The organism is Micromonospora sp. NPDC057141, from assembly GCF_042670805.1.
GTDB lineage: Bacteria > Actinomycetota > Actinomycetes > Mycobacteriales > Micromonosporaceae > Micromonospora.
The window spans coordinates 1-56490 of sequence record NZ_JBHUVA010000001.1; the positions used below are offsets into that span (position 1 = coordinate 1).

Genomic DNA, 56490 nt, shown 5'->3' on the forward strand with positions numbered 1-56490 from the left:
GTCGTTGCTCGTCAGCGGGCGTACACCGACATCTCCCAGAGGGAGAAGCCGTAGGACGTGGCCCGGGTGAGGCCGCGCATCCGCACGTACCGCGTGGTTTCGGCCGGGAACGCGACCACGTCGGTGCCGCCGTCGCCGGCCGTGGTGGACCACACCGTGTGCCAGGTCGTGCCGTCGGCGGAGACCTCGATCCGGTACGAGCGCGCGTACGCCGACTCCCACGCGAGCGCCACCCGGCCCACCGGCCGGGCCGAGCCCAGGTCGACCGTCAGCGTCTGGTCGTCGGCCCAGGAGCTGGCCCACCGGGTGCCCAGGTCCCCGTCGACGGCCTTGGCGGCGGCGTAGCCGAGCTGGGCGCTCGACGCGGTCACCGGCTTCCCGGCGGCGAGGTTGGACACGTCGTCGCCGCGCCTGGCCGGGAACGACACCACCTGCTGGTAGGTGGGCCGGTTCTGCCAGGCGATCGGGGCGTGCTTGATCCCGCCCAGGGGCGACTGGACGATCGCGTCGGCGCACCACTGGTCGCCGGCGGAGCAGGTGGCGTCGCCCGGGTAGGTGGTGGTGGCCGGGGTCGCGGCGGCTGCCGTCAGCGTGTCGAGCAGGATCTGCCGGCAGCCGGCGACGGCGCCGCCGCCGCAGTAGGTGCGGCCGAGGCCGCCGGCGACCGGGTCGCCGAGGACCGCGCGCAGGTCCTTGTCGACGTACCCCCACCAGCCGTACTGGAACGACGAGCCCTTGTGGGCCAGGGCCTCGTTGGCGGAGGTGGGCAGGCTGGACTTGTCGCCCTGCTGGTGCCCGGAGGGGGACTCGTTGATCTGAAGGGCGTTGATCAGCGACTGGTACAGGTCGGGGCCGAGCTGGTCGCGGAACATGCCCCGCACCAGCAGCGGCCACCAGGCGTCGAAGGTGCGGATGGCGTCGGCGTGCTGGTAGACCTTCGAGCCCTTGGCCGTCTCCACCCGCAGCGCGCCGGCCTGCCGCCAGGCTTTCAGCCTCGCGATCTCGGCGGCCAGGGCGGCGTCGCCGACGGGCTGGCTCTCCAACACCCGGATCAGCTCGTCGAGCACCTCGACCCCACGCAGGTCGGTGACGCCGGCGCGCTCCACCAGCTCGGTCAGCGTGGCCCGGTCGTACTTCTTCCCGGCGGCGATGCCGGCCTTCAGCGGCTTGTCGAGCAGGTCGCCCCGGTGCACCGCGCCGAAGCTGAAGTTGCCGTCGGCCCCGCCGAAGTCCTTGGCCTGCTTGTTGTTCCAGCTGATGTAGTAGTCCTGGTCCACCGAGTTGGGGTGGGCCGAGCGCGGCGCGTAGCTGGCGGTGTTCGTGTCGGGCTGGAAGCCCTGCCACTCGTACGCGGGCTCCGCCTTCATCGGCAGGTTCGGGTTGGACCCGGCCGCGCGCAGCGGGTTGAGCCCCGAGTTGAAGTACGCCGACTGGGTGGAGTTGACGTAGAACCAGTTGAACGCGTACTCGACGTTGCCCGCCGAGGCGACGAAGGCGTCGGCGGTGCCCATCTGCGTCGGGTCGTTGAACATCTGGAAGCCGATCGCGGAGTCCGCCTCGTGCCGGTAGGTGGAGCGCAGCTGGGTGAACGCGTGCGGCTTGCCGCCGACGGTCCCGCGCCAGGCGACCAGGCCGAGCTTCGTGCGCCACGCCACCAGCTTGTACGACCCGGCGGGCGTCGTGTCGGCGGCCGTCGGCTTCCACTTGTTGGTGTGCGCGAGCTGCTCCATCGCCACGCACTGCCCCCGGAAGAGGTAGTGGTCGCTGGCCAGCGTCGGCGCGCTGCCGTCGGTGGTGCACAGCGGCACCGCGTAGGTGTCGGTGATGTCGTGGATCGACGAGGTGGCGCTCCAGGCGTAGTCCTGGCCCCGGCCGAGCAGCACGTAGAGGTTGAGGCCGGCGAACGCCGCGCCCCGGGCGCTGATCCCCGGGCCCTGCAACTCCTGGATCATCAGCAGCTGGGGGGAGAAGTAGCCGGTCTGCGGCCCGAACACGGCCACCGGGTGCCCGGTCGCGGAGTTGGCGGCGGAGACGACGGCCGCGTTGGACATGCCCCGGTGGGCCGGGTCGATGGTCAGCCCGGACAGCGCGGCGGCCAGCTCCGAGCCGCTGCCGGCGGTGGCCCTGCTGGTGGCGGAGCCGGTGGGGTCGGTGAAGATCGGCTCCACCGTGGCCGTGCCGGCGTCGGGCAGCGCCACGCTCGCCGCGTCGGGGGAGGCGGAACCGTACGGGAAGCTCTGCCCGTCGTGCAGGGTCAGCACCGTCTCCGGGTCGTTCTGGTTGCGGAAGCCCGCCCACACCTTGTCGCCCTCGGTCGGGCCGTACTTGGCGCGGGCGGCGATGCGGACCAGCGCGGACTGCATCTCGGTGCCGCCCCCGCCGCCGAACAGGCCGCCGACCACGCCGGCGATCGCGATGAGGTCGGTCATCGTGAACGGCTCCGGGCCGCCCTCGTTGGTGATCGCGTCGAGGTGCCCGGTGAGGACGTACTCGCCGGGGCAGTTGCGCTTGGACATGCAGACGTCGATGTACGCGTTGACGCCGGCCACGTACTCCTGGACGTCGGCGTAGAGCTGCTCGCCGCGCGGGCCCTTGGCGCGCAGCGCCTCGACCTGCGCCGCCAGGTCCGCCTCGTGGTACGGCGAGTTGCGCCAGACGCTCTGCTCCAGCTCCCGGTTGCTGGGGGCCCCGCCGGCGAACGGGGTGAGGGTGCCCCGGCCGACGTGGCGCATCAGGTCCATGGTGAACAGCCGGTCCTCGGCGCCGACGTAGCCGGCCCCGTACATGGTGCCGCCCCGGGTGGTGCCGGTGACGTGCGGGACGCCGGTGGCCCGGTCCCGCACGACCCGCACGTCGGCGCGGGGCGAGTAGTCCCGCTCGACCTGCCCGGACGGCACCCCGAAGGAGGCGTCGTTGAAGAAGGTGCCGATCTGCTCGGGGCGCAGGCCGGCGTAGCCGTAGACGAGGTCGGCGTACTTGCCGAGCTGGTCGGCGGAGTGCCGGGGCAGCGTGCCGAGGGTCTGGTTGGCGAGGATCTCGACGAGGGTGGCGTTGCCGTTCTGGCCGGGCGGCACGATGTCGCCGCACTCGCCGAGGCAGTAGTCGTCGGCGGCGAAGGCGCTGGTGACGGCTGCCTTCGCGGCGGCGGCGCTCGCGGGCGTCGTGGTCGGGGTGGGGGCGGCGACGAGCAGGGCGGCGACGCCGACGGCGGCGGTCGCGCCGGCCAGCAGGCGACGCGGGGCGGTGGGACGGGGCATGGTGATCCTCCGAGCGGTGGGGATCATGACGGGGGTGGGGGGGTGACGATCATTACATGAAGAACATTCAGTTACCGGATGGTAGGCGTCCCGCCGCGAGATTGGAAGACGTCAATCAGCATGTCGCGCGCCGGTTACCCGCGAGTATTGAACCGGCGGGGTTCCTTGGATAACCTTCGATCCCCCGGGCTGGTGCCGGCCAAACCGGACCCCACTGTCTGGAAGGGACGTCGGATGAGAACCACCCGCCTGCTCGCGTCCGTGGCGCTGCTGGCCGCGCTGCTGCCCCCGTCCGCGCCGGCCGCCGCCGCGCCCGCGCCCGGGGCCGCGACCGCCCCCACCCCCGTGCCCGCGCTCGCCGCCTCGGGCGGCTTCTCGGTGCTCACCTACAACGTCGCCGGCCTGCCCGAGCCGCTGTCCAGCGGCAACCCGGCGGCCAACACCCGGCCCATCGGCGAGCGGGTCAACGCCTACGACATCGTGCACGTCCAGGAGGACTTCAACTACCACGCCGACCTGTACGCCACCGACCGGCACCCGTACCGCACCGCCACCAGCGGGGGAGTGCCCTTCGGCGACGGCCTCAACACGATGTCGACCCACCCGGTGTCGGACTTCGTCCGGGTGCGCTGGGACGACTGCAACGGCACCGACTGCCTCACCCCGAAGGGCTTCACCCGGTCCCGGATCCGGCTCGCCGAGGGCGTCTTCGTGGACTTCTACGACGTGCACACCAACGCCGGCAGCGACGAGCCGGACCTCGCCGCCCGACGGTCCAACGTCGACCAGCTCTCCGCGTACGTCCAGGCGAACTCCGCCGGCAACGCGGTGATCGTGGCCGGCGACCTCAACGTCCGCTACACCCGCACCGGCGACAACATCCGCGACATGGTGGCCGCCAACGGCCTCACCGACGTGTGGGTGCAGCAGGAACGCGCCGGGGTGCCCCCGGCCGCCGGCAGCCCGGCGCTGACCTGCGACCCGGCCAACGTCACCAACGCCTGCGAGGTGGTCGACAAGATCCTCTACCGGGGCAACCGGCTGATCGACCTCGACCTCGTGCGCTACCACAACGAGCACGCCGCGTTCCTGGACCCGGCCGGCGCGCCGCTGTCCGACCACTACCCGCACGCCGCCTGGTTCTCCTGGGCCCTCGCCGACGGGCTGCGCGCCAGCGACACCTGGGGCGGCCCGCACGGCGCCCCGTTCACCGACCTCGACGCCGTCGGCCCCCGGGTCACCACCGTCTCGCTGCGCGGCGGCTCCCGGCTCGACCAGATCGGCGTACGCCTCGCCGACGGCGCGACCCTCACCCACGGCGGCACGGGCGGCACCCCGGCGAGCCTGACCCTGGCCGAGGGCGAGTACGTCGACCAGGTCACCCTCACCCAGGGCAAGAAGGACGGCCGGACCCGGATCTTCTCCGCCCGGCTGACCACCAACCTCGGCCGTACCCTGGCCGGGGGCAGCCCGACCGCCGACGCGGTGACCTTCACCGCGCCCCCCGGCGGGCGGCTCGCCGGGTTCTTCGGCCGCAGCGGCAGCGAGGTGGACCAGCTCGGCGTGCTCTGGAGTGTCGGGGCCGGCGGCTAGTCTTCGGGCGTGGCTGACCCGTCGACCTACCGCCCCGCACCCGGCACCATCCCCGAGGCCCCGGGGGTCTACCGGTTCCGCGACGGCACCGGCCGGGTGATCTACGTCGGCAAGGCGAAGAACCTGCGCAGCAGGCTCAACTCCTACTTCGGCGACCTGTGGGGGCTGCACCAGCGCACCCAGCAGATGGTCACCACGGCCGAGTCGGTCGACTGGGTCACCGTGGGCACCGAGGTCGAGGCCCTCCAGCTCGAATACACCTGGATCAAGCAGTACGACCCCCGGTTCAACGTCCGCTACCGCGACGACAAGTCCTACCCCTACCTCGCCGTCACCCTCGACGAGGAGTTCCCCAGGCTCCAGGTGTTGCGCGGGGCCAAGCGCAAGGGCGTGCGCTATTTCGGGCCCTATTCGCACGCCTGGGCCATCCGCGAGACGCTCGACCTGCTGCTGCGGGTCTTCCCGGCGCGGACCTGCTCGGCCGGCGTGTTCAAGCGGGCCGGGCAGGTCGGCCGCCCCTGCCTGCTGGGCTACATCGGCAAGTGCTCCGCCCCGTGCGTCGGCAGCGTCACCGCGCAGGAGCACCGGGGCATCGTCGACGGCTTCTGCGAGTTCATGGCCGGGCGCACCGACACCATGGTCCGCCGGCTCGAACGCGAGATGACCGAGGCCAGCGAGGCGCTGGAGTTCGAGAAGGCCGCCCGGCTGCGCGACGACGTCGCGGCGCTGCGCCGGGCCATGGAGAAGCAGACCGTGGTGCTCGGCGACGGCACCGACGCCGACGTGGTCGCGTTCGCCGACGACCCCCTGGAGGCCGCCGTCCAGGTCTTCCACGTCCGCGACGGCCGGGTGCGCGGCCAGCGCGGCTGGGTGGTGGAGAAGACGGAGGACCTGAGCGCCGGCGACCTGGTGCACCACTTCTGCACCCAGGTCTACGGCGGCGAGCGGGGCGAGGCCGACGTGCCCCGCGAGCTGCTGGTGCCCGCCCTGCCCGCCGACGCCGACGCGCTCGCCGACTGGCTGACCGGCCGCCGGGGCAGCCGGGTGTCGCTGCGGGTGCCGCAGCGCGGCGACAAGCGTTCCCTGCTGGAGACGGTGCAGCGCAACGCGTCCGACGCGTTGGCCCGGCACAAGCTCAAGCGCGGCAGCGACCTGACCACCCGGGGCCGGGCCCTCGACGAGATCAGCGACGCGCTGGGCATGCGCACCTCGCCGCTGCGCATCGAGTGCTTCGACGTCTCCCAGATCCAGGGCACCGACGTGGTGGCCAGCATGGTCGTCTTCGAGGACGGCCTGCCCCGCAAGAGCGAATACCGCCGGTTCGTCGTGCGGGGGGCCACCGACGACCTGTCCGCCATGTCGGAGGTGCTGCGCCGCCGCTTCGCCCGCTACCTGGAAGCCCGCGCCGAGACCGGTGAGCTGGGGGAGGAGACCGCCGCCGACCCCGACCGGCCGGGCATCGACCCGACGACGGGCCGGCCGCGCCGGTTCGCGTACCCGCCGCAGTTGGTCGTGGTCGACGGCGGCGCGCCGCAGGTCGCGGCGGCGGCCCAGGCCCTCGCGGAGCTGGGCGTCGACGACGTGGCGCTGTGCGGCCTGGCCAAGCGGCTGGAGGAGGTGTGGCTGCCCGACGACGAGTTCCCGGTCATCCTGCCGCGCACCTCCGAGGGGCTCTACCTGCTGCAACGGGTGCGCGACGAGGCGCACCGGTTCGCCATCACCTTCCACCGGCAGCGCCGCTCCAAGCGGATGACGGAGTCGGCGCTGGACGCGGTGCCCGGCCTCGGCGAGGTGCGGCGCACGGCGCTGCTGCGCCACTTCGGCTCGCTCAAGCGGCTCGCGGCGGCGTCGGTGGAGGAGATGGCGGAGGTCCCGGGTGTCGGCCGGCGCACCGCCGAGGCGATCGCCGCAGCCCTCAACCCCGAGGCGGGCCCACGGCCCGCCGGGGCCGACGCGGTGGGTGACAGCTAAATTATTGACGACAATCTATGGCGTCGAGGGCGCTCGTGTGTCCATGATGTCGGCGGTACGGCTGTCCGTAGGTCCGCCCACCCTGTCGCCTGACGTGCGCGCCGGGCCGGGCCCGGGCGCGTCGCGCACGTCAGGGGAGACAACCATGACACCGGCAGGACACCGCAGAGCCTCCTCGCTCCGGTCCGGCATCGTGGCCGCAGTGGCCCTGCTGGCCCTCGCCGTGCCCGCCGCGCCCGCGCTCGCCGCCCCGGCCGAGGGCGAGATCCTCGCCGCCGGCGGCCCCGACGCCGTGGCCGGCTCCTACGTCGTCGTGCTGCGGAACGCCGCCGTCGCGGCCGACGCCGTGCCCGCCACCGCCCGTCGCCTCACCTCCCGGCAGGGCGGCGACGTCGGCCTGGTCTACCGGCACGCCCTGCGCGGCTTCGAGGCCCGGCTGTCCGAGCGGGGCGCGCGCCGGCTCGCCGCCGACCCGGCGGTGGCCTCGGTGACGCAGAACCGCACGGTGTCCGCGTCCGACGTGCAGACCCCGACCGCGTCCTGGGGCCTCGACCGGATCGACCAGCGCGCGCTGCCGCTCGACAACTCGTTCACCTACCCCCGCGCCTCGGCGGCCGTGCGGGCCTACGTGATCGACTCGGGCATCAACCTCGCCCACGGCGAGTTCGCCGGCCGGGCGGTGTCCGGCTGGGACTTCATGGACAACGACGCCGACGCCACCGACTGCCAGGGCCACGGCACCCACGTGGCCGGCACGCTCGGCGGCTCCACCTTCGGGGTGGCCAAGAACGTGCAGCTGGTCGCCGTGCGCGTGCTGAGCTGCACCGGTGGCGCCTGGGCCTCGCAGGTCATCGCCGGGGTCGACTGGGTGACCGGCGACCACGACCCCGGGGAACTGGCCGTGGCCAACATGAGCCTCGGCGGCGCGGCGTACGCGCCCATGGTCGAGGCCGTGCGACGGTCGATCGCCGACGGGGTCACCTACGCGGTGGCCGCGGGCAACGAGAACGGCGCCGACGCGTGCACGACCACCCCGGCCGCCGTGCCGGAGGCGATCACGGTGGCCGCCACCGGGGCCACCGACGCGCGCGCCCCGTTCTCCAACATCGGCACCTGCGTCGACCTGTTCGCGCCGGGCGTCGACATCACCTCGGCGTACATCGGCGGCACCGCCTCCACCCGCACGGCCTCCGGGACGTCGATGGCCAGCCCGCACGTCGCCGGGGCCGCCGCGCTGATCCTGGCCGACCACCCGACCCACACCCCGGCGCAGGTGACCCAGGCGCTCCTGGCCGACGCCACCGTCGGGGTGGTGACCGACGCGGGCGCCGGCACGCCGAACCGGCTGCTGCACGTCGACCCCACCACCCCGGCCGACGACTTCACCCTGACCGCCACCCCGGCCAGCGTCACCGTGACCGCCGGTGGCACCGTCTCCACCACGATCGCCGGCACCGTCACCAGGGGCGCGTCCCAGCCGGTCGCGCTGGCGGTCCGGGGCCTGCCCGACGGCGTCACGGCCACGTTCCAGCCCGCGAGCATCTCCTCGAACGGCAGCAGCACGCTCACGATCAGCACCGCGCCGACGGCGCTGGCCGGCACGTACACCGTCACGGTGATCGGCACCGGGACCGCCGCGATCCGCGCGGTGGCCGTCCAGCTGCGCATCGACGACCCGGCCGCCTGCGTCCGCTCGGACGGCACCGACCGGGCGATCACCGACTCCCAGAACCTCTACGCCCCGATCACCGTCACCGGCTGCCCCGGCAACGCCGCCCGCAACAGCACGGTGGAGGTGCACATCGACCACGCCGTCGTCGGGGAACTCGACGTGCGGCTGATCTCGCCCAGGGGCACCTGGTACTTCCTCATGGACCACACCGGCGGGAGCAGCGACCGCATCGACTACACGTTCACCTACGACCTGTCGGCCGAGCCGGCCAACGGCACCTGGAACCTGTACGTCAGCGACAACCTGGCCCAGGGCACCGGGTTCCTCGACTCGTGGAAGATCAACGTGGCGGGCGCGGACCTGCCGGCGCCCGCGTGCGGTGGGGTCGCCACCGCCGACGTGCGGATCCCGGCCTTCGGCACGGTCGAGTCACCCATCAGCGCGCCCGACTGCGGCCGGGCGCCGTCGACCACCAGCTACGTCGAGACCAGCATCGCCCACCGGTACGGCCGGGACATCCGGATCTCCCTCGTCGCGCCGGGCGGGCAGGTGGTCCTGCTCAAGGAGAGCGGCGTGGGGTCCTACAAGGCGGACGCCCGCGAGGCCTTCATCGCCGACCTGTCGGGGAAGCCGACGGGCGGCACCTGGAAGCTGCGGGTCCAGAACGCCGCCGACTACGAGGGGCTGATCGAGGGCTGGAAGCTGACCCTCTGACCGAGCCTGGTCGCCGTCACCCGACCCTCGGCGAGTCGCCGTCGCCCCAGCACAGCCCACCGATGCCGGCCGCGCTGTGGAAGCCGGGATGCCCGGTGACGTCCATGCAGACCTCGCCGTCGGGGCCGGTCCGGCCGCAGAACACCGGCTCGACGTGGTTCCAGGCGTCGGCTCGGGACAGCAGCGCGGCGCTCGCGGGCAACTCGGGGCGCAGGATCGTCAGGCCCTCCGTGTAGACGACGGCCTGGTCGCGGGCCTCCCGCAGGTCGGGTGCCGGGTAGGACAGGTGCAGCGTCCAGCGGCGGTGCATCTCGTGCGCCCCGGCGGGCGGCCGGTTGCGGCCCGAGCCCCGCTCGCGGTCCGTCGTGTAGCGGGTGACCAGGGAATTGGCGTACGACGAGAGAGCGTCCGGCTTCGTCAGCGCGTGCGCGACGGCGGCCCGGACCCGCTCGGACACGTCGGCCCCGTCGAGCATGGCCGCCAGGTCGCGATGAAAGTCGGACTCGGACCACTGCGACGCTTGATTGTCAGTCATCACTACCTCCGGATTCCGGCGAGCGTTCCCGAACACAGAGCGTGCACCATGGCATGCGATCTTGCAACGTAGCAGTGAGGGGTGTTAGATAGCATTCGTCTGACCCGTGTCCCCAGCCGTACTCCTGCGGAGGTTTGCTATGGCATCGACTGCAAGCCCGACGATTCGTGCGCGTCGACTGCGTCGTGAGCTGCGACGCCTGCGCGCCCAGCGAGGGTTGACGGTCGATGAGGTTGCTCGTTCGCTGGGCTGGCATCGAGCGAAGGTGATCCGCATCGAGCAGGGGCATAGCGGGGTCGCCTCGGACGGGTTGCGGAAGCTTCTGGATCTCTACGAGGCGTCTCCCGAGGAACGGGATGCGTTGGCCAGCCTCGCGCGCCAGGCGCGGCAGAAGGGCTGGTGGAGCGCGTACGGCGATGTCCTGCCCGACGACTATGTGGGGTTCGAGGCGGAGGCGACAGCGATCAGCACGTTCCAGAGCCTCTACATTCCCGGGCTGTTGCAGACGGAGGAGTACGCGCGCGCGATCATCCACGCAGGGCGGACCACCGCCAACAAGGAGGAAGTTGATCGAGTCATCGCTGCGCGTCAGGCTCGGAAGGTACTGCTTGCGCGGGATGTGCCGCCGAAGCTCTGGATCATTCTGGACGAGGCTGCGATTCGGCGGATCGTCGGCGGCGCCAAGGTCATGCGTGCTCAACTGGCGCGCATTGTCGAGGCATGGCAACTGCCGACGGTTGAGGTGCAGGTGCTGCCCTTCGCTGCGGGCGCGCACGCTTCGATGGGTGGTGCCTTCACCATCCTTGACTACGCAGAGGCGACGCTCGACCCGACCATCGTCTACGTGGACAACGACACCAACACACTCCTGCTGGAAGAGGACCAGCAGGTATCGCGATATAGACTCGTCTTCGACCACCTACGTGCGAAGGCGCTTGACCCTGACCAGTCTGCTGACTTCCTCGTCAGGATCTCCGCCGAGCTTCAAGACTGAGTCTTGGCCTGAGGAGCACTGCGATGACCTCGCCTGACCTTGCAAACGTGACGTGGCGAAAGAGTGCGCGTAGCAGTGCGAATGGGTCTGATTGTGTCGAGGTGGCAGAAACCTCTTCCGCGTTGGCGGTGCGGGACTCCAAGGACCCGGGTGGTCCTGCGCTCCTCTTCGACCGGGACGCCTGGTCGTCGTTCGTCGTCGGCCTGCGGCGCAGCCTGCGCGGCTGATCCCTCGCCGAGTTGGTCTCGCCGCCCTGATGCCGGCGGCATCAGGCACACCCGGTTAGATGGCCGGATGGCGGTAAGCATCGACATCGAAGCCCTGCGAGACGCGGCCGGTTCCGCGGCCTGGGCCGCGGCGGACACGTTGCGGGCAGCCGGCCAGCCGGCAGAGTTCGTGCCGGTCGGCGGGGGAGCGTCCGGCGTGATCCGGGAGGCTGGGCAGCCGCCGTACGAGGTCTGGGTGGGCATCACGGCGGACGGCTTCACCGCCGAGTGCGACTGCCCGGACGGCGCTGGGCTGTGCGCGCACGCGGTGGCCCTCACCCTCGTCGCCCTGGAGGACGACCTGCCGTGGTCCTCGGCGGCCACCCCACCGTCAGTCCTGAGCATCGACACCAAGGTCGCCGAGCTGGCGGAGGTCGCGCGCGGCATCCCCGCGCGTCGGCTCACGATGCTGGTCGCCGAGTGGGCGGCCACGGATCGCGTGCTGGAGAGCGCGCTGTTGGCGCGCGCCGGCCGGCTCGCGCCCCCGAGCGCCGCCGAACTCGACGACCTCCGCCGCACGATCGACGGCCTGGTCCACGAGGCGGCCGACGACCGGTACTGGGATCTGCACGACGTGGAGAAGGCCGGCCGGGCGATGGTCGAGGAGATCGAGGTGCTCGCCCAACGGCCGCCGACCCCGGAGGCGCTGCTGGTGGTCGAGGAGGCCGCCCGCGCCTGGGACCGCATCGTCCCGCCGCTGCTGGACGCCCCGGAGACGTACGAGGAGGAAGTGGCCGAGATCGGCGACGCGCTACGGGCGGCCCATGTCCGGCTCTGCGAGCAGGCGCAGCCGGATCCCGACGAACTGGCCGCCCGGCTGACCGAGATCATCGAGGCGGCCGAGGTCGGCTCCTGCCTCGACGAGCCGTGGGAATACCTCGCCGTGCTGGGCCGCCAGCGGGTCAAGGCGCTGCGGCAGCTCCACTGACGACCGCCGCGCCCGACGCCGACGCTGCTGCCGCCGCCGTGCGTGCTTGTTAGGAAGGGCCCTCTGTACAACAGAAAGCGTTAACAGGGGGCCCTTCCTTGCACTAAGCCCAGGGGGCCAGCGGATACCAGGGGATGATCTCGCGGCGGGCCAGTAGCCGGACGTCCCAGTAGAGGAACGTGAACGCGCCGGCGACGATGAACGCGACCGCCGTCAGCACCGCCAGCCGGCTCGGCCGCTCGGCGAACCACCGTTGCAGGCGGGAGCCGGCGAGCCAGGCCAGCAGCAGGAAGAGCACCGCCATGATGACGATGTTGCCGAGTGACTGGAGCGTGAACGCCGCCGCCCCGTACAACGGGTTGCCGCTCTCGGCGGCGTCGCGGAACATCTGCCGGAACAGCGCGAAGGGCCGCCCGATCAGGAAGCCGGCGATCAACGCGCCCATGAAGACCATGGGCGCGTCGGGGAACCGGCGGGCGATCCGGGCGAACGGGTCCGCGACGATGCCGAGCGACGCCAGGCCGAGGTAGACCATCACCAGGCCGATCAGGCCGAAGACGACCATCGACTGGATGCTGCGCGGCGACAGGCCGCCGGGCGTGGTCGGGGCCGTGGAGAACTGCGGCATGGCGGTGCCGACGAGGCCGACGATCGCACCGTACGTCGCCGACACCGCGATCATTCCGACGGACATCCAGCCCAGGGGCTTCAGCGGCTGGACGAAGCGGCTGAGGCGGCTCCCGGCGGTGGTGCCGGTGAGCGGGGCGATGGCGCCGAAGGCGGCGATGTTGCAGGCGGTGAACGTGCCCGCGATGCCGGAGACGAAGGCGAACACGATGCCCGCCGCGATGCCCTGGATCGGCGTCTCCTTGGCGTCGTGGCCCAGCAGCGTGTCGGCGACGTTGTCGCCGATGGTCTGGTCCACGAACTCGGCCGACCAGACCACGGTCAGCAGGAAGCCGCCGAGCACGCTGAACAGGACGATCAGTGCCCGCCGCCGGGGGAAGTGCCCGTTGACGAAGGTGGACGTTCCCGCCCATGCGGTGTCGGGCCGGATGCCCACGGTGGGTCCGGAAGAACGGTGGGTCCGCGTCACGCTGCGCTCCTCACGCCGAGGGGACGAGACCCGGGCGCGGGCGCGTCGGCGACGCTGGCGACGACGCCCGGACCGGGAGGCCGGCACCGCCGGCTGCGTGGACGTCGCCCGTCAACCCGGTGAAGGCAATTAGATCGATCTGAGTTGATGTCCAACCGCAGTGTGACGTCGTGTCGGCCACCTGACTTCTTCGATCGTGCCCAACCGCGCTCACGCCTCGTGCGGGCGTCGTTCCAAGGCGGGCGGTTGCCTGCGGGGGCACCCCGCCATCACGTGCGAGCCTTGTGGATCGCGTCGGCGGTCGGCCGGGACTCCTCGATCGCTCGGGGCGTACCGATCTTGGACAGTTCCTGTTCAGGCTGAACAGGAACTGTCCAAGATCGGCGGGAGCCGCCCGCATCGGCGCCGGGGAGTCGGGTCACCCGCTGGTCGGCCGGGCCTGCCGCCGCCGCTCGGTCCGGCGATCTTGCGCCTGGGGTCCACGCAAAAGAGGCACAAGGGGTGTATCGGGGGCCGCAAGTGCAAGATCGGCGAGGTGGGTGGGGTGGGGCGGCGGGGTGGGGAAGTGGGTGGGGCGGCGGGGTGGTTGCCGGGGGTTGGGGGCCGGGCGGGATAGAGTTCCAGGTCGGCCATCGCGGTCAGGTCGGCCGTGTGTCATCCGTGGGGAGTGGGCAGTGAACGAGGCGCGGACGCCCGAGGTTCCGGCCGGCGACAGCCCGACAGCGGCGACGGGGTCGGCCACGGAAACGCTGCCGGTCGTCGCGGAAGCGGCGACCCCGGCGGCGGCCGAGGCCGAGACCACCCTGGTGGTGGTGACCGGTGTGTCCGGCGGCGGGCGCAGCACCGTGGCCCGGGCGCTGGAGAACGTCGGCTACTACGTCGTCGACAACCTGCCCCAGGCGCTCATGCTCGACATGGCCGAGCTGGCCGTCAAGGCCGGCGGGGCGGCCCGGCGTACGGCGATGGTGCTGGACGTGCGCTCGCGCGCCTTCTCCACCGACCTGGCCGGGGCGATCCGGGAGCTGAAGGACCGGGGCTTCTCTCCCCGGGTGGTCTTCGTCGACGCCGACGACGAGGTGCTGATCCGCCGGTTCGAGAGTGTCCGGCGCTCCCACCCGTTGCAGGGCGAGGGGCGGCTCGCCGACGGCATCGCCGTGGAGCGGGGCCTGCTGGAGGAGGCCCGCGACCAGGCCGACGTGATCATCGACACCAGCCACCTGAACGTCAACCAGCTGCGCCGCCGGATCGAGGAGCTGTTCGGCGGCGAGGACGCCCGCCGGCTGCGGCTCACCGTGCTCTCCTTCGGCTTCAAGTACGGCCTCCCGCCGGACGCCGACTTCGTCCTCGACGCCCGGTTCCTGCCGAACCCGTACTGGGTGCCCGAGCTGCGGGAACACACCGGGCGGGAGGCGGCGGTCAGCGCGTACGTGCTGGGCCAGGAGGGCGCGGACGCCTTCGTCGGCACGTACGCGGACCTGGTCAACGCCACCACCGTCGGCTTCGAGCGGGAGGGCAAGCGGTACCTGACCGTGGCGGTCGGCTGCACCGGCGGCAAGCACCGCAGCGTCGCCATCGCCGAGGAGTTGGCCGCCCGGCTGCGCCACGCCGGGCTGGCGGCCAACGCCCAGCACCGCGACCTGGGACGGGAATGACGCCGCCGGCAGAGCCGCCGGGCGTGGGCGGCGACCGGGCCGCCGGCCGGCGTACCCGGGTGGTCGCCTTCGGCGGCGGGCACGGCCTGTCGGTGTCCCTGCGGGCGCTGCGCCGGTGCGTGCCCGAGCTCGACCTGGACATCACCGCCGTGGTCACCGTCGGCGACGACGGCGGCTCCAGCGGCCGGCTGCGCGCCCGGCGGGGCGGCCTGCCCCCGGGCGACCTGCGCCAGGCGCTGGTGGCCCTCGCCGGGGACCACCCGGCCACCCGGCGCACCGCCGGGCTGTTCCAGCACCGCTTCGCCGACACGCCCGGGGACCCGGCCGACACCGACGACGGGCTGGCCGGGCACGCCGTCGGCAACCTGGTGCTCTGCGGGCTGATCGAGCTGCTCGGCGACCCGGTGGCCGCCCTGGAACACGCCGGGGCGATGCTCGGCGCGGTGGGCCGGGTGCTGCCGATGTCCCGCCAGCCGGTCGGCATCGAGGCCCGGGTGCGTGGCGCTGACCCGGCGTACCCGGACGAGGTGCGCACGGTGCGTGGCCAGCACCAGGTGGCCGTCACCGGGGGACGGGTGGAGTCGCTGCGGCTGAGCCCGACGACCCCGGCGGCCTGCGCGGAGGCGGTGGCGGCGACGACCGAGGCGGACTGGTTGATCTTCGGGCCCGGCAGCTGGTACACCAGCGTGCTGCCGCACCTGCTCGTGCCGGGGCTGGCCGCCGCGATCGTGGCGAGCCCGGCCCGGCGGCTGGTAACGCTCAACCTCGCGGCGGAGAAGGAGACCCTCGGGCTCTCCCTCGCCGACCACCTGGCCACCCTGCGGCACTACCTGCCCGGGTTGACGGTGGACCTGGTGCTGGCGGACTCCAAGGCGGTGGGCGATCCCGCGCCGGTCGAGCGTGCGGCAGAATCGCTGGGTGCCCGGCTGGTCCTCGCCCCGGTCGCCGTCACCGACGGCGAACCCCGTCACGATCCGACCGCCCTGGGTGCCGCCCTGGTGCCTGTCCTGGGCGCCGATCGTTAAGCACGTACGTAATCTCCGGCGACACGCCGGAACCGGTCCGTGAGGGGGCGCACTATGGCGATGACGGCTGCGGTCAAGGACGAGCTGAGCCGGGTCGACGTGCCCAAGCCCTGCTGCCGGCGGGCGGAGATGGCGGCGCTGCTGCGCTTCGCCGGCGGGCTGCACATCGTCTCCGGACGGGTGGTGGTCGAGGCCGAGCTGGACACCGGCGCGGTGGCCCGGCGGCTGCGGCGGGAGATCGCCGAGGTGTACGGCTACTCCAGCGAGATCCACGTGCTCGCCTCCGGCGGGCTGCGCAAGGGCAGCCACTTCATCGTCCGGGTGGTCAAGGACGGCGAGGCCCTGGCCCGGCAGACCGGGCTGCTGGACGTGCGGGGCCGGCCGGTGCGCGGCCTGCCGCCGCACGTGGTGGCCGCGAACGTCTGCTGCGCGGTCTCCGCGTGGCGGGGGGCGTTCATGGCGCACGGCTCGCTGACCGAGCCCGGCCGCTCCAGCGCGTTGGAGATCACCTGCCCGGGCCCGGAGTCGGCGCTGGCGCTGGTCGGCGCGGCCCGGCGGATCGGCATCACGGCGAAGAACCGTGAGGTGCGCGGCGTCGACCGGGTGGTCGTCAAGGACGGTGACGCCATCGCCGCGCTGCTCACCCGCGTAGGAGCACACTCCAGCGTGCTGGCCTGGGAGGAGCGCCGGGTGCGCCGCGAGGTGCGGGCCACCGCCAACCGGCTGGCCAACTTCGACGACGCCAACCTGCGCCGCTCGGCGCGGGCGGCCGTGGCCGCCGCCGCCCGGGTGACCCGGGCTTTGGAGATCCTCGCCGAGGACGCTCCCAACCATCTCACCTCCGCCGGCCGGCTGCGCCTGGAGCACCGCCAGGCGTCCCTGGAGGAGCTGGGCGCGCTCGCCGACCCGCCGCTGACCAAGGACGCGATCGCGGGGCGGATCCGCCGGCTGCTGGCCCTGGCCGACAAGCGGGCCCGGGACCTGGGCATCCCGGATACGGAAGCGGCCGTCACGCCCGACATGCTCGTGGTCTGATAGGACGGTGGCGGTGGGCGGGCGGGCGGCCCGTCCCGCCGCGCGTCGCCTCCGGCGGGCGCCGGCCCGGTGGCGCGAAGCGGATCACCACCCGGCGCAGCGCGCCGCCACGCGCTCGGATAGGGTCGTTGCGTACGGCAAGGGGGCCGGCACCGGCACTCTCGCCGTGCACACCGCCTCCGGCGGTCGGGTTCTCTCGGGCCGCGGCGGGGTGGCCGACACGAACTGTCAAACGGCCGGCTCCAACGGTCGGCGCACATCACTCCGCCGGTCCGGATTCCACGCCGGCGAATCAGAACGCGAGGAGATGGGACCTGTGACCATCCGGGTTGGCATCAACGGCTTCGGCCGCATCGGCCGTAACTTCTTCCGGGCCGTGCTGGCGTCCGGCGCGGACATCGAGGTCGTGGCCGTCAACGACCTGACCGACAACGCGACGCTCGCCCACCTGCTCAAGTACGACAGCATCCTGGGCCGCCTCCCGCACGAGGTCAAGGCGACGGCCGACGAGATCACCGTGGGCGGCAAGACCATCAAGGCGTTCGCCGAGCGCGACCCGGCGAAGCTGGCGTGGGGCGAGGTCGGCGCCGACGTCGTCATCGAGTCCACCGGCTTCTTCACCGACGGCACCAAGGCGAAGGCGCACGTCGACGGCGGGGCCAAGAAGGTCATCATCTCCGCCCCGGCGAAGAACGAGGACGTCACGGTCGTGATGGGCGTCAACCACGACCAGTACGACCCGGCCAAGCACACCATCATCTCGAACGCCTCCTGCACCACCAACTGCCTGGCCCCGATGGCGAAGGTGCTGCACGACACGTTCGGCATCACCAAGGGTCTGATGACCACCATCCACGCGTACACCCAGGACCAGAACCTGCAGGACGCGCCGCACAAGGACCTGCGCCGCGCCCGCGCCGCCGCCCTGAACATCGTCCCGACCTCCACCGGCGCCGCGAAGGCCATCGGCCTGGTGCTGCCGGAGCTGAAGGGCAAGCTCGACGGGTACGCGCTGCGGGTGCCGATCCCCACCGGCTCGGCCACCGACCTCACCGTCGAGGTGGGCCGGGAGACCTCGGTGGACGAGGTCAACGCCGCGCTGAAGGCCGCCGCCGAGGGCCCGCTCAAGGGCATCCTGGTCTACAACGAGGACCCGATCGTCTCCGCCGACATCGTTACCCACCCGGCGTCGTGCATCTACGACGCGCCGCTGACCAAGGTCATCGGCAACCAGGTCAAGGTCGTCGGCTGGTACGACAACGAGTGGGGCTACTCGAACCGCCTGGTCGACCTGGTCAAGCTGGTGGGTCAGTCGCTGTGACCATCCGCAACCTCGACGACCTGCTCGCCGAGGGGGTGTCGGGTCGGCGCGTGCTCGTGCGCGCCGACCTGAACGTCCCGCTCGACAAGCAGACCGGGAAGATTACGGACGACGGCCGCATCCGCGCGGTGCTGCCGACGCTGACCGCCCTGACCGGGGCGGGCGCGAAGGTCGTGGTCTTCTCGCACCTGGGCCGCCCGAAGGGCTCGCCCGACCCGCAGTTCAGCCTGCGTCCGGTCGCCGCCCGCCTCGGCGAGCTGCTCGGCGCGCCGGTCCGGTTCGCCGAGGACACCGTCGGCGAGTCCGCCCGGTCCACGGTCGACGCGCTCGCCGACGGCGAGGTCGCCCTGCTGGAGAACCTGCGCTTCAACAAGGGCGAGACCAGCAAGGACGAGGCGGAGCGGGGCGCGTTCGCCGACCAGCTCGCCGCCCTCGGCGAGGCGTACGTCGACGACGCGTTCGGCGCGGTGCACCGCAAGCACGCCAGCGTCTTCGACGTGCCGGCCCGGCTGCCGCACGTCGCGGGCCGCCTGGTGCTGCGCGAGGTGGAGGTGCTGGCCAGGCTGACCGGCGAGCCGGAGCGCCCGTACGTGGTGGTGCTCGGCGGCTCGAAGGTCTCCGACAAGCTCGCGGTGATCGAGGCGCTGCTGCCGAAGGTCGACCGGCTGCTCATCGGTGGCGGGATGTGCTTCACCTTCCTCAAGGCCCAGGGCCACGAGGTGGGCACCTCGCTGCTGGAGGAGGAGATGGTCGAGACCTGCCGGGGCCTGCTGGAGCGCGCCGACGGCAAGATCGTGCTCCCGGTCGACGTGGTGGCGGCGGACGCCTTCGCCCCCGACGCGGCGCACGACACGGTCCGCGCCGACGCCATCCCGAGTCACCGGCTCGGGCTGGACATCGGCCCGGAGACGGTGGCCGTCTTCGCCGCCGCGCTCGCCGACGCGAAGACGATCTTCTGGAACGGCCCGATGGGCGTGTTCGAGATGGCGGCCTTCGCGAACGGCACCCGGGGCGTCGCCGAGGCGATCACCAAGGCCGACGCGTTCAGCGTGGTCGGCGGCGGCGACTCGGCGGCGGCGGTCCGTGCCCTCGGGCTGGACGAGTCGTCGTTCGGGCACATCTCCACCGGCGGCGGCGCGTCGCTGGAATACCTGGAGGGCAAGACCCTCCCCGGCATCGCGGCGCTGGAGGACTGATGGCGGCGATCACCCGCCGGCCGCTGATGGCCGGCAACTGGAAGATGAACCTCAACCACTTCGAGGCCAACCTGCTGGTGCAGAAGCTGGCCGCGAGCCTCACCGCGCAGCAGCTCACCGACGTCGAGTGCGTCGTGCTGCCGCCCTTCACCGACCTGCGCACCGTGCAGACCGCGATCGAGGGCGACAAGCTGCTGATCGGCTACGGCGGGCAGGACCTGTCGCCCTACCCGTCGGGGGCCTACACCGGGGACATCTCCGGGGCGATGCTGGCGAAGCTCGGCTGCACGTACGTGGCGGTCGGCCACTCCGAGCGGCGGCAATATCACCACGAGGACGACGCGCTGGTCAACGACAAGGTGACCGCCGCGCTGTCCCACGGGCTCACCCCGATCCTGTGCATCGGCGAGGGCCTGGAGGTCCGCGAGCAGCTCGCGCACGTGCCGCACTGCTGCGACCAGCTCGACGGCGCGCTGCGGGGGCTCACCCCGGAGCAGGTCACCAAGGTCGTCGTGGCGTACGAGCCGGTCTGGGCGATCGGGACGGGCAAGACCGCTACGCCGGAGGACGCCCAGGAGGTGTGCGGGGAGGTGCGCAAGCGCCTCGTCGAGACCTACGACCAGGCGACGGCCGACCAGGTCCGCATCCTCTACGGCGGCTCGGTGAAGTCCTCGAACGTGGCCTCGATCATGGCCCAGCCGGACGTGGACGGGGCCCTGGTCGGCGGCGCGAGCCTCGACGCCGAGGAATTCGCGAAGATCTGCCGGTTCCCGGAGCACATCAGCCGCTGAAGGCTCGCTATCCTTGACTCCGCCCGTCCACCGGCCGGTGCCGCAGTGCCCGACCTGTCCGGGCGAGGATCGCTACGAGAGGACTGACCCCAGCCATGCCGATCTGGTTCGCATACACGTTGATCGTGTTGCTGACGATCACGAGCATCATGCTCACCATGCTGATCCTGCTGCACCGAGGCAAGGGCGGCGGGATGTCGAGCATGTTCGGCGGCGGGGTCAGCTCCAGCCTTGCCGGCTCCTCGGTGGCCGAGAAGAATCTCGACCGCTACACGGTCCTGGTGGGGATCGTCTGGTTCGCCTGCATCGTCGGGCTGGGGCTCTGGTTGCGCCTCCAGGTCGGCAGCGGCAGCGGGGCCTGAGAGCGAGCCACCAAGTCGTACAATCTGCGCGCGGTCCGTCACCGACGGATCGCGCGCAGTTGTTTGTGCTGCACCGCGTCGCCGCCGCCCGCCTGCGCGGCGGTCCCCTCCGAGGACAGGAGCGAGCAGCGTGACGAGTGGCAACGTCATCCGGGGCACCCGGGTCGGGTCGGGGCCGGAGCGCCTCGGCGAGCGGCACGTGCCGGCCCCGCGCCGGTCGGTCAGCTACTGGTGCCGCAACGACCACCGGGTCGACGTGCCCATCGCGGCCGATGCGGTGCCGCCGCCGCTGTGGGACTGCCCGCGCTGCGGGATCCCCGCCGGCCAGGACCGGGCGGACCCGCCGGGTAGGGCCCGTCCCGAGCCCTACAAGACCCACCTGGCGTACGTGAAGGAGCGGCGCACCCCCGAGCAGGGGGAGGCGCTGCTGGCGGAGGCCCTGGCCGCCCTGCGCCGCCGCCGTGGCGGCTCCTGAGCGCCACCTGGGTCGTGCAGCGCCACCCGGGGCGTGCAGCGTGCGTTAAAAGGGGCCCCCTGCTATGCAGAAAGCGTTGACCGGGGGCCCTTCCTTACGCCTCAGCGGAGGCTGCGCAGGCGGGGCGGCACGTCGGCTGCCGCCGCCCGGTCCAGCAGCCACAGGGTGCGGCTGACGCCCTGCACCCCGGCCGCAGGGAGCTGCACCGGGCCGGCCCCGGCCAGCGCCATGCCCACCGCGCGGGCCTTGTCGGCGCCGCTGGCGACCAGCCAGACCTCCTCGGCCGCGTTGATCGTCGGCAGGGTCAGCGTGGTGCGCACCGGCGGCGGCTTGGGGCTGCCCCGCACGGCGCTCACCGGCCGGGTGTCGTGGTGCACCGGGTGCTCGGGGAAGATCGAGGCGACGTGCCCGTCCTCGCCCACCCCCAGCATCAGCACGTCGAAGTGGGGGAGCACGGAGTGCCCCGGGCGGGCCGCGCGGGCCAGCTCGGCGGCATACGCGGCGGCCCCCGCCTCCGGGTCGTCCCCGGTCGGGCCGTCGGACGTCGGCATCGGGTGCACCCGGGCCGGGTCCAGTGGCACCGCGTCCAGCAGCGCCGCGCGGGCCTGCGTCTCGTTGCGCTCCGGGTCACCGGCGGGCAGGAACCGCTCGTCGCCCCACCAGACGTCGACGCGGGACCAGTCGACCGCGTCGTGGGCCGGCAGCGCGGCCACCGCACGGTAGACGGCGGCGGCGATTCGCCCGCCGGTCAGCACCACCGACGCCTGGCCCCGTTCCGCCTGCGCGTCGAGCAGCCTCACCACCAGCCGGGCCGCCACCGCCTGCGCCAGCAGGTCGGCATCGGCGTGGACGGCGACACTCGCCTCACTCATGTGTTCTGCCTTCGCCTCCCGACCGCCCTCGCGGTCCGTCGTGCCCTCGGGCCGCACGGCCCTCCGTCGCGTCAGTGGCGGTGAGGCCCGGGCCGACCGCCATGGTCGCCCCGGGACCCGCTGTCACTCGTTGGTGCTCGTGCCGGCGTGGGCGGTGACCTCCGCCTCGGCCCGCTTCGCCGTCGCCGGGTCCTTCCAGAGGTGCACCCGCTGGGCGGGGCGCTGCTGCAACCCGCGGATGCCGGCCATCGCCCCCAGCGCCTCGGCATAGACCTGGTCGGCGTCCAGCCGGCGCAGCTCCTCGGCCAGCTCGTCGCCGAGCGGCCGGCGGGTCAGCGGCAACTGCCGGTCGTCCTGCCCGGTGCGCCGGAAAGTGGCCACGCTGTCGTCCCGGCTGAGGGTCAGCACGTCGCCGTTGGCGCAGCTCAGCTCCACTTCCCGCATCCGGGGGGCCTCCGGCGCGGGCTCCCAGCGCGGGGCGATGCCGAGCCGGCTGTTGAGCCAGCCGCACATCAGCGCCGCCGTCGGGTCGGTCGGCGGGGCCATCACCCGGGCCTCGGTGACCCGCGCCTCGGTCGTGTCGAACGCGCCCGCGACCAGGGTGCGCCACGGGGTGATCCGGGTCCACGCGAGGTCCGTGTCGCCCGGCGCGTAGTCGCGGGCCCGCTGCCGCAGCGCCGCGATCGGGTCGTCGGCCTGCGCCGAGTCGGTGATCCGCCGGTCGGCGACGACGCCGAGGAAGTCCGTCGCGATCTCCGTCGGCGGCTCGCCGTGCCACCACGTCACCACGGGCACGTCCGGCACCAGCAGCGGCATCACCACCGACTCGGCGTGCAGCGCCAGCCGGCCGTACATCCGGGTGACCACGGCCTCGCACGGGCCGAGCCGGCCGCCGACGACGATCTCCGCGTCGAGGCGGTTGCGGTCCCGCTCGACGTCGGAGCGGACCACCACGAGCAGCCGGCACGGGTGCGCGGCGGCGGCGATGGTCGCCGCCGCCTCCGCCTCGCGGACCCGCTTCTCGTCGACCACCACGATCAGGGTGAGCGCCATGCCGCTGGCCACCCCGCCCGCGCTGCGCCGCTCGGCGGCGAGTGCCTTGACCACCTCGTTGCCGGTGGTGTCCCACAGCCCGATCAATGGAGCCTCCTGGTTCGCTCGCTGTGCTCGCTCACGCTCTGCGCCAAGCCCGGCCCTCGCGGGCCAGCATCTCGTCGGCGGCGCGGGGACCCCACTCGCCGGACCGGTAGTGCTCCGGCTTCGTGCCCTCCCAGGCGTGCTCCAGCGGGTCCACCACCGCCCAGCTCTGCTCGAGCTCGGCGGCGTCGGGGAAGAGGGTACGGTCGCCGATCAGCACGTCCAGCACCAGCCGCTCGTAGGCCTCGGGGCTGGACTCGGTGAACGCCTCGCCGTACTGGAAGTCCATCGCGATGTCGCGGACCTCCATCGTGGTGCCGGGCACCTTGGAGCCGAACTTGAGCACCACGCCCTCGTCGGGCTGCACCCGGATGACGAGCTGGTTGGGGCCGAGGGACTCCATGTCGGCCGGGTTGAACGGCAGGTGCGGGGCCTTCTTGAACATGATGGCGACCTCGGTGACCCGCCGGGGCAGCCGCTTGCCGGCCCGGATGTAGAACGGCACCCCGGCCCAGCGCCGGTTCTGGATGCCCAGCTCCACGGCCACGTACGTCTCGGTGGTCGAGTCGGCCGGCACGCCGTCCTCGTCGAGGTAGCCGACGGCCCGCTGGCCGCCCACCCAGCCGGGCAGGTACTGGCCGCGGACGGTTCCCCGCGCGACGTCCTTCGGCAGGGTGATCGCCTTGAGCACCTTCAACTTCTCGGCGCGGATCTCGTCGGCGTCGAAGCTGGTCGGCTCCTCCATCGCCACCAGCGCCAGGAGCTGGAGCAGGTGGTTCTGGAGCACGTCGCGGGCCGTGCCGACCGAGTCGTAGAAGCCGGCCCGGCTGCCGATGCCGACGTCCTCGGCCATCGTGATCTGCACCGAGTCGACGTACTTCGAGTTCCACAGCGGCTCGAACAGGCTGTTGGCGAACCGCAGGGCCAGGATGTTCTGGACGGTCTCCTTGCCCAGGTAGTGGTCGATCCGGAAGACGTCCTGCCGGGTGAAGACGTCGTCGACCAGGTCGTTGAGCTCCTTCGCCGACGGCAGGTCGTGCCCGAACGGCTTCTCCACCACCACCCGCCGCCAGCCGCCGCACTTCTCGTTGTCGGCCATCCCGGTGCGGGCGAGCTGCTTGAGCACCACGGGGAACGCCGCCGGGGGGATCGAGAAGTAGAACGCCGCGTTGCCGTGGATGCCGTGGCTGTCGCGCAGGTCGTTCAGGGTCTGGGAGAGCTTGTCGAAAGCAGCGTCGTCGTCGAACGAGCCGCCGACGAACTTGATGTTGCCGGCCAGCCGGCCCCACACCTCCTCCCGCCACGGTGTGCGGGCGTGTTCCTTCGCCGCGTCGTGGGCCAGCGACTCGAAGTCGCCGTCGCACCAGTCGCGCCGGGCGAAGCCCAGCACCACGAAACCGGGCGGCAGCAGCCCCCGGTTGGCCAGGTCGTAGACCGCCGGCAGCAGCTTCTTGCGCGCCAGGTCACCGGTCACGCCGAAGATCACCAGAGCACAGGGCTCCGGGATCCGCGGCAGCCGCCGGTCCTGCGCGTCGCGCAGCGGGTTCACCGGGTCACCTCCGGCTCGCTCCGCGCACCCACCGGGGTCACCCCGGTCCGCGACTGCGGGGCTCGCAAGACCGGCTCACTCCTCGCACGCACGGTGCCTCCTAGCTCCGCTGATTCCACATCGTCCATCGTCACGCTTACAGTTGCCGGGCCGCGTCGAGCAGCTGGGCCACCCCCGCCGACCGGTCGGTCAGGTGCAGCCGCAGCACCGGGCGGCCCCGGCCGGCCAGGGCCCGCCGATCGCCGGCAGCCTGGGCGGCCTGGAGCCTCCCGAGGGAGTACGGTTTTCCGGGCACCGGCAGATCATCCCCGACCGTACCGGTCAACTGAAGGAAACTCCCTACCTGTGGACCACCCTTGTGGTACTGGCCGGTGGTGTGCAGGTGGCGCGGTCCCCAGCCGAACGTCACCGGCCGGGTGGTCGCCCCGGCGAGCAGCGGCCGCAGCCCGGCGACGTCGGCGTCACCGAGCCGGTCCAGGTACGCCTGGACCGCCAGGTATCCTCCGGCGTCGATTCCGTCGACCAGGTGCCGCAGCGCGCCGGCCAGGTCGGCCGGGCCGCCCGCCGGGGCGTACACCTCGATCGCGCCCTCGGTCGACGACGGCGGCCGGGCCGGCGCGGCCGAGGCGAGGAACCGTGCGGTGTGCTCCCTGCCCTCGGCGACGTCCGGCTGGTCGAACGGGTTCACCCCGAGCACCACCCCGGCGATGGCCGTGGCATATTCCCAGGTCAGGAACTGGGCGCCCAGCGGGCCGTTGACCGCCACGTCGGGCGCGCGGCCCCCGCCGGGCACCGCGCCGGTGGCCAGCGCCCCGCCGTAGCTGACGGTGAGCACGTCGGGCCCCGCGCCGCCGGGGGCGGTGGGGGACTCCAGCACCACCGGCAGGACGCCGCGCCCCGCCTTGCCGGTCGACTCGGCGAGGAGCTGCTCGATCCAGTCGCCGAGCCCGTCTAGCCCCGTGCCGTCGGGCACGAGGGCGACCTTGTCCCGGCCGCCGGTGGCCGCCGCGCCGAGGGCGGCGCCGAGCGCCAGCCCCGGGTTGTCGGCGTCGCGACCCAGCGCCCCGGCGAGCGCCTCGGCCTGCTCCAGCAGCTCGTCGACGGCCACGCCGGCCAACGCCGCCGGCACCAGCGCGAACGCGGTCAGCGCCGCGTATCGGCCGCCCACCTGTGGGTCGGCGGGCACGGTGATCGCGCCCAGCTCGGCGGCCACCGCCTCCAGCGGGGAACCGGGGTCGGTGACCACCACGAAGTGCCGGCCGGCCTCCGCCCCGGTCATCCCGGAATCCAGGAACGCCTGCCGGTAGACCCGCCAGTGGCCGTCGGTCTCCACGGTGCCGCCGGACTTGCCGGCCAGCACCACCACCGTGCGCTCCAGGCGGTCGGCCAGCGCCCGGCGGACCTGGCCCGCGTCGGTGGTGTCGAGCACCGTCAGCGGCCGGCCCAGGGCCCGGGTGATCACCTCGGCGGCCAGCGAGGAGCCGCCCATCCCGGCGAGCACCACGTGGTCGAGGTCCGCCAGCTCGGCGGCCAGCTCGGCGAGCTGGGGCAGCAGCTCCGCGCTGCGCCGGTGGGTGTCCAGCCAGCCGAGCCGGGTCCTCGCCTCCGCCTCGGCCGCCGGTCCCCACAGCGTCGGGTCCTGCGCCGCCAGCCGTGCCGGCACGCCCCCGGCGACGAGGGCCTGCCGGGTGGACGCCGGCGCGGACCGGTCGACCGCGTCCGCGCCGTGCACGACCAGCCCGGCGGACGCGTCCGCCGGGCCGGTCAGCGGGTCGCTCACGTCGCCACCCCGGCCCACCACCGGCCCGCCGGGGGCGGGCCGACGGCGCGACCCGAGGACGGCCGGCCCACGCCCGGGGACGGCGGGCCGACGGCGCGGGACGCCCCGGGGCGGTGCCCCGGGGCGTCGCCACGACCGTCGGTCACGCGTCGCCCCCCACCTTCTGGGCCTTGTCCGCGTTGCCCTGGGCGGCCTGGCCGGGCCGCCCGGTGCCCTGGCCCGCCGCGGCGAGCGACTTGCGCACCCCGTCGAGCAGTTCCTGCCAGCTCGCCTCGAACTTCTCCACGCCCTCCCGCTCCAGGACGGCGATCACGTCGGACATGTCGACGCCGGCCGACTCCAGGTCGGTGAAGACCTGGCGGGCCGCGTCGTACGCGCCGGTGACGGTGTCCCCGCGCGTCTCGCCGTGGTCGGCGTACGCGTGGATCACCGATTCCGGCATCGTGTTGACCGTGCCGGGGGCGATCAGCTCCTCGACGTAGATGACGTCCCGGTAGTCCGGGTTCTTCGTCGAGGTGGACGCCCACAGCGGGCGCTGCGGGTGCGCGCCGGCGTCGGCGAGGGCCTGCCACCGGTCGGAGGAGAATACCTCGCTGTAGCGCTCGTACGCGAGCTGGGCGTTGGCCACGGCGGCCTTGCCGCGCAGCGCCTTGGCCTGCTCGGAGCCGACCTTCTCCAGCCGTTTGTCGACCTCGCTGTCGACGCGGGAGACGAAGAACGACGCCACCGAGCCGATCGTCGACAGGTCGTGGCCGTTGGCCTTCGCCTGCTCCAGGCCGGCGAGGAACGCCTCCATCACCTGCGAGTAGCGGTCCAGGCCGAAGATCAGCGTGACGTTGACGCTGATCCCCTCGGCCAGGGTCGCGGTGATCGCCGGCAGGCCGGCCTCGGTGGCGGGGATCTTGATGAAGAGGTTGGGCCGGTCGACCAGCCACCACAGGGCCTTGGCCTCGGCGACCGTCTTGTCGCTCTCGTGCGCCAGTCGCGGGTCCACCTCGATGGAGACCCGGCCGTCGACGCCCCGGCTGCCGTCGTACGACGGGCGCATCACGTCGCACGCCCACCGCACGTCGTACGTGGTGAGCATGCGCACCGCCTCCTCCACCTCCACCCCACGGGTGGCGAGGTCGCGCAGCTGCCCGTCGTAGGTGTCGGCGTCGGCGAGCGCCTTCGCGAAGATCGTCGGGTTGGTGGTGACCCCGGCCACGTGCTGCTCCCGGCGGAGCTGGTCCAGCCCGCCGGAGCTCAGCCGTACCCGGGAGAGATCGTCGAGCCAGACCGCCACCCCGGCGGCGGTGAGTTCGCTGAGCCTGTCCGTCATGCCGTGCACGCTCCCCTTCAGTTGCCGGTCGTGAAACCGGTGATGTCGCCCACCCGGGTGAGCGCCGCGTGCGCGGCGGCCACGATCCGGTCGGGGGTGAAGCCGAACTGCTCGAAGAGCACGGAGTGCGGGGCGCTCGCGCCGTAGTGCTCGATGCTGACGCTCTCGCCGGAGTCGCCGACGACGCCGCGCCAGGACATCGCGATGCCCGCCTCCACGCTCACCCGGGCCTTTACCCCGCGCGGCAGCACCGACTCCCGGTAGGCCTCGTCCTGCTCGTAGAACCACTCCTGGCAGGGCATCGACACCACCCGGGTGGGGGTGCCGGCGGCCTCCAGCCGCTCCCGGGCGGTGAGGCAGAGCTGCACCTCCGAGCCGGTGCCGACGATGATCACCTGCGGCTTGCCGCCCGACGCCTCGGCCAGCACGTAGCCGCCCTTGGCGACGCCCTCGGCGCCGGCCAGGGTCGACCGGTCCAGCGTCGGCAGGGCCTGCCGGCTCAGCGCCAGCGCGGTCGGCCGGTCGGTGTGCTCCAGGGCCTGCCGCCACGCCCACGCGGTCTCGTTGGCGTCGGCCGGGCGGACCACGTCCAGGCCGGGGATGGCGCGCAGCGCGGTCAGGTGCTCCACCGGCTGGTGGGTCGGGCCGTCCTCGCCGAGGCCGATCGAGTCGTGCGTCCAGACGTAGACCACCGGCAGCTTCATCAGCGCGGCGAGCCGCACCGACGGGCGCATGTAGTCGCTGAACACCAGGAACGTGCCGCCGTACGGCCGGGTGCCGCCGTGCAGGGCGATGCCGTTGAGGATCGCGCCCATGGCGTGCTCGCGGATGCCGAAGTGCAGCGTGCGGCCGTATTCGTGGCCCGGGAAGTCCTTGGTCGCGTGCACCGCCGGGACGAACGACGGCTCGCCCTTTATGGTGGTGTTGTTGCTCTCGGCCAGGTCGGCCGAGCCGCCCCACAGCTCCGGCAGCACCGGGGCGAGGGCCTCCAGCACCTTGCCGGACGCGGCCCGGGTGGCCACGCCCTTGGCGTCGGCCGGGAAGACCGGCAACGCGTCGGTCCAGCCCTGCGGCAGCACCCGCTGCGACATCCGGTCCCACAGCGCCCTGCGCTCCGGGTTGGCCTTCGCCCAGCCCTCGTACGTCCGCTCCCACTCCTGCTGCGCCGCCGCGCCGCGCTGAAGGACCAGGCGGGCGTGCCCGAGGACGTCCTCGTCGACCTGGAAGCTCTGCGCCGGGTCGAAGCCGAGCAGCTCCTTGGTGGCGGCCACCTCGCTCGCGCCGAGCGCCGAGCCGTGGATCTTGCCGGTGTTCTTCTTGTTGGGCGCGGGCCAGCCGATGATGGTGCGCAGCGCGACGAAGGAGGGCCGGCCGGTCTCCGCCTTCGCCGCCAGCAGCGCCCGGTGCAGCGCCTCGACGTCCTCGTGGTAGTCGCCCTGGTCGGCGTCGCCGGCACGCCAGTCGACGGTCTGCACGTGCCAGCCGTACGCCTCGTAGCGGGCCGCGACGTCCTCGCTCTTGGCGATGCGGGTGTCGTCCTCGATCGAGATCTCGTTGTCGTCGTAGATCACGCAGAGGTTGCCCAGCTGCTGGTGCCCGGCCAGGGCGCTGGCCTCGTGGGTGATGCCCTCCTCGATGTCGCCGTCGGAGACGATGCACCACACGTCGTGGTCGAAGACAGACGCACCCGGCTCGGTCTCCGGGTCGAACAGGCCGCGCTCGCGACGGGCTGCCATGGCCATGCCGACCGCGTTGCCCAGGCCCTGCCCGAGCGGGCCGGTGGTGGTCTCCACGCCCGGGGTGTGCCCGTGCTCGGGGTGGCCCGGGGTGAGCGAGCCCCACTGCCGCAGCGACTTGAGGTCGTCCAGGGCCAGCGGGTAGCCGGAGAGGAACAGCTGGATGTAGAGAGTGAGGCTGGAGTGGCCGGCGGAGAGCACGAACCGGTCCCGGCCCGGCCAGTTCGGGTCGGCCGGGTTGTGCCGCATCACGCGGTTGAAGAGGAGGTACGCCGCGGGCGCGAGGCTCATCGCGGTGCCCGGGTGGCCGTTGCCGGACTTCTCCACGGCGTCCATGGCCAGCACGCGGACGAGGTCCACGGCCCGGCGGTCGAGGTCGGACCAGTTGAGTGCGGGTTGCTCGGGTCGGTTGGCAGCCACGATGTGTTGTGCTCCTCGGCAGTTGGGCGGAACCCTCTCGGATGACCCTATCGAGCGGGGGTAAACCCCGACCTTGGGATCTTCTGCATGGTCTTCTTTACGCGGCACCTGGCCTGGGCCGTTCAACCGGGGGTGTGACGGTCCGCACCGTGGTCGGGTCGCGCGGGCAGCCAAAACGACGACGCGTAGGGTGTGGGGACGGTGTGTGGGCCCGACGGGTCCGACCGACCCGACTCCCCCTGCCGACGCCGGAAGGTGGCAATCCGTGAGCATGATCACCGAGCGCCCCGTCAGCAACTCTGCCGGGCAGCCGCCGGTGCGCACGGTGACCGGCGCGTCGGCGGCGCCCCGGCGGGACGTCCGGGCGGTGGTCTCGGCGTACGTCTCGCTGACCAAGCCACGCATCGTCGAGTTGCTGCTGGTGACCACCATCCCGGCGATGATGCTGGCCGAGGGCGGGCTGCCGTCGCTGTGGCTGATGGCGGTGGTGCTGGTGGGCGGCTCGCTCGCCGCCGGCGCGGCCAGCGTGCTCAACTGCTACATCGACCGGGACATCGACCAGCTCATGCGGCGCACCAAGCGGCGTCCGCTGCCGACGCACACGGTGTCGCCGCGCAGCGCGCTGGTCTTCGGCCTGGTGCTCGCGGTGGTCTCGGTGACGCTGCTGGCGGTGTTCACCAACCTGTTGGCCGCGGGGCTGACCCTGGCCGCGATCGCCTACTACGACCTGGTCTACACGCTCTGGCTGAAGCGGACGACGCCGCAGAACACCTTCTGGGGCGGCGCGTGCGGGGCCGCGCCGGTGCTGATCGGCTGGGCCGCGGTGACCGGCTCGCTGGCCCCGGCGGCGTGGGCGCTGTTCGCGGTGGTCTTCTTCTGGCAGATGCCGCACTTCTACCCGCTCGCGATGAAATACAAGGCCGACTACGCCCGTGCCGGCATCCCGATGCTGCCGGTGGTCGCCCCGGCCCGCCGGGTCAACGCCGAGATCATCGGCTTCGCCTGGCTGACCCTGCTCTCCTCGCTGGCCGTCTGGCCGCTCGGGATGAGCGCGATCTACGGCGTGACCGCGCTGTTGTCCGGCGGCGTCTTCGTGTACGAGGCGCACCGGCTGTGCCGCCAGGTGGCCCGGGGCGGGGCGGTCCGGCCGATGCGGCTGTTCCACTGGTCGTACGTCTACCTGACGATCCTGTTCGCGGCCGTCGCCGTCGACGCGCTGATCTGATCCATCGACTCAGGGCGACATTCCGGACTTCGGTCGGGCGCGCGCAATTTGTGATGATCGTGTAACTTTGCCGGGTCGCTTTGGTGTCCCCAGTCCCCATATAACCGGGCAAACCACCTGTGGTTCTCCTTAAGCCCAGGGGTAATCGGCATCACAAATAGTTCATGGTTCTCGCACGTCCGGATGGAACTCTGCTTAGGCTTCGCGTCATGGCAGAAGGTTCCGATACGACGCTGACGGCTCAGCAGACCGTCGCCGCACAGACCCCCGACGGCCTGGTCGCGGGCATCAAGTCGTTCGCCGCCGGGCACGGCGGGGCGAAGGCGGTCATCGAGTACGTCGGCAAGCGCGGCGCGCGCATCGTCCTCGTCGGGTCCGACGGGACCTGGGGCGACCATTTCGCGGACGACACCGTCGTCGCGCGCGAGGCGTGCGCCAAGGCGGGAGTCACCGTCGAGAACGCCTGGGAGCGTGAACTGATGGACCAGATGCGCCCGAGCAACGACCTCTGGCGGTCGATGGCCCGGCGCACGATGGCCCGTTGACCGACACCTTGACCGACCACCACCAGTCGACCCGGGGGGAACCCCGGGTCGCTGTCGTCACCTGCGCCGAGCTGCCCGACCTGGAGGCCGACGACCGGCTGCTGCTGGCCCCGCTGGCCGCTCGGGGGATCACGGCCACCGTCGCCGCCTGGGACGACCCGGCGGTCGACTGGGCCGCGTACGACCTGGTCGTGCTCCGCTCGCCGTGGGACTACGCGCTGCGCCGCGACGAGTTCGTGGCCTGGGCCGACACCGTCCCCCGGCTGGTCAACCCGGCCGACGTGGTGCGCTGGAACACCGACAAGCGTTACCTCGACGAGCTGTCGGCCGCCCGCGTGCCCACGGTGCCGACCGGGTGGGTGACGCCGGGGCAGCCCTGGACGCCGCCCGCCACCGGAGGCGAGTACGTGATCAAGCCGGCCGTCAGCGCCGGCAGCCAGGACACCGGCCGCTACGACCTCGCCGACCCGGAGCACCGCGAGCTGGCGGCGGCCCACCTGCGCCGCCTGTCGGACGCGGGCCGGCTCGCGATGGTGCAGCCGTACCTGAGCGCGGTGGACACCGCCGGGGAGACGGCCCTGCTGTTCCTGGCCGGCCCGGACGGGCTCGCCTTCAGCCACGCGATCCGCAAGGGCCCGATGCTCACCGGCCCCGACCTGGGGCCCGACGGGCTGTACAAGCCCGAGGAGATCAGCCCGCGCGCGGCCACCCCCGGGCAGCTCGCCGTCGCCGAGCGGGTCCTCGCGGCGGTCCCCGGCGGCACGCGGCGCCTGCTCTACGCCCGGGTGGACCTGATCCCGGGCCCGGACGGCACGCCCGTCCTGGTCGAGCTGGAGCTGACCGAGCCGTCGCTGTTCCTCGGGTACGCAGACGGGGCCCCGGACCGGCTCGCCGACGCCGTCGTCACCCACCTCGCCGGCCCGCCCCGCCCCCGCTGAGCCCGGGCGCGGCCGGCGTCAGGCGTCGACGGGGACGGCGGGGACCTCGGCCGGCGGTGTCGGGGCGAGGCGGTCCGCCTCGACCGGCCGGCGTTCCCGGGTCGACCACTGCACCGCGAGGGTGGCCAGCAGCACCAGGCACGACCCGAGCATGTGCGCGCCGACCAGCACCCCGGGCAGGTGGGTGAAGTACTGCACGAAGCCGATCACGCCCTGCCCCAGCTCCACGCCGACCAGCACCGCGGCGGCCCGTTCCGCCCGCCGCGCGCCGACCGCGCGGAACGCGAAGACCAGCGCCACCGACAGCCCGACCAGCAGGAACACCCCGTCCGCGTGTACCTGGGAGACCGCCTCCGGGTCGAGGCCGTTGCGGGCCGCGCCGTGGTCGCCCGCGTGCGGGCCGCTGCCGGTGACCCAGGTGCCGATCACCAGCACCGCGGCGCTGACGACGGTGGTGACCAGCGCCAGCGCGCGCAGCGGCCCCGGCACGGTGGGCGTCCCGGGGCCGTCCGGCTCGCCGACGCGCCGCCAGAGCGCGTACGCGGCGGCGATCACCACCATCGAGGCGAGGAAGTGCAGCCCGACCACCCACGGGTTGAGGTTGGTCAGCACGGTGATGCCGCCGATCACGGCCTGCAACGGGATGCCGAACAGCACCGCGACCGCGAGTGGCAGCAGGGCCCGCCGCCGGGTGGCGTGCAGCAGCACCGCCACCACCACGGCGAGGGCGATGAAACCGACGGCGAAGGTGAGCAGCCGGTTGCCGAACTCGATCACCCCGTGCACGCCCGTCTCCGGCGTCGTCGTGTACGACGCGTCGGTGCACCGGGGCCAGGTGGGGCAGCCGAGGCCGGAGGCGGTCAGCCGGACCGCCCCGCCGGTGACCACGATGGCCACGTTCGCGATGATCGAGGCGAGCGCGAGGCGGCGCAGCAAGGTGGCGGAAACCGGGAACCGGACGGATCGCTTCACGGAGCGAATCCTACGCACCGTAGTGGAGCCCGATCGGGTGACTGCGACGCCTCGGTGGTCCGGATCACCGGCACCCGGGTTTGCGGGCCCTCAGCGAATTACGTAACGTGGGCGTTGTGAAAAACGCGGCGGCGCTCTCCGGGCAGCAGCCGGCGACCCACCCGGTCGCCGGGGCGCCCGCGGCTGCGTCCGCCCGGCCCGCGGCCGGTTCCGCCGCCGCCGACCTGCCGACCCGGGACCGCGTCACCCAGCTGCTGCTGGAGCGTGGGGCGACCACCGCCGGGCAGCTCGGCTCGGCGCTCGGCCTCAGCCCGGCGGCGATCCGCCGGCACCTCGACGCGATGCTCGCCGACGGCGACGTCGTCGCCCGCGAGCAGACCGTCCGGGGCAGCCGGGGGCGGGGCCGCCCGGCGAAGGTCTTCGTGCTGACCGACGCGGCCCGGGGCCGCTGCGGCACCCACCACTACGACAACATCGCCACCGCCGCGCTGCGCTGGATCTCCCGCAGCGGCGGCTCGGCGGCGGTGGAGGCGTTCGCCGCTGACCAGGTCGCCGCCCTGGAGGACCGCTGCCGCGCCGCCATGGAGGACGCCGGCGACGATCCCCTGGCGCGGGCCGAGGCACTCGCCGGGGCGCTCACCGCCGAGGGTTACGCTGCCAACGCGTCCACGATCGCCTCCGGCGGCCAGCTCTGCCAGCACCACTGCCCGGTGGCACACGTGGCCGCCGAGTTCCCCCAGCTGTGCGAGGCCGAGACCGCGGTGATCTCCCGTCTGGTCGGCACCCACGTGCAGCGCCTGGCCACCATCGCGCACGGCGACGGGGTGTGCACCACGCACATCCCCGCCCAGTCCCGTAACACCGTCACCACTGTGAGGACAGCCAGATGACCGAGCAGATCGTTCAGCCCCTGACCCAGGAGGAGCAGCTCGCAGCCCTCGGTCGCTACGAGTACGGCTGGGCCGACCCCGACGTCGCCGGGTCCGTCGCCCAGCGCGGCCTCAGCGAGGCGGTGGTGCGGGACATCTCGGCGAAGAAGAACGAGCCGGCCTGGATGCTCGACCTGCGCCTGAAGGGCCTGCGGCTGTTCGGCCGCAAGCCGATGCCGGCGTGGGGCGCCGACCTCACGGGGATCGACTTCGACAACATCAAGTACTTCGTCCGGTCCACCGAGAAGCAGGCCACCAGCTGGGAGGACCTGCCCGAGGACATCAAGAACACCTACGACCGGCTGGGCATCCCCGAGGCGGAGAAGCAGCGGCTGGTGGCCGGCGTGGCCGCGCAGTACGAGTGCCTGGACTTCCGGACGAAGGTGTGGACCGCCAACCGTGGCCAGGTGATGATCAAGGAGATCGAGCCCGGCGACCAGGTCTTCGCGTACGACGAGGAGGCCGGTCGCTTCCAGGTCGCCCGGGTCCGCGCGGCAGCGCAGACCGACACCCGGCTGACCTACGAGGTCAAGGTGGGCCTGCGGACCATCCGGGCCACCGACAACCACCCCTTCCTCGCCCTGGTCGACGAGCGCCGCCCGGGCCGGCAGCGCGCCCGCTACCAGCAGCGCTGGAAGACGCTGGCGGAGCTCAAGCCCGGCGACCTGGTGGCCGTGCCGCGCGACCTCCCCGAGTTCGGGGTGCCGCACGTGCTGCGTGAGCGGACCGGCTTCGGCCCGGAGAGCACCTCGCCCGACCTGCTCTGGCTGCTCGGTTTCTATCTCGGCGACGGCAACATGCAGTCGTCCGGGCGGACCCATCGGGTGCAGTTCGCGGTGCCGGACTCGGACCAGGAGGTGCGCGCCGAGATCGCCCGCGTGGTGCGGGAGCAGTTCGGGCTGGAGGCCATCGAGGCGGACGAGTACCGGCTGGTCGTCAACTCCAAGGCGCTCGTCGGCTGGCTGACCGATCTGGGGTTGGCCGGCACGTCGCACACCAAGCAGATTCCTGCGTGGGCGTTCGGCCTGCCCCGGGACGAGCGACTCGCCCTGCTGGGTGGGCTGATCGACGCGGACGGCTACGTCGGGCCGGCGAAGTCCGGCTCGGTCATCCTGACCAGCGTCAACGTTCCGATGCTGGAGCAGGTTATGGAGCTGGCCGTGCTGACCGGGCTGCGGGTCAGCGGCCCCTACGAGTTCGCCAGCCCCCACCCCACCGACGCCGAGCGGCTCGTGCACGGGTTCCGGGTGCACATCACCGGCGACTTCGAGCGACTGGACTGCCGCAACCCGAAGCGCACCGCCCGGTTCGGGCGCCGGTCATACTTCCACTCCGACACCAGCGCCCGGGGCGCCACGTTCCGCAGCCACTGCACCGAGCAGCTCGGCTTCGCCCGGATCGGCTCGATCGAACCGGCGGAGGTGGTGCCGGTGTACGACATCGAGGTGGACGGACCGCACAACTTCATCGCCGAGGGCCTCGTGGTGCACAACTCCGAAGTGGTCTACCACAAGATCCGCGAGGACCTGGAGGAGCAGGGCGTCGTCTTCCTGGACACCGACACCGCGCTGCGCGAGCACGAGGACGTCTTCAAGGAGTACTTCGGCACGGTGATCCCGGTCGGCGACAACAAGTTCGCCGCGCTGAACACGTCCGTGTGGTCCGGCGGCTCGTTCATCTACGTGCCGAAGGGCGTGCACGTGGAGATCCCGCTCCAGGCGTACTTCCGGATCAACACCGAGAACATGGGCCAGTTCGAGCGGACGCTGATCATCGTCGACGAGGGCGCGTACGTGCACTACGTCGAGGGCTGCACCGCGCCGCTCTACTCGTCCGACTCGCTGCACAGCGCGGTCGTGGAGATCATCGTCAAGAAGAACGCGCGCTGCCGCTACACGACCATCCAGAACTGGTCGAACAACGTCTACAACCTGGTCACCAAGCGCGCCGTGTGTCACGAGGGCGCGACCATGGAGTGGGTCGACGGCAACATCGGCTCCAAGGTCACCATGAAGTACCCGGCGGTCTACATGACCGGCGAGCACGCCAAGGGCGAGGTGCTCTCGGTGGCGATGGCCGGCGAGGGGCAGCACCAGGACGCGGGCGCCAAGATGGTGCACGCCGCGCCGCACACCTCCTCCACCATCATCTCCAAGTCGATCGCCCGGGGCGGCGGCCGCACCTCGTACCGGGGCCTGGTGCAGGTGCTGGAGGGCTCGCACAGCAGCCGCAGCACGGTCAAGTGCGACGCGCTGCTGGTCGACACCGTCTCGCGGTCGGACACCTACCCGTACGTCGACATCCGCGAGGACGACGTGTCGATGGGGCACGAGGCGACCGTCTCCAAGATCAGTGACGACCAGCTCTTCTACCTGATGAGCCGGGGCCTGAGCGAGGACGAGGCGATGGCGATGATCGTCCGCGGCTTCATCGAGCCGATCGCCAAGGAGCTCCCGATGGAGTACGCCCTGGAGCTCAACCGCCTGATCGAGCTCCAGATGGAAGGGGCCGTGGGCTGACCCTCGGACGCCCCGCGCGGCCCGGACCCGTCGCGCCGCGTCGCGACCAGCCCGACCGGCCCTCCGACAAATCGTAGAACAGACCAAGGAAGAGATGACTACCCAGGCTTCCGCGCCGCCCAGCACCAAGTCGCAGGCGCTCCGCTCGTACGACGTCGCCGACTTCCCGGCCCTGACGGGCCTGGAGGAGGAGTGGCGCTTCACCCCGCTCAAGCGCCTGCGCGGCCTGGTCGGCGGCGACGGCCCCGCCACCGGCACCGTCCGGCACGAGCACGGCGACCTGCCGGCCGGGGTCACCGTCTCCCGCATCGGCTCCGACGACCCCCGGGTGGGCAGCGTGCTCACCCCGGTCGACCGGGTCAGCGCCCTGGCGTACGGCGGGGCCGGGCCGGCCCTGCTGGTCGAGGTCGCCCGCGACGCGGTGGTCGCCGAGCCGGTGCGCCTGCGGGTGGTCGGCGACTCCACCGAGGGGCTCGCGTTCGGGCACACCTTCGTCGAGGTGGGCCGGTTCGCCGAGGTGACCCTGGTGCTGGAGCACGTCGGCTCGGCCACCCTGGCCGACAACGTCGAGGTGTCGGTGGCCGACGGCGCGAAGCTGACCCTGGTCACGGTGGCCGACTGGGCCGCCGACGCCGTGCAGGCCCAGCACCTGCGGATCCGCCTGGGCCGGGACGCCAAGGTCGGGCACGTCCAGGTCAGCCTCGGCGGCGACCTGGTCCGGCAGTACACCTCGGTGGAGTACACGGGCCGGGGCGGCGAGGCCGAGCTGTACGGGCTCTACTTCGCCGACGGCGGCCAGCACCTGGAGCACCGCCAGCTCGTCGACCACAACGTGCCCGACTGCCGCAGCTACGTGGGCTACCGGGGCGCGTTGCAGGGCGCCGACGCGCACACCGTCTGGGTGGGCGACGTGCTGATCCGCGCCGAGGCGACCGGCACCGAGACGTACGAGATCAACCGGAACCTGCTGCTCAGCGACGGCGCCCGGGCCGACTCGGTGCCGAACCTGGAGATCGAGACCGGCGAGATCGCCGGTGCCGGGCACGCGAGCGCGACCGGCCGCTTCGACGACGAGCAGCTGTTCTACCTGATGGCGCGGGGCATCCCGGAGACCGAGGCCCGCCGCCTCGTGGTCCGTGGCTTCTTCGCCGAGCTGATCAACAAGATCCCGGTCGAGGAGCTGCGCGAGCGGCTCGGCGACGCCATCGAGGCCCGGCTGGCCAAGGGGGGTGTCTGATGATCAGGGTCTGTTCGATCGAGGACGTGCCCAAGGGCGGCGTGGTCAGCGCCGACGTCGACGGCACCCCGATCGCCCTGGTGCACGGCACCGACGGCGAGTTCTACGCCGCGTACGACGAGTGCTCGCACGCCTCCGTGGCCCTGTCCGAGGGCGAGGTCGAGGGCTGCACGCTGGAGTGCTGGCTGCACGGCTCCCGTTTCGACCTGCGCACGGGCGAGCCGACCGGGCTGCCCGCCACCGAACCCGTTCCCGTCTACGCCGTCGAGGTCCGCGACGGCGACATCTACCTTCCCGTGGGCGACGACGGCCGCCCGATGCCGAGCAATGGAGTGACCCGATAATGAGCACCCTGGAGATCCGCGACCTGAAGGTGTCGGTCAAGCTGCCCGAGGGTGAGCTCAAGCCGATCCTGTCCGGCGTCGACCTGACCGTCCGGTCGGGGGAGACCCACGCGATCATGGGCCCCAACGGCTCCGGCAAGTCCACCCTGGCCTACTCCATCGCCGGCCACCCGAAGTACGAGATCACCGGCGGCTCGGTGACCCTCGACGGCGTCGACGTGCTGGCCATGTCCGTCGACGAGCGGGCTCGCGCCGGCCTCTTCCTGGCCATGCAGTACCCGGTCGAGGTGCCCGGCGTGTCGGTGGCGAACTTCCTGCGTACCGCGAAGACCGCGATCGACGGCGAGGCGCCGAAGCTGCGCACCTGGGGCGGCGAGCTGCGCGGCGCGATGCAGCGCCTCCAGATGGACCCGGCCTTCGCCCAGCGCAACGTCAACGAGGGCTTCTCCGGCGGCGAGAAGAAGCGGCACGAGATCGTGCAGCTGGAGCTGCTCAAGCCGAAGGTGGCGATCCTCGACGAGACCGACTCCGGCCTCGACGTCGACGCGCTGCGCGTGGTCAGCGAGGGCGTCAACCGGGTCCGCGACACCGGGGACACCGGCCTGCTGCTGATCACCCACTACACCCGTATCCTGCGCTACATCAAGCCCGACTTCGTGCACGTCTTCGTCGCCGGCCGCATCGTCGAGCAGGGCGGCCCGGAGCTGGCCGACAAGCTCGAGGACGAGGGCTACGAGCGGTACGTCGCCGGGGCCGGCGCGGCGCGGGCCTGACCGACGATGTCCTCTCTCACGATCCCGGCGGGCATGCCGCAGTTCGACGACGTGCCGCGCTTCGACGTGGCGGCGGTGCGCGCCGACTTCCCGATCCTCGACCGGGAGGTCAACGGGCACCCGCTGGTCTACCTCGACAGCGCGAACACCTCGCACAAGCCGCGCCAGGTGCTCGACGTGCTCGCCGAGCACTACGCGAGGCACAACGCCAACGTGTCGCGGTCGGTGCACACCCTGGGCACCGAGGCGACCGAGGCGTACGAGGGGGCGCGGGCGAAGATCGCCCGGTTCGTCAACGCGCCCAGCGTGGACGAGGTCGTGTTCACCAAGAACTCCACCGAGGCGATCAACGTCGTGGCGTACGCGTTCTCCAACGCGTCGCTGCGCGTCGACGCCGACGACCGGTTCCGGCTGGGCCCCGGCGACGAGGTCGTGATCTCCGAGATGGAGCACCACTCCAACATCGTCCCGTGGCAGCTCCTCGCGGAGCGCACCGGCGCGACCCTGCGCTGGTTCCCGGTCACCGACGCCGGGCGGCTCGACGAGTCCGGCCTGGACGACCTGGTCACCGAGCGGACGAAGATCGTCTCGCTGGTGCACATGTCCAACATCCTCGGCACCGTCAACGCCACCGCCCGGATCACCGCCCGGGTCCGCGAGGTGGGCGCGTTGCTGCTGCTGGACTGCTCGCAGTCGGTGCCGCACCTGCCGATCGACGTGGTCGACCTCGACGCCGACTTCATCGTCTTCACCGGGCACAAGATGTGCGGCCCGACCGGCATCGGGGTGCTGTGGGGCCGGGGCGAGTTGCTGGCGGCGATGCCCCCGGTGCTGGGCGGCGGCTCGATGATCGAGACGGTCACCATGGCCCGGTCGACGTTCGCCGCGCCGCCGGCCCGGTTCGAGGCGGGCACCCCGCCGATCGCCGAGGCGGTGGCGCTCGGCGCGGCGGTGGACTATCTCACCGGCCTGGGCATGCGGGCCGTCCAGTGGCACGAGAAGGAGCTGACGGCGTACGCGCTGGACGCCCTCGCCACCGTGCCCGGCCTGCGGATATTCGGGCCGACGGTGCCGGTGGGCCGGGGCGGGACGATCTCGTTCGCGCTCGGCGACATCCACCCGCACGACGTCGGGCAGGTGCTCGACTCGCTCGGCGTGCAGGTGCGCGTCGGGCACCACTGCGCGAAGCCGGTCTGCACCCGGTTCGGCGTGCCGGCCATGACGCGGGCCTCGTTCTACCTCTACACCACCACGGACGAGATCGACGCCCTGGTGGGTGGACTGGAACAGGTGCGGAAGGTGTTCGACTGATGCAGCTCGACCAGCTCTACCAGGAGATCATCCTGGACCACTACAAGCGCCCCCACGGCCGTGGCCTGCGCGACGCCGACGACCCGACCGACCGGGTCGCCGAGGCGCACCACGTCAACCCGACCTGCGGCGACGAGGTGACCGTCCGGGTCGCCACCGACGGCACCGTGCTGCACGACATCTCGTACGACGGCATGGGCTGCTCGATCAGCCAGGCGTCGGCGAGCGTGCTGTACGAGTTGCTGCGCGGCCGGGCCACGGGGGAGGCGTTCGCCGTGCACGAGGCGTTCGTCGAGTTGATGTCCGGCCGTGGCCAGGTCACGCCGGACGAGGACGTGCTCGGTGACGGGGTGGCGTTCGCGGGCGTCGCGCGCTACCCCGCCCGGGTCAAGTGCGCGCTGCTGCCGTGGATGGCGTTCAAGGACGCCGCGGCACGCGCCGGGGTGGGCGCGAGCCCGGAGGTGAAGGCATGAGTTCTGACCAGAGCGCCGGCGTGCCGGAGGACGGCGCCGTGGCGACCGACGCCGCGACGCCGGCCACCGAGGGCGCGGCCGCCCCGTCGGCCACCGGCGGCAGCACCGGTAGCGGTGGCAAGGCCGCCGTCGCCGACGTCGAGGAGGCGATGAAGGACGTCGTCGACCCCGAGCTGGGCATCAACGTGGTCGACCTCGGACTGGTATACGGCGTGCACGTCGGCGACGACAACGTCGCCACCCTGGACATGACGCTGACCTCGGCGGCCTGCCCGCTGACCGACGTGATCGAGGACCAGGCCCGGCAGGCGCTGACCACCGGCCCCGGCGGGGGGCTGGTCGACGACATCCGGATCAACTGGGTCTGGCTGCCGCCGTGGGGCCCCGACAAGATCACCGACGAGGGGCGCGACCAGCTCCGCTCCCTCGGCTTCAACGTCTGACGCGTCGACGCGGCTGACGCTTCGTCCCGCCGAGCGCGGCACCCGTTCCCGGGTGCCGCGCTCGATCGCGCCCGGCCGCGAATCACCAGGATCATGCTCGATCGCGAAAACAGCGCCCTCCGGACGCGATCGGCGGCCACTCGATCCGGGATCGAGCACGGCCGGCCCGGCCCGGAAAACCCGGTGGTCAGGCGGCGGGCGGTGACGCAGGATGGGCGGGTGATCGAGACGTACCGGATGAAGCATGCCCCTGTCGCCACGGCCGTGGCCGCCCGGCGACAGCGGACGGTGCCCCCGGCCGCCCCGGTCGCGCGCCGACCGTCGTGACCGGGGCGTTCCTGGCCGGTCTCGCCGCCGGCTACGGCGTCGCCGTGCCTGTCGGTGCGATCGCCGTGCTGATCCTGGGGCTCAGCGCACGTACCTCGTGGCGGGTCGGCGCGTCGGCGGCCCTCGGCGTGGCCACGGCCGACGGCGTGTACGCGGCCGTGGCGACCCTCGGCGGGACGGCGGTCGCCGGCCTGGTCGCCCCGATCGCCGGACCGCTGCGGCTGGTGGCGGCCGCGGTGCTGCTCGCCCTAGCGGTGCGGGGCGCGTGGCAGGCGCTGCGTCCCGGTCCGGTGCGTGAGGCGGGTCGACGGCGCGGCCTGGAGAGCCCCGGCCGGGCCTTCGCCGGGCTGCTGGCGCTGACCATGCTCAACCCGGCGACCGTGGTCTACTTCGCCGCGCTGGTGCTCGCCCGCAACGACGGTCGCGAGGCCGTTCCGGCGGCGGCCGTCGCCTTCGTGGCCGGTGCCTTCCTCGCCTCGGCCAGCTGGCAACTGCTGGTCGCCGGTGGTGGCACCGTGGTTGGTCGGGCCCTCACCGGCCCGCGCGGTCGCCGGGTCACCGGGCTGGTGTCCAGCGCGATCATCGCCGCGTTGGCTGTCGCGGTCCTGCTGACCGCCTGACCGCCCCGCCGGGTTGCGACCTGGTCACCGTCGCGCCGACCCCACCCGGACGGCTGCGTCGGCCGGTGTCGCGGATCTTGGACAGTTACCGTTCCGCTCTTGAGCTCGAACGGTAACTGTCCAAGATCAGGGTCGGGAGTCGTGCCGGATGGACCGGGGACGGAGGGCCGGCGGCCTGTGCCGTAGGTTCGGGTCATGAGCAGCAGACCGGCGGCCGGCGGTGGGCGCTGGGTGGAGGTGGCACCGGCGCGCGTCGACCGCTGGGTGGACGGCTTCGCCGATCGGCACGGTCCGCCCACCACCACTGTGCGGGGGTACGGCCTGCTGCTCACCGCCCTGGACGGGGCCACCGCCGAGCTGCACACCCCGCCGGGCGCGCCGCCCACGGGCGACGTGCCCGGATTCGTGGCCGCCGCCCGCGCGCCGCGCCGGATCGGTCTGCTGCTCGCCCGCAAGGGCGCGGTGGCCGTCGGCGTCGCCGCGGGGGAGAAACTGATCGTGTCCAAGGTGGACACCCGCTACGTGCAGGGCCGCACCGCCGCCGGTGGGTGGTCCCAGCAGCGGTTCGCGCGGCGGCGGGACAACCAGGCGAAGGCGGCCCTCGGCGACGCGGCCGAGCTGGCCGTCCGGTTGCTGCTGCCGGAGGCGGTGGACCTCGCGGTGCTGGTCTGCGGCGGCGACCGGCGGGCGGTGGACACCGTGCTGGCCGACCGGCGGCTCGCCCCGCTCACCGCGCTGCGCGCCGACCGCCTCCTCGATGTCCCCGAACCCCGCCATGCGGTTCTGGTCGGCGCGGTCGCCGCCGCCCGCACCGTGCGGATCCTGGTCCGCGGGTAAGGAAGGGCACCTTGTTGACGTTTTCGGTATCGGAAGGGGCCCCTGCAATCACCCCGGACCGGCGGCACGGCTGGCTCCCGCCCGAGCCGGTTGCGCCGGCCCGGGCGGGACGCCCCGGGATCAACCGGTGGTGCAGGAACGGATCTGGGGCCTGGCGCTGCTGTTGCCGTTCATCATCGTGGTGAAGCCGAAGGTGTTGCCGCTGCCGTTGGAGCGCATCGTCATCACGTAGCCGGTGCTGTCCCAACTGGGGGTGCCGTTCCAGGTGGTGCTGATCCGCTGCGGCGAGCTCACCGCCACGACCACGGTCCAGTTGCTGGCCCCCTGGACCGTCACCGAGGTGTTGTACCGATCGCCCCAGACGTTGGGGGTCGTCGCCGTCGCGGTGCATCCCCCGCTGGGGGGCGGGGTGGTCGGAGTGCCGGTCGGCGGCGGGGTGGTCGGCGGCGGGGTGCCGTCCGGGGCCACCGCCCGGCCGGTGCTCGGCGAGATCATGCCCGGGCAGAGGCCGCGGCTGTTCAAGTTGGCCATGATCTGCGGGATCGCGTCGCGGGTGTTCTGGATGCCGTCGTGCATCAGGATCACCTGGCCGGCCTGGAGCCGGCTGGCGTTGGAGACGATCTGGCTGACGCTGGCGCCGTTCCAGTCCTGGGAGTCGACGTCCCAGATCACCTGGCGCAGGCCGAGCGAGGCGGCGACCGACTGGAGGGTCGAGTTGGTCTCGCCGTACGGCGGGCGGAACAACTGCGGCCGGACGCCGGTCGCCGACTGGATCGCCGAGTTGGTCTGGGAGAGGTCCGACTGCATCTGGCTCTGGCTCATCGAGGTCATGTGCGCGTGGTTCCAGCTGTGGTTGGCGACCCACATGCCAGCGTCGACCTGGGCCCGCGCGGCGGACTGGTTGCCCTGCACGTTCTGCCCGACGTTGAACATGGTCGCCCGTACGTTGTTGGCTCGCAGCACGGACAGCAGCGTGTTGGTGCTGCCGGTCGGCCCGTCGTCGAAGGTGAGGCCGACGTAGCCGTTACAGGCGGCGGCGCTGGACGGGGTGGCGGCGACCGTGAGACCGGCTGCACCCAGCGCCACGGTGGTGGCGAGCACCGCCAACCGGAGGGCGTGGCGCGATGCTCGGGGTGCGGACGGGCGGCGGGGGCCGCTGATGCTGGCGAACATGCGCAGGTCCTCCCAGGGGGCGGTGGCGTTCGACGATGCCTGACATCAATAGACATAGATGAATTTGGTGGTGGCTCGGAGTATTGCAGCGGCATTTCGAACGCGTCAACGAATTCCGGAAGTTTTCGGAAACTTTTCGAAGGGGGGTGGTGGCGCGGAGGGAGCCCGGGGCGGCCGGCGACGACCGCCAGCCGGGGCGCGTGGGTCAGGCTCCGCTGCCGAAGGTGTCGCACGACTTCGGATCGCCGGCGGGCGGCCCGGTACACTTGCCCCGTGCTGCGCTGCGAAGGCTGAACCGCCCCGCGCCGACGGGAACCATCGACCCGCCGGCGCTTTCGCGTGCCCTGAGTCAGCCCTTCCAGACCCCGAGAGCGAGTCCCCGACATGATCACTGCCACCGGCCTGGAGTTGCGCGCCGGCGCCCGGATCCTGCTGTCCGACACCACGCTGCGGGTGCAGCCGGGCGACCGCATCGGCCTGGTCGGCCGCAACGGAGCCGGCAAGACCACCACGCTGAAGGTGCTCGCGGGGGAGGGGCAGCCCTACTCCGGGCAGCTCGACCGGCGCAGTGCCATCGGCTACCTTCCGCAGGACCCGCGCACGGGCGACCTGGAGGTCACCGGCCGCGACCGGGTGCTCTCCGCCCGGGGCCTGGACGTGCTGATGGCCCAGATGGAGGAGGTCGAGGCCCGGCTCGCCGAGGCTGCCGACGACAAGCTGGTCCGCCGCTACGGCGCGCTGGAGGACCAGTTCGCCGCCCTCGGCGGATACGCGGCGGAGGCCGAGGCCGCCCGCATCTGCGCCAACCTCGGCCTGCCCGACCGGGCCCTCGCCCAGACCATCGGCACCCTCTCCGGCGGCCAGCGCCGCCGCGTCGAGCTGGCCCGGATCCTGTTCCGCGATGCCGGCGAGAACGGCGGCGGCATCCTGCTGCTCGACGAGCCCACCAACCACCTCGACGCCGACTCGATCACCTGGCTGCGCGGGTTCCTCGCCAACCACAAGGGCGGGCTGATCGTGATCTCCCACGACGGCGCGCTGCTGGAGTCGGTGGTCAACAAGGTCTGGTTCCTCGACGCCACCCGCTCGGTCGTCGACGTCTACAACCTGGGCTGGAAGGCGTACCTGGAGGCGCGGGAGACCGACGAGCGACGCCGCCGCCGGGAGCGGGCCAACGCCGAGAAGAAGGCCGGCGCGCTGATGGCCCAGGCCGACAAGATGCGGGCCAAGGCCACCAAGACCGTCGCCGCGCAGAACATGGCCCGCCGGGCCGAGAAGCTGATCTCCGGGCTGGAGGAGGTCCGGGTCTCCGACAAGGTGGCCAAGGTCCGCTTCCCGAACCCGGCGCCGTGCGGCAAGACGCCGCTCACCGCGACCGGCCTGTCCAAGTCGTACGGGTCGCTGGAGATCTTCACCGACGTCAACGTGGCGGTGGACCGGGGCTCGCGGGTGGCCATCCTCGGCCTCAACGGCGCGGGCAAGACCACCCTGCTGCGGATGCTCGGCGGCCTGCTGGAGCCGGACACCGGCGAGGTGCACGCCGGGCACGGGCTGCGGCTGGGCTACTACGCCCAGGAGCACGAGACCCTGGACGTGGAGCGGACGGTCCTGGAGAACATGCGGGCCGCCGCGATCGAGCAGACCGACACCGAGCTGCGGAAGATCCTCGGCGCGTTCCTCTTCTCGGGCGAGGACGTGGACAAGCCGGCCGGCGTGCTCTCCGGCGGGGAGAAGACCCGGCTGGCCCTGTCCACCCTGGTCTGCTCCGGTGCCAACGTGCTGCTGCTCGACGAGCCGACCAACAACCTGGACCCCGTCAGCCGGGAGCAGGTGCTGGACGCCATCGCCCGCTATCCGGGGGCGATCGTCCTGGTCACCCACGACCCGGGCGCGGTGCTGGCCCTCAAGCCCGACCGAGCGATCCTGCTCCCCGACGGCGACGAGGATGCCTGGAGCGACGACCTCCTCGAACTGGTCGAGCTGGCCTGACCGCCCCCGGTGGGGTCCCGGGGCGATCACCCCCGGGACGGTGGTTGCCGGAGCTATGGGCGGAATGGGAATTTCCGCGTCTTTTGCGGTATGCCGTCACTCTCCGCGGTGTTCAGGTGAGCGCGGCGGGTGGTCGGGTGAGGACTCCGGAGGTGACCAGGATCAGCACGCCGATCGCGACGAAGACGGTCGGGACCAGCCAGTGGCCGGCCCGGCGGACCCACCGGACCACGGCCGGACGGCCGCCCCGGCCCCGCCGGGCAGTCTGCCACCACGGTGCTCCGGGCGGCCCCGGTCAGCAAGGTCAGCACGACGTCGTCGACGGTGGTCGCGGCGAACACCAGCGCCGCGCTGGCGGCGGTCGCGATCAGGTCGGTCAGGCCAGGCAGGGCGCGGCCGCCGAGCCCGCGGCACCCCGGACCTTTGGCCCCGCCCGGCCTGGCCCGAACGGGGTACGGTGACCGGCCGACGTCACCCTATCGGGTAGCCGACACTGCATAGCGTGTCGGTTGGCGAATAGTTGATATCTGGCGCATGATCGTTCGAGGCGGTCTAATAGGTGGGACCGTATCCGAACCGCACAGTCTGGGACGTGAGGAATCAGCATGGCAGCCACTGGCACAGCCACCAGCACTGAGAAGGGTCGCCGGATCGTCGGAGCCGAGCGTCAGACGCTCGCCAAGGACCTGGTAAAGCGGTACACCGGCGGAGAGAGCATCCGTGCGCTCGCGGCCTCCACCGGCCGTTCCTACGGGTTCATCCACCGGGTGCTCACCGAGTCCGGCGTGCAGCTGCGTCAGCGCGGCGGCGCCCGGCGCCGCAAGAAGGCGTGACCCGCCCACCGACGTCGTCCATCAGCGCCGTCTCCCGGGCCGCCCGGTGACCCCTGGCGCGGTCGGGGTGCGACTCGACTGCGACGGGCCGGTGGCGACGGTGACGTTGTGCCGGCCCGACGTGCTCAACGCGCAGACCCCGGCGATGTGGCGCGCGATGAGCGACTTCTCCCGAGACCTGCCCGGCGACGTGCGCGTCGTCGTCGTACGCGGCGAGGGGCGCGCCTTCTCCGCCGGCCTCGACCTGTCGGTGGCCGGTGCCTCCGGCCCCGGCTCGTTCGCCGAGCTGGCGGCCCTGCCCGAGCAGGAGTGCGCAGACCGCATCGCCGACTTCCAGGCCGGCTTCACCTGGCTGCACCGGCCCGACGTGGTGTCGGTGGCGGCCGTGCAGGGCCACGCCATCGGCGCCGGCTTCCAGCTCGCGCTCGCCTGCGACCTGCGGGTGCTGGCGGCCGACGCCAGGCTCTCCATGGCGGAGGTGACCCTCGGTCTGGTCCCCGACCTGGCCGGCACGAAGCGCCTGGTCGAGCTGGTCGGCTACGCCCGCGCCCTGGAGATCTGCGCCACCGGCCGACGGATGGACGCCGCTGAGGCCGACCGGCTGGGCCTGGCCACCCTGGTGGTGCCCAATGCCGAGCTGGACGCCACGGTGCGTGACCTGACCGCAGGGCTGCTCGCCCACCCCCGGGACGCGGTGGTGGAGATCAAGGCGCTGCTCGCCGGTGCCGACGGCCGGTCCCACGCCGAGCAGCAGCGGGCCGAGCGCGGGGCGCAGACCCGCCGGCTCCGTGACCTCGCCGGCCGGGGAGAATAGCCAGGCCGTCGGCCAGTGGGATCGGCCCACCTGCCCGGCGGAGAGAATGATAAGGACTTTCCGGGAAGAACCGGCTTACGGCCAAGGTTGTCGTAGCCGTCGGGACAATCGACCTGACGGCACGAGCCGACCACGACCCGGAGGTGACGCGTGATGTCCGACGGTGGGATGGCCGGCTGGAGCATGATCCGGTCGATGCGCAACCAGGACGAGGTCTCCGCCCACCGGCTCAGCCGCGGCACCGCCCGGCGGATCGTCGAGTTCGCCGGGCCCTACCGGCGCGACATCGTCGTCTTCCTGGTCACCGTGGTGATCGCCGCGGTGATCGGCGTCGCCACGCCGGTGCTCGCCGGTGACGTGATCAACGCGATCAGCCGGGGCGGCGCGGCGGCCGGGTCGACCGTGGTCCGCCTCGCCCTGGTCATCGCTGCGCTCGCCGTCGCCGACGCGCTGTTCTCGCTGGCCCAGCGGTGGTATTCGGCGCGCATCGGCGAGGGCATCATCCTCGACCTGCGCACCCGGGTCTACGACCACGTGCAGCGGATGCCGTTGCAGTTCTTCACCCGCACCCAGACCGGCGCGTTGGTCAGCCGGCTCAACAACGACGTGATGGGTGCCCAGCGGGCGTTCACCTCCACCCTCTCCGGGGTGGTCAGCAACGTCATCCAGCTGGTGCTCACCGCCGCGGTGATGCTCACCCTCTCCTGGCAGATCACCGTGCTGTCGCTGATCCTGCTGCCGATCTTCATCGTCCCGGCCCGCCGGGTCGGCCGGCGGCTGGCCGACATCACCCGCGAGTCGTACAACCTGAACGCCAACATGAACGCCACGATGACCGAGCGGTTCGGGGTCGCCGGGGCGCTGCTGGTCAAGCTGTTCGGCGCCCCCGAGGTGGAGGCGCGCCGGTTCGCCAACCGGGCCGAGCGGGTTCGCGACATCGGCATCCAGTCCGCGATGTACTCGCGGACGTTCTTCGTGGCGATGCTGCTGGTCGCGTCCCTGGCCCAGGCGCTGACCTACGGCCTCGGCGGCTGGCTCGCGGTCACCGGCAGCGTCAGCGCCGGCACCGTGGTCACCCTCGCCCTGCTGCTCACCCGGCTGTACGGCCCGCTGACCGCGCTGTCCAACGTCCGGGTGGACGTGATGAGCGCGCTGGTCTCCTTCGACCGGGTCTTCGAGGTGCTCGACCTGCGGCCCGGCATCGCGGAGAAGCCGGACGCCGTCGCCGTGCCGCGCGGCAACGGCCGGGTGGAGTTCCGCGACGTGCGGTTCCGCTACCCGGCCGCCGCCGAGGTGTCCCTCGCCTCGTTGGAGGAGGTCACCACCCTCGACCGCACCGTCACCGAGCCGGTGCTGCGGGGGGTGTCGTTCGCCGTCGAGCCGGGGCAGATGATCGCCCTGGTCGGCCCGTCCGGGGCGGGCAAGTCCACCCTGTCCATGCTGATTTCCCGGGTTTACGACGTCACGGACGGCCAGGTGCTCGTCGGCGGCGTCGACGTCCGGGACGCCACGCTCGCCTCGCTGCGCGACGAGATCGGTGTGGTCACCCAGGACTCCCACCTGTTCCACGAGACGATCGCCGAGAACCTGCGCTACGCCAAGCCGGACGCCACCGACGACGAGATCTGGGCCGCCCTCGCCGGCGCGCAGGTCGCCGACCTGGTCCGCTCCCTGCCCGACGGGCTCGACACGACCGTCGGCGAGCGGGGCTACCGCTTCTCCGGCGGCGAAAAGCAGCGCATCGCGATCGCCCGGCTGCTGCTCAAGGCCCCGTCGATCGTGATCCTCGACGAGGCGACCGCGCACCTGGACTCGGAGAGCGAGGCAGCGGTGCAGCGGGCCCTGGCGGTGGCGCTGACGGGGCGTACGGCGCTGGTGATCGCGCACCGGCTCTCCACCGTCCGCGACGCCGACCAGATCCTCGTCCTCGACGAGGGGCGGATCGTCGAGCGGGGCCGGCACGAGGAGCTGGTCGCCGTCGGCGGCCTCTACGCCGAGCTGTACCGCACCCAGTTCGCGGTGGCCGACTCGCCCACCCCGTACGTGGACGCGACCGGCCCCGAGACGATCATCACCATGCCGATGGCCAGCTATGTCGCCGACGAGGCGCTGCCGCCGGCCGCCGCGAACTGACCCGCCGGCCCGGCCAGCCCCGGCCCGATGACGTCCGGGATGGTCCGGTCCGCCACCCCGGCCAGCTCCTCGCGCGTCGGCCGGGAACCCGGGCCGCCCTCGGTGGTGGCCATCACAGGCCGCGCAGCGCGCCGCCGTCGACCGGGAGGGTGATCCCGGTCAGGTAGCCGGCGGCGGGGGAGAGGGCGAACGCGGCGACCCGGCCGAACTCGGCGGGCTCGCCGATGCGGCGCAGCGGGATGCCCGCCTCGGCCTCGGCCCGGGCCCGCTCGGCGTCGCCGGAGGCGGCCAGGAGCTGCCGGTTGCGATCGGTCATGATCCGTCCCGGGAGCAGCCCGAGTACCCGTACGCCGCGCGGGCCGTACTCGTCGGCCATGTCCTTGGCCACCCCGGCCAGGCCGGGCCGCAGCCCGTTGGAGATGCCCAGCCCGGCCAGCGGGCTGCGGACCGAGGTGGACAGGACCAGCCCGATCGCGCCGCCGCCGGTCAGCGCCTCGGCGACCGTCCGGGCGGTGCGGACGGTGCCGAGGAAGACGGTCTCGAAGGACTCCCGCCACTGCGCGTCGGTCGCCCCGGCCGCGGTGCCCGGCGGCGGGCCGCCGACGGAGACCAGCGCGCCGTCGAGCCGGCCGAAGTGTTCCCGGGCGGCGGCGATCAGCCGCTGTGGGGTGGCCGGGTCGCTCAGGTCGGCGGCGAGCCCGATCGCCCGCTCGGGGCCGCCGAGCCGCTGCACCGCCTCGGCCACCCGCTCGGGGGCCCGGGCGGAGACGACCACCCGTGCCCCGTCGGAGACGAGGCACTCGGCGGTGGCGAAGCCCAACCCCCGGGAGGCCCCGGTCAGTACGTACACCCGGTCGGTGAGTCCCAGATCCATGCGCCGATCCTGCCGTACGCCGGTGGGGGCGGCTACCGGCGGGCCGGGCGCAGCAGGCGTACCCGGCCGGCGAGCCGCACCGCGACGGCGCCGCCGGCGCGGGCCAGGGCCGGCAGCCGGCGCGGTCGCGGCGGCGTCGTGCCGTCGTATCGGCTGGCCGCCTCCCGGACCGCCAGCTCCTCCGCGCCCAGGGGCGGCAGCTCGCCCCGGCGGTGCAGCTCGTGGGCCAGGTCCCAGCCGTCGCGCAGCGAGCCGTTGGTGGGCCGGCCGGCCGCCCAGCCGGCGAACGTCGCCGGCCAGGCGTCGCCGAGACCGGCGGCGAGCAGCGGCCAGTGCCGGGCCACGTCGCCGGCCCGCTTGCGCAGCAGGGCGCGGCGGGCGGCGTCGACCGGGCCCGGGGCGAACCCGGGCGGCAGCGACCCGCCCGCGACCAGCGCCGCCACCAGTTCCGCCTGCCGGGCGGCCAGGTCGCCGCCGGCCCCGGGTCCGCTCACGTGACCGCCGGGTATCCGGACGCGGCGGCGATCGCGTCCAGCTCGGCCCGCAGCGCGGACGCGGGCGGCCAGCGGCCGTCGCGCTCCAGCAGCAGCGCAGGAGGGCGGTGCCGGGCGCACAGCTCGCCGACCAGGTCGAGCACGGCCGGCGGCACCGGGTCGGTGTGCGTGTCGTGGTAGAAGCCGCCCTGCTCGGCGCCCCCGGCGACGTGCGCGTACGCCACCCGGTCCAGCGGCAGCCGGTCCAGCAGGGCGAGCGGGTCGCCGCCCCGGTTGCGGGCGTTGGCGTGCACGTTGGCGACGTCCAGCAGCAGCGCCGCGCCGGTCGCGTCGAGGATCTCGGTGAGGAAGTCCGCCTCGTCCAGCTCGTCGTCGGGCCAGTCGAACAGCGCCGCGATCGGCTCCAACGCGATCGGCACCGGCAGGTCGGCCTGGGCGCGGCGCACGTTGGCCACCACCGCGGCGACGGCCTCCCGGCTGCGCGGCAGCGGCAGCAGGTGGCCGGCCTCCAGGCCGCCGGCCCGCACGAACGCGATGTGCTCGCTGACCAGCGGCGCGCCGACCAGTTCGGCCACCCGCGCCAGGTGGGCGACCCGGGCCGGGTCGACCGGTTCCGCGCCGCCGAGGGAGAGCTTCACCCCGTGTGGTACGACGGTGACGCCGCGCGCGACCAGCGCGGCGAGCCCGGTCGGCGGCGGCCCGTGCGGGGCGACCGCCTCGGCCACCACCTCGACGAACCGCAGCCCGGGCAGCTCGGCTACGAACCCGGCGATCTCGGGCCGCCAGCCGATGCCGACCCCGGCGGGACCCGGGCCGGTCATCCGCCGCAGCCCCCGCCGCAGCCGCCCCCGCCCCCGCAGGAGCTGCCGCTGTCCGACGACGAGTCGCCGCTGCTGCACCCGCCGACCGAGGTGCTGCCGGTGCCGGACAGCGCCTGCCGCTGGATCTCGGCCTCCTCGGCGAAGCCCGGGTCCATGGCCCACAGGGTGGCGGTGCCGAACAGGGCCACGCCCATCGCCGCGCCGGCCGCCCCGTAGGTCGCGTACGCCGGACCGGAGGCGGGGGTGAGGTGCACGTGGCTGCGGCGCAGCCCGCGCAGGGCCCGGTCGGCGGCCCGGGTCCGCCACGGCACCCGGGCGAACAGCGCGGCGACGACGGCCAGGGGGATCACGGCGGGCACCAGGAAACCGGCCGGCCGGTCGTTGGTCAGCCCGGCGAAGATCCGGAACAGGCCGACTCCGACGAGGGCGAACAGCAGGAACGACCCGTTCCGGGCGGATTGGCGGCGAGCGGGGGTCAGCGCGAGGCCCTGCTGCTCGAGGCCCTGGCGCAGCTGGTCGAGGGCCTGCGTCACCCAGTGGTCTCGGCCCAGCTCGCGGGCGTACCGGCCCTGGCTGGCGGCGTGGTGGACCGCCTGGTCCAGCGGGGTGGCCCCGGCCGGCAGGGGACCGCCGACGGCGAGCCGCCGATCGGCGCGTACGCCGACGACGCCGGTGCCGCGCAGGCCGCCCAGCGCGGTCCAGACGGCGAGCTGGTTGCCGCCGTTGAGGTAGGCCACCTGCTGGGGGCCGAGCTGGCCGCCACCGACGGCGGACGGACCGGCGAGGACCCGCCGCCGGTGGGCGATCGCGCCGACCACGACGACGAGGCCCGCCAACAGGTAGAGACCGAGGAAGGTGGGCCCGGGGATGCCCCAGGTGTCACCGGGCGCCGCGAGGACGGTCATGCTTCTGCTCCTGTCGCGCGAGGGGATCGCGGGCCCATTGTGGGGCAGGTGCGCACGCGCGGCCGTCAGCGGCGGCGGACGGCCTCCTCGACCAGGTCGAGCACCGGGCCGAGGTCGCCGGCCGGGCGGCCCATCGCCAGGTGCCGCACCAGGCCGTCGTAGGCGAGTTCGAGGAACCGGGCCAGCACGTCGATGGGTACGTCCTCGCGGAGCACCCCGGCCTCGCGCTGCCGGGCCAGCCGGTCCCGGGTGGCCTCGGCGATGGCGGCGGAGCGTTCGGCCCAGCGGCGGGCGAACGCCGGGTCGGTGCGCAGTCGGCGGGAGACCTCCAGTTGGCTGCCCAGCCAGCCGGTGGTGTCCGGGGAGACGGCGCGGGCCAGCAGGTCCCGCATGACCTGGACCAGGCCGTTGCGGGCGACCGTCTCCACCATGGCGGCCGCGTCGTCCTCGGCCACGGCGAGGAAGAGCGAGTCCTTGTCGCGGAAGTGGTGGAAGATCGCGCCCCGGGACAGGCCGGTGGCCTCCTCGAGTCGCCGCACCGTGGCGCCCTCGTAGCCGTGCCGGGCGAAACAGGCGCGGGCCGCGGCGAGGATCTCCTGCCGGCGGGCGTCGAGCTGGTCCTGACTTACTCTGGGCACGGCACGATCGTGTCAGGTGGCCGGCCGCTGTGCAAACCGTACGTACGGCTTGTAACGTGCCGGCAACGTGGCCGCGACGTGGCCGCCGGGCTGGCCACGGGCGGTGCCGGCGGTGCCCCGATGCGTGATCGGTCGGCCGGTGGCCGGCTACCATCGCCCGGTGACGCCGTGCCTGCCGGCCCTGTCGGCCGGCGGCCCGTCTCCCTTAAGGTGCCCGAGTGCCGCTGCTCCTGCTGGATCTGGACAACACCCTGCTCGACCGGGCCGGGTCGTTCCGTGCCTGGGGCGAGAGCTTCCTGGACGGCATCGGCGCGCCGACCACCGACATCGACTGGCTGGTGTCGATCGACGCCGACGGGCTGACCGACCGGTGGGACGTGGCGGACGCGATCCGCGACCGGTACGGGCTGCTCATCTCCTCGCTGGACCTGGTGGAGGAGCTGCACGACGGGGTGGTGGCCAACACCCGGCTCGACCCGCTGGTGGCCTGCGCCCTGCGGATCGCCGACGACGCCGGCTGGGTGCCGGTGGTGGTGAGCAACGGCAGCGTCCGTCAGCAGGACGCGAAGATCCGCCGCACCGGCCTGGACCGGTACGTGGCCGACTGGGTGATCTCCGAGGAGGCCGGGGTCAGCAAGCCCAACCCGAGGATCTTCGCGCTGGCGGCCCGGCGGGTCCGGATGCCGCTGCGCGGCGCATGGGTGGTGGGGGACAGCCCGGAGGCCGACATCGGCGGGGCGGCGGCCGTCGGCCTGCCCAGCGTCTGGCTGCACCGGGGCCGGGCCTGGACGGACACCCGGTTCGCCCCCACCTTCACCGTCGACGGCCTGATCGCCGCCGTCGCCACCGTGCTCGCCGCCTGACGGTCGGCGAGCACGTGACACGGTAAATCGGTTGCGGCGGCGCGCGGGCATGGCCCAGCATGGTGCCGCGCACGGGCGCAGCCGGGTCGTCCCGGTCGAGGAGGGGAGGTCGGTCATGGCCGTCTTCGCAGGGCTCTTCCACCTGCCTTCACCAGCCTCGATCAAGGGATCACCAGCACAGTGCGTGACGACGACTTCCCGGCGCGCGGGCGCCGGAGCCGCGGCAAGAGCCGCTTCGACGACGACGAACCCCAGTTCCTGAAGCGCGGCCGGCCCGCCGAGCCGGTCCTGACCGACCCGGAGCTGACCGACCCGGGCCCGGACGACGACGCCCCAGCCGGCCACGCCTGGTCCAGCTGGGACCAGGCCGTCCACGGCCCCGAGCCGCACCCCGCCTGGCTCGTCACCGAGCTGGCCGCCCGGGACACCGACCTCGGGGTGCTCAAGACCGGCAAGGAGGCGGACGTCCACCTGCTCCGCCGGGCTGTGCCGGACACCGACCGGTCCTGCCTGCTGGCGGTCAAGCGCTACCGTGACGCCCAGCACCGACTGTTCCACCGCGACGCCGGCTACCTGGAGGGCCGCCGGGTGCGCCGGTCCCGGGAGAACCGGGCGATGGCCGGGCGCACCGCATTCGGCCGGCAGATGATCGCCGGGCAGTGGGCCGCCGCCGAGTTCGCCGCCCTCTCCCGGCTCTGGGAGATCGGCGCAGAGCACGGCCGGATCGCCGTGCCGTACCCCGTGCAACTGCTCGGCACCGAGCTGATGCTGGAGTTCGTCGGCGACCCCGACGAGGGGCTGGCCGCGCCCCGGCTGGCCCAGTGCCGGCCCGAGCCGGCCGAGCTGCGCTCGCTGTGGGAGCAACTGGTCGACGCCCTGGTGGTGCTGGCCCGGGCCGGCTACGCCCACGGCGACCTGTCGCCGTACAACCTGCTGGTGCACGCGGGGCGGCTGGTCATGATCGACCTGCCGCAGGTGGTCGACGTGGTGGCCAACCCGCAGGGCCCCGAGTTCCTGGCCCGCGACGTGCGGGTGGTGGGGGCCTGGTTCACGGCGCGTGGCCTGCCGGCCGGCGACACCGACCCCGCGGCCCTGACCGCGTTGCTGCTGCGCGAGGCCGGCATCCGCTGAGCCGCGCCGCGCGGGCGCCGGGCCTGGACCCGGTGTCTGCGCCGGCTGGGCCGCCGGGTGGCCCCGGGGCCGGGGCGGTCGGCTGTCGCCGGCCGCCCCACCGGTCACTGGAGGTAGCGCTCCACCTCCGGGACGGGGCGTACGCCCTGGGCCTCGGGGTCGCCGTGGGCCTGGCGGGCGGCCCGCCGCCGGCGCAGCAGGTCCCAGCACTGGTCCAGGGACTCCTCCAACTCGCGCAGCCGGTCCTGCTCGTCGGCGGTGCCGGACTCCGTCGTCTGCGCGGCCGAGCGGAGCTGGTGCTCCTCGTCGACCAGTTCGGAGATCCGGTTCAGGATGGTCTTGTCGTCCATGCCCCTGAGCCTGGCACAGCGGGTCGGGCCGCGCCCGCTTCTCCCGCGCGCCGGGCCGGCGGACGGGGTCGCGGAGGCCAGAACGTTGCGGTACGTTGCCACACGATGACGATGACCGTGCGGCCGTTCGCCGACGCCGACGCCGACGCCGTGACCGGGGTGCTGCTGGCGGGCCGGCCGTACCTGGTGGCCACCCCGGAGCTGCTGCGCTGGCAGGCATCCCGGGCGCAGGCCCCGGAGCGGTTCGGGGCGCTGGTGGCCGAGGCCGACGGGGCGCCGAT

The 56490-nt window shown here is 73.0% G+C and carries 53 protein-coding genes (1 of these 53 only partly in view); 34 read left to right on the plus strand and 19 right to left on the minus strand.

Annotated elements, in window-relative coordinates; all coding sequences use genetic code 11:
• Positions 1-11: 11 nt before the first annotated feature.
• Positions 12-3257 carry a penicillin acylase family protein gene (locus ACFT41_RS00005; RefSeq protein WP_377588446.1) on the minus strand — a complete coding sequence of 1082 codons (3246 nt, stop codon included), beginning with the start codon at positions 3255-3257 and terminating at the stop codon, positions 12-14.
• 234 nt (positions 3258-3491) lie between these two features.
• On the opposite strand from ACFT41_RS00005, the gene ACFT41_RS00010 reads away from it, so the two are divergent.
• From ACFT41_RS00010 to ACFT41_RS00020, 3 genes are all read left to right on the plus strand, one after another.
• Entirely contained in the window at positions 3492-4850 is a 1359-nt protein-coding gene (locus ACFT41_RS00010) for a jacalin-like lectin (RefSeq protein WP_377588447.1), read from the plus strand.
• A 9-nt stretch (positions 4851-4859) separates the two neighbouring features.
• A complete protein-coding gene (uvrC, locus tag ACFT41_RS00015) occupies positions 4860-6821 on the plus strand; it encodes an excinuclease ABC subunit UvrC (protein ID WP_377588448.1) in 1962 nt (653 codons plus the stop codon).
• Positions 6822-6966: 145 nt separating this feature from the next.
• Positions 6967-9207, plus strand: a complete 2241-nt coding sequence (locus ACFT41_RS00020; RefSeq protein ID WP_377588449.1) for a S8 family serine peptidase — start codon at positions 6967-6969, stop codon at positions 9205-9207.
• 16 nt (positions 9208-9223) lie between these two features.
• Here the strand turns inward: ACFT41_RS00020 and ACFT41_RS00025 are convergent, their stop codons facing one another.
• Positions 9224-9742 carry a hypothetical protein gene (locus ACFT41_RS00025; protein WP_377588450.1) on the minus strand — a complete coding sequence of 173 codons (519 nt, stop codon included), beginning with the start codon at positions 9740-9742 and terminating at the stop codon, positions 9224-9226.
• Between the two features lie 139 nt (positions 9743-9881).
• Here ACFT41_RS00025 and ACFT41_RS00030 point away from each other — a divergent pair, with 139 nt between their 5' ends.
• The 3 genes from ACFT41_RS00030 to ACFT41_RS00040 all read left to right on the plus strand — a co-directional run bounded on the left by ACFT41_RS00030 (position 9882) and on the right by ACFT41_RS00040 (position 11930).
• On the plus strand, positions 9882-10736 hold the full coding sequence (locus tag ACFT41_RS00030) for a helix-turn-helix domain-containing protein (protein WP_377588451.1): 855 nt from the start codon (positions 9882-9884) through the stop codon (positions 10734-10736).
• A 23-nt stretch (positions 10737-10759) separates the two neighbouring features.
• Positions 10760-10963, plus strand: coding sequence for a DUF397 domain-containing protein (locus tag ACFT41_RS00035; protein WP_377588452.1), 204 nt, complete (start codon positions 10760-10762; stop codon positions 10961-10963).
• 67 nt (positions 10964-11030) lie between these two features.
• Positions 11031-11930: an SWIM zinc finger family protein gene (locus tag ACFT41_RS00040; protein ID WP_377588453.1), complete on the plus strand. Its 900-nt coding sequence runs from the start codon at positions 11031-11033 to the stop codon at positions 11928-11930.
• Between the two features lie 103 nt (positions 11931-12033).
• Here the strand turns inward: ACFT41_RS00040 and ACFT41_RS00045 are convergent, their stop codons facing one another.
• Entirely contained in the window at positions 12034-13026 is a 993-nt protein-coding gene (locus tag ACFT41_RS00045; protein ID WP_377588454.1) for a hypothetical protein, read from the minus strand.
• A gap of 749 nt (positions 13027-13775) precedes the next feature.
• On the opposite strand from ACFT41_RS00045, the gene rapZ reads away from it, so the two are divergent.
• The 8 genes from rapZ to ACFT41_RS00085 all read left to right on the plus strand — a co-directional run bounded on the left by rapZ (position 13776) and on the right by ACFT41_RS00085 (position 20883).
• Entirely contained in the window at positions 13776-14678 is a 903-nt protein-coding gene (gene rapZ / locus ACFT41_RS00050) for an RNase adapter RapZ (RefSeq protein WP_377588464.1), read from the plus strand.
• Positions 14675-15703, plus strand: coding sequence for a uridine diphosphate-N-acetylglucosamine-binding protein YvcK (gene yvcK / locus ACFT41_RS00055; RefSeq protein WP_377588455.1), 1029 nt, complete (start codon positions 14675-14677; stop codon positions 15701-15703). The genes rapZ and yvcK overlap by 4 nt, the downstream gene beginning before the upstream one ends.
• A 54-nt stretch (positions 15704-15757) precedes the next feature.
• Positions 15758-16738, plus strand: coding sequence for a DNA-binding protein WhiA (whiA, locus tag ACFT41_RS00060; RefSeq protein WP_377588456.1), 981 nt, complete (start codon positions 15758-15760; stop codon positions 16736-16738).
• 316 nt (positions 16739-17054) lie between these two features.
• On the plus strand, positions 17055-18059 hold the full coding sequence (gene gap / locus ACFT41_RS00065) for a type I glyceraldehyde-3-phosphate dehydrogenase (protein ID WP_377588457.1): 1005 nt from the start codon (positions 17055-17057) through the stop codon (positions 18057-18059).
• Positions 18056-19255: a phosphoglycerate kinase gene (locus ACFT41_RS00070; RefSeq protein WP_377588458.1), complete on the plus strand. Its 1200-nt coding sequence runs from the start codon at positions 18056-18058 to the stop codon at positions 19253-19255. Before gap ends, ACFT41_RS00070 begins: the two co-directional genes overlap by 4 nt.
• The gene (gene tpiA / locus ACFT41_RS00075) at positions 19255-20046 is read left to right on the plus strand and encodes a triose-phosphate isomerase (protein ID WP_377588459.1); all 792 of its coding nucleotides are present in this window, start codon (positions 19255-19257) and stop codon (positions 20044-20046) included. The genes ACFT41_RS00070 and tpiA overlap by 1 nt, the downstream gene beginning before the upstream one ends.
• A gap of 95 nt (positions 20047-20141) precedes the next feature.
• A complete protein-coding gene (secG, locus tag ACFT41_RS00080; RefSeq protein ID WP_043967510.1) occupies positions 20142-20408 on the plus strand; it encodes a preprotein translocase subunit SecG in 267 nt (88 codons plus the stop codon).
• Positions 20409-20538: 130 nt separating this feature from the next.
• A complete protein-coding gene (locus ACFT41_RS00085; RefSeq protein WP_377588460.1) occupies positions 20539-20883 on the plus strand; it encodes an RNA polymerase-binding protein RbpA in 345 nt (114 codons plus the stop codon).
• Positions 20884-20984: 101 nt separating this feature from the next.
• Here the strand turns inward: ACFT41_RS00085 and pgl are convergent, their stop codons facing one another.
• The 7 genes from pgl to tkt all read right to left on the minus strand — a co-directional run bounded on the left by pgl (position 20985) and on the right by tkt (position 29698).
• Positions 20985-21755 (minus strand): 6-phosphogluconolactonase, encoded by a 771-nt coding sequence (gene pgl, locus ACFT41_RS00090; RefSeq protein ID WP_377588461.1) that lies wholly within the window; start codon positions 21753-21755, stop codon positions 20985-20987.
• A 123-nt stretch (positions 21756-21878) separates the two neighbouring features.
• Entirely contained in the window at positions 21879-22895 is a 1017-nt protein-coding gene (locus ACFT41_RS00095) for a glucose-6-phosphate dehydrogenase assembly protein OpcA (RefSeq protein ID WP_377588462.1), read from the minus strand.
• A 31-nt stretch (positions 22896-22926) separates the two neighbouring features.
• Positions 22927-24441, minus strand: a complete 1515-nt coding sequence (zwf, locus tag ACFT41_RS00100) for a glucose-6-phosphate dehydrogenase (protein WP_377588463.1) — start codon at positions 24439-24441, stop codon at positions 22927-22929.
• Between the two features lie 136 nt (positions 24442-24577).
• Positions 24578-26221, minus strand: a complete 1644-nt coding sequence (locus ACFT41_RS00105) for a glucose-6-phosphate isomerase (RefSeq protein ID WP_377613699.1) — start codon at positions 26219-26221, stop codon at positions 24578-24580.
• Complete coding sequence (locus tag ACFT41_RS00110; protein ID WP_377613700.1) at positions 26218-26367, minus strand: hypothetical protein; 150 nt, start codon at positions 26365-26367, stop codon at positions 26218-26220. The genes ACFT41_RS00105 and ACFT41_RS00110 overlap by 4 nt, the downstream gene beginning before the upstream one ends.
• On the minus strand, positions 26364-27542 hold the full coding sequence (tal, locus tag ACFT41_RS00115; protein WP_377581837.1) for a transaldolase: 1179 nt from the start codon (positions 27540-27542) through the stop codon (positions 26364-26366). Before tal ends, ACFT41_RS00110 begins: the two co-directional genes overlap by 4 nt.
• A gap of 17 nt (positions 27543-27559) precedes the next feature.
• On the minus strand, positions 27560-29698 hold the full coding sequence (gene tkt / locus ACFT41_RS00120; protein ID WP_377581840.1) for a transketolase: 2139 nt from the start codon (positions 29696-29698) through the stop codon (positions 27560-27562).
• A gap of 265 nt (positions 29699-29963) precedes the next feature.
• Between tkt and ACFT41_RS00125 the strand changes: the two genes are divergently transcribed.
• The 3 genes from ACFT41_RS00125 to ACFT41_RS00135 all read left to right on the plus strand — a co-directional run bounded on the left by ACFT41_RS00125 (position 29964) and on the right by ACFT41_RS00135 (position 32406).
• Positions 29964-30923, plus strand: coding sequence for a heme o synthase (locus tag ACFT41_RS00125; protein WP_377581843.1), 960 nt, complete (start codon positions 29964-29966; stop codon positions 30921-30923).
• Between the two features lie 209 nt (positions 30924-31132).
• On the plus strand, positions 31133-31468 hold the full coding sequence (locus tag ACFT41_RS00130; protein ID WP_377581846.1) for a hypothetical protein: 336 nt from the start codon (positions 31133-31135) through the stop codon (positions 31466-31468).
• A gap of 8 nt (positions 31469-31476) precedes the next feature.
• On the plus strand, positions 31477-32406 hold the full coding sequence (locus ACFT41_RS00135) for a RimK family alpha-L-glutamate ligase (RefSeq protein ID WP_377582054.1): 930 nt from the start codon (positions 31477-31479) through the stop codon (positions 32404-32406).
• An 18-nt stretch (positions 32407-32424) separates the two neighbouring features.
• Here the strand turns inward: ACFT41_RS00135 and ACFT41_RS00140 are convergent, their stop codons facing one another.
• Positions 32425-33396, minus strand: coding sequence for a heme A synthase (locus ACFT41_RS00140; RefSeq protein ID WP_377581848.1), 972 nt, complete (start codon positions 33394-33396; stop codon positions 32425-32427).
• Positions 33397-33494: 98 nt separating this feature from the next.
• Here ACFT41_RS00140 and ACFT41_RS00145 point away from each other — a divergent pair, with 98 nt between their 5' ends.
• The 10 genes from ACFT41_RS00145 (at position 33495) to ACFT41_RS00190 (ending at position 43191) form a co-directional block, all read left to right on the plus strand.
• Positions 33495-34268, plus strand: coding sequence for a helix-turn-helix transcriptional regulator (locus tag ACFT41_RS00145; RefSeq protein ID WP_377581850.1), 774 nt, complete (start codon positions 33495-33497; stop codon positions 34266-34268).
• 449 nt (positions 34269-34717) lie between these two features.
• Positions 34718-36826 carry a Fe-S cluster assembly protein SufB gene (gene sufB, locus ACFT41_RS00150; protein WP_377582056.1) on the plus strand — a complete coding sequence of 703 codons (2109 nt, stop codon included), beginning with the start codon at positions 34718-34720 and terminating at the stop codon, positions 36824-36826.
• Between the two features lie 94 nt (positions 36827-36920).
• Positions 36921-38063, plus strand: coding sequence for a Fe-S cluster assembly protein SufD (sufD, locus tag ACFT41_RS00155; RefSeq protein WP_377581853.1), 1143 nt, complete (start codon positions 36921-36923; stop codon positions 38061-38063).
• Positions 38063-38407, plus strand: coding sequence for a non-heme iron oxygenase ferredoxin subunit (locus ACFT41_RS00160; RefSeq protein WP_377581856.1), 345 nt, complete (start codon positions 38063-38065; stop codon positions 38405-38407). Before sufD ends, ACFT41_RS00160 begins: the two co-directional genes overlap by 1 nt.
• Positions 38407-39180 (plus strand): Fe-S cluster assembly ATPase SufC, encoded by a 774-nt coding sequence (sufC, locus tag ACFT41_RS00165; RefSeq protein WP_074474328.1) that lies wholly within the window; start codon positions 38407-38409, stop codon positions 39178-39180. The genes ACFT41_RS00160 and sufC overlap by 1 nt, the downstream gene beginning before the upstream one ends.
• 6 nt (positions 39181-39186) lie before the next feature.
• Positions 39187-40491, plus strand: coding sequence for a cysteine desulfurase (locus tag ACFT41_RS00170; RefSeq protein WP_377581859.1), 1305 nt, complete (start codon positions 39187-39189; stop codon positions 40489-40491).
• Entirely contained in the window at positions 40491-40964 is a 474-nt protein-coding gene (gene sufU / locus ACFT41_RS00175) for a Fe-S cluster assembly sulfur transfer protein SufU (protein ID WP_377581862.1), read from the plus strand. Before ACFT41_RS00170 ends, sufU begins: the two co-directional genes overlap by 1 nt.
• On the plus strand, positions 40961-41407 hold the full coding sequence (locus ACFT41_RS00180) for a metal-sulfur cluster assembly factor (RefSeq protein WP_377613701.1): 447 nt from the start codon (positions 40961-40963) through the stop codon (positions 41405-41407). Before sufU ends, ACFT41_RS00180 begins: the two co-directional genes overlap by 4 nt.
• 323 nt (positions 41408-41730) lie before the next feature.
• Entirely contained in the window at positions 41731-42354 is a 624-nt protein-coding gene (locus ACFT41_RS00185; protein ID WP_377581868.1) for a LysE family transporter, read from the plus strand.
• A 195-nt stretch (positions 42355-42549) separates the two neighbouring features.
• On the plus strand, positions 42550-43191 hold the full coding sequence (locus ACFT41_RS00190) for an acVLRF1 family peptidyl-tRNA hydrolase (RefSeq protein ID WP_377581871.1): 642 nt from the start codon (positions 42550-42552) through the stop codon (positions 43189-43191).
• A gap of 120 nt (positions 43192-43311) precedes the next feature.
• Here ACFT41_RS00190 and ACFT41_RS00195 read toward each other — a convergent pair whose 3' ends face one another.
• A complete protein-coding gene (locus ACFT41_RS00195; protein ID WP_377581873.1) occupies positions 43312-44364 on the minus strand; it encodes a polysaccharide deacetylase family protein in 1053 nt (350 codons plus the stop codon).
• Positions 44365-44748: 384 nt separating this feature from the next.
• Between ACFT41_RS00195 and ACFT41_RS00200 the strand changes: the two genes are divergently transcribed.
• The 4 genes from ACFT41_RS00200 to ACFT41_RS00215 all read left to right on the plus strand — a co-directional run bounded on the left by ACFT41_RS00200 (position 44749) and on the right by ACFT41_RS00215 (position 50133).
• The gene (locus ACFT41_RS00200) at positions 44749-46353 is read left to right on the plus strand and encodes an ABC-F family ATP-binding cassette domain-containing protein (protein WP_377581876.1); all 1605 of its coding nucleotides are present in this window, start codon (positions 44749-44751) and stop codon (positions 46351-46353) included.
• A gap of 605 nt (positions 46354-46958) precedes the next feature.
• The gene (locus ACFT41_RS00205; RefSeq protein WP_007072022.1) at positions 46959-47186 is read left to right on the plus strand and encodes a helix-turn-helix domain-containing protein; all 228 of its coding nucleotides are present in this window, start codon (positions 46959-46961) and stop codon (positions 47184-47186) included.
• 46 nt (positions 47187-47232) lie between these two features.
• Positions 47233-48000, plus strand: coding sequence for an enoyl-CoA hydratase/isomerase family protein (locus ACFT41_RS00210; protein WP_377581879.1), 768 nt, complete (start codon positions 47233-47235; stop codon positions 47998-48000).
• Positions 48001-48153: 153 nt separating this feature from the next.
• Entirely contained in the window at positions 48154-50133 is a 1980-nt protein-coding gene (locus ACFT41_RS00215; RefSeq protein ID WP_377581882.1) for an ABC transporter ATP-binding protein, read from the plus strand.
• Here ACFT41_RS00215 and ACFT41_RS00220 read toward each other — a convergent pair.
• From ACFT41_RS00220 to ACFT41_RS00245, 6 genes are all read right to left on the minus strand, one after another.
• Complete coding sequence (locus tag ACFT41_RS00220) at positions 50091-50246, minus strand: hypothetical protein (RefSeq protein WP_377581885.1); 156 nt, start codon at positions 50244-50246, stop codon at positions 50091-50093. The genes ACFT41_RS00215 and ACFT41_RS00220 overlap by 43 nt on opposite strands.
• Positions 50246-51007, minus strand: a complete 762-nt coding sequence (locus ACFT41_RS00225; protein WP_377581887.1) for an SDR family oxidoreductase — start codon at positions 51005-51007, stop codon at positions 50246-50248. Before ACFT41_RS00225 ends, ACFT41_RS00220 begins: the two co-directional genes overlap by 1 nt.
• Positions 51008-51039: 32 nt before the next feature.
• Positions 51040-51501, minus strand: coding sequence for a hypothetical protein (locus tag ACFT41_RS00230; protein ID WP_377581890.1), 462 nt, complete (start codon positions 51499-51501; stop codon positions 51040-51042).
• Entirely contained in the window at positions 51498-52322 is an 825-nt protein-coding gene (locus ACFT41_RS00235; protein WP_377581893.1) for a DUF692 domain-containing protein, read from the minus strand. Before ACFT41_RS00235 ends, ACFT41_RS00230 begins: the two co-directional genes overlap by 4 nt.
• On the minus strand, positions 52319-53227 hold the full coding sequence (locus ACFT41_RS00240) for a TIGR04222 domain-containing membrane protein (protein ID WP_377581896.1): 909 nt from the start codon (positions 53225-53227) through the stop codon (positions 52319-52321). Before ACFT41_RS00240 ends, ACFT41_RS00235 begins: the two co-directional genes overlap by 4 nt.
• 65 nt (positions 53228-53292) lie before the next feature.
• Positions 53293-53865 carry a TetR/AcrR family transcriptional regulator gene (locus tag ACFT41_RS00245; RefSeq protein WP_377581899.1) on the minus strand — a complete coding sequence of 191 codons (573 nt, stop codon included), beginning with the start codon at positions 53863-53865 and terminating at the stop codon, positions 53293-53295.
• Positions 53866-54083: 218 nt separating this feature from the next.
• Between ACFT41_RS00245 and ACFT41_RS00250 the strand changes: the two genes are divergently transcribed.
• Together ACFT41_RS00250 and ACFT41_RS00255 are read left to right on the plus strand one after the other, a co-directional pair.
• Positions 54084-54728 (plus strand): HAD family hydrolase, encoded by a 645-nt coding sequence (locus ACFT41_RS00250; RefSeq protein ID WP_377581901.1) that lies wholly within the window; start codon positions 54084-54086, stop codon positions 54726-54728.
• A gap of 180 nt (positions 54729-54908) precedes the next feature.
• Positions 54909-55859 (plus strand): serine protein kinase RIO, encoded by a 951-nt coding sequence (locus tag ACFT41_RS00255; protein WP_377581904.1) that lies wholly within the window; start codon positions 54909-54911, stop codon positions 55857-55859.
• Positions 55860-55963: 104 nt separating this feature from the next.
• Here the strand turns inward: ACFT41_RS00255 and ACFT41_RS00260 are convergent, their stop codons facing one another.
• Positions 55964-56209: a DUF2630 family protein gene (locus ACFT41_RS00260; RefSeq protein ID WP_377581907.1), complete on the minus strand. Its 246-nt coding sequence runs from the start codon at positions 56207-56209 to the stop codon at positions 55964-55966.
• A 105-nt stretch (positions 56210-56314) separates the two neighbouring features.
• Between ACFT41_RS00260 and ACFT41_RS00265 the strand changes: the two genes are divergently transcribed.
• On the plus strand, positions 56315-56490 hold the start of the coding sequence (locus ACFT41_RS00265) for a GNAT family N-acetyltransferase (protein ID WP_377581909.1). Its footprint extends 739 nt past the window's final position; only the first 176 of its 915 coding nucleotides appear in the window; its start codon is at positions 56315-56317; the stop codon falls past the right edge of the window.

Excerpts from the sequence above, each read along its gene's own strand:
- ACFT41_RS00005 (WP_377588446.1), bottom strand. The coding sequence starts at position 3,257 with ATGCCCCGTCCCACCGCCCCGCGTCGCCTGCTGGCCGGCGCGACCGCC.
- ACFT41_RS00010 (WP_377588447.1), top strand. The coding sequence starts at position 3,492 with ATGAGAACCACCCGCCTGCTCGCGTCCGTGGCGCTGCTGGCCGCGCTG.
- ACFT41_RS00020 (WP_377588449.1), top strand. The coding sequence starts at position 6,967 with ATGACACCGGCAGGACACCGCAGAGCCTCCTCGCTCCGGTCCGGCATC.
- ACFT41_RS00025 (WP_377588450.1), bottom strand. The coding sequence starts at position 9,742 with ATGACTGACAATCAAGCGTCGCAGTGGTCCGAGTCCGACTTTCATCGC.
- ACFT41_RS00030 (WP_377588451.1), top strand. The coding sequence starts at position 9,882 with ATGGCATCGACTGCAAGCCCGACGATTCGTGCGCGTCGACTGCGTCGT.
- ACFT41_RS00035 (WP_377588452.1), top strand. The coding sequence starts at position 10,760 with ATGACCTCGCCTGACCTTGCAAACGTGACGTGGCGAAAGAGTGCGCGT.
- ACFT41_RS00040 (WP_377588453.1), top strand. The coding sequence starts at position 11,031 with ATGGCGGTAAGCATCGACATCGAAGCCCTGCGAGACGCGGCCGGTTCC.
- yvcK (WP_377588455.1), top strand. The coding sequence starts at position 14,675 with ATGACGCCGCCGGCAGAGCCGCCGGGCGTGGGCGGCGACCGGGCCGCC.
- whiA (WP_377588456.1), top strand. The coding sequence starts at position 15,758 with ATGGCGATGACGGCTGCGGTCAAGGACGAGCTGAGCCGGGTCGACGTG.
- tpiA (WP_377588459.1), top strand. The coding sequence starts at position 19,255 with ATGGCGGCGATCACCCGCCGGCCGCTGATGGCCGGCAACTGGAAGATG.
- secG (WP_043967510.1), top strand. The coding sequence starts at position 20,142 with ATGCCGATCTGGTTCGCATACACGTTGATCGTGTTGCTGACGATCACG.
- pgl (WP_377588461.1), bottom strand. The coding sequence starts at position 21,755 with ATGAGTGAGGCGAGTGTCGCCGTCCACGCCGATGCCGACCTGCTGGCG.
- tal (WP_377581837.1), bottom strand. The coding sequence starts at position 27,542 with ATGACGGACAGGCTCAGCGAACTCACCGCCGCCGGGGTGGCGGTCTGG.
- ACFT41_RS00130 (WP_377581846.1), top strand. The coding sequence starts at position 31,133 with ATGGCAGAAGGTTCCGATACGACGCTGACGGCTCAGCAGACCGTCGCC.
- sufB (WP_377582056.1), top strand. The coding sequence starts at position 34,718 with ATGATCAAGGAGATCGAGCCCGGCGACCAGGTCTTCGCGTACGACGAG.
- sufD (WP_377581853.1), top strand. The coding sequence starts at position 36,921 with ATGACTACCCAGGCTTCCGCGCCGCCCAGCACCAAGTCGCAGGCGCTC.
- ACFT41_RS00160 (WP_377581856.1), top strand. The coding sequence starts at position 38,063 with ATGATCAGGGTCTGTTCGATCGAGGACGTGCCCAAGGGCGGCGTGGTC.
- sufC (WP_074474328.1), top strand. The coding sequence starts at position 38,407 with ATGAGCACCCTGGAGATCCGCGACCTGAAGGTGTCGGTCAAGCTGCCC.
- ACFT41_RS00170 (WP_377581859.1), top strand. The coding sequence starts at position 39,187 with ATGTCCTCTCTCACGATCCCGGCGGGCATGCCGCAGTTCGACGACGTG.
- sufU (WP_377581862.1), top strand. The coding sequence starts at position 40,491 with ATGCAGCTCGACCAGCTCTACCAGGAGATCATCCTGGACCACTACAAG.
- ACFT41_RS00180 (WP_377613701.1), top strand. The coding sequence starts at position 40,961 with ATGAGTTCTGACCAGAGCGCCGGCGTGCCGGAGGACGGCGCCGTGGCG.
- ACFT41_RS00190 (WP_377581871.1), top strand. The coding sequence starts at position 42,550 with ATGAGCAGCAGACCGGCGGCCGGCGGTGGGCGCTGGGTGGAGGTGGCA.
- ACFT41_RS00195 (WP_377581873.1), bottom strand. The coding sequence starts at position 44,364 with ATGTTCGCCAGCATCAGCGGCCCCCGCCGCCCGTCCGCACCCCGAGCA.
- ACFT41_RS00200 (WP_377581876.1), top strand. The coding sequence starts at position 44,749 with ATGATCACTGCCACCGGCCTGGAGTTGCGCGCCGGCGCCCGGATCCTG.
- ACFT41_RS00205 (WP_007072022.1), top strand. The coding sequence starts at position 46,959 with ATGGCAGCCACTGGCACAGCCACCAGCACTGAGAAGGGTCGCCGGATC.
- ACFT41_RS00215 (WP_377581882.1), top strand. The coding sequence starts at position 48,154 with ATGTCCGACGGTGGGATGGCCGGCTGGAGCATGATCCGGTCGATGCGC.
- ACFT41_RS00220 (WP_377581885.1), bottom strand. The coding sequence starts at position 50,246 with ATGGCCACCACCGAGGGCGGCCCGGGTTCCCGGCCGACGCGCGAGGAG.
- ACFT41_RS00225 (WP_377581887.1), bottom strand. The coding sequence starts at position 51,007 with ATGGATCTGGGACTCACCGACCGGGTGTACGTACTGACCGGGGCCTCC.
- ACFT41_RS00235 (WP_377581893.1), bottom strand. The coding sequence starts at position 52,322 with ATGACCGGCCCGGGTCCCGCCGGGGTCGGCATCGGCTGGCGGCCCGAG.
- ACFT41_RS00240 (WP_377581896.1), bottom strand. The coding sequence starts at position 53,227 with ATGACCGTCCTCGCGGCGCCCGGTGACACCTGGGGCATCCCCGGGCCC.
- ACFT41_RS00260 (WP_377581907.1), bottom strand. The coding sequence starts at position 56,209 with ATGGACGACAAGACCATCCTGAACCGGATCTCCGAACTGGTCGACGAG.